The organism is Streptomyces sp. NPDC041796 (genome assembly GCF_055590785.1).
This window is the reverse complement of sequence record NZ_JBVJAH010000010.1, coordinates 218,838-275,424: the sequence shown is the minus strand read 5'-3', so window position 1 is coordinate 275,424 and position 56,587 is coordinate 218,838. Positions and strand designations below refer to the sequence as shown.

The window sequence follows — 56,587 nt, the reverse complement described above, 5'->3', positions numbered from 1 at the left end:
CCACGTACTCGACTTCACCGACCCCGCCGCCTGCCGCGCCTGGGCCGTCGAGTACGCGCGCACCCGCACGGTCGACGCCGTCGTCGGCTACCGCGAGAGCGCGGGCCCGGCGGTCGCCGCCGTCGCCCGGGCACTCGGGCTGCCCGGCAACTCCCCCGACGCCGTACGCCGCATACGCGTCAAGGACGCCGCCCGGAGCTACCTCGCCGGCTGCGGCTTCCTCCAGCCGGCCCTGCGGCTGTGCGCCGGCCCGGAGGAGATCGCCGCGTTCCTCGCCGAATGCGACGGTCCCGTCGTCGTGAAGCCGCGTACGGGCTCCAACAGCCAGGGCGTGTCCCGGGTCGACCGCGCCGAGGACGCCGCCGCCGCCCACCGGGCAGCCAGGGACGCCGAGGGCCTGGTCCTGGCGGAGGAATTCGTCCACGGCCGTGAGTACAGCGTCGAAGGCCTGATCGTGGGCGGTACGCCGCACATCCTCGCCGTCACCGGAAAGCAGCTCTTCGACGGCACCTTCGTCGAGGCGGGACACGCGATGCCCGCACCGCTCAGCCCCCGCGACGAGGGCGACATCGTCCTGGAGACGCGGGCCGCCCTTCTCGCGCTCGGGATCACCACGGGGCCCTTTCACGTGGAGTGCTGGACCACCGAGCGGGGTGTCGTCCTGGGGGAGTTCCACGCCCGCCAGGGCGGTGACTGGATCCACGCCATGCTCGAATGGTGCAACCCCGGCTTCGAGCTGTACGGAACATGGCTGGACGACCTGCTGGGCCGTCCCGTCCGGTTGCCCAAGTCGCCTTCCAGGGCCGCGGTTTCGCAGTTCTTCTCCCTGCCGCCGGGTGTGTCCCGGCCGCGCGGCTGGGAGGAGGTCCTCGCCCACCCCCGGGTCATGGCCGGCTCGCTGGCCGCCACCCTCACCGCGGGCGCCCCGGTCACCTCCAACCTCGCCCGCCACGGCTCCCTCGTGGTCACCGGAGCCGACACCACCGAGGCCCGGTGGCTGGCCGACCGGCTGGTGGCCGGTCTCGTCCAGCCGGCCGCACCCATGGGAACGCCGACGGCGGTCGGAAGCGGACCGCCGTCGGCGTGACAGGACGTACAGGGTGGGGTGTTACTTCGTCGGCTTCTTGCCCGTGATGCCGAGGTGGACCAACAGCGCCAGATTGGGCCTGAGTTCAGCCGGTTTGACACCCCAGGTCTGAAAGCCCTTCTGGTGGGAGGCGACCGCCGCCAGCATCGCGACCAGGGAGCCGGCCATCGCGGCCGGGTTGACGTCCTTGTCGACCTTGTTCTTGGACTGGAGTTCCTTGACCGCGTCGGTGAGGGAGTTGGTGACGGAGTTCAGGATCTTCATGCGGATTTTGTAGAACCGCTTGTCGCCCTCGGCGGCACCCAGGTCGACCACGCGGAGAATGGCGTCGTTCTTGCGCCAGAAGTCGAGGAAACCCTCGACCAGTTCCTCCGAGGTCTGCCAGGCCGCCTTGCCGACCCAGGTGCGGCCGGAGACGAGTTCGGTCAATCCGGCACCCTCCTTGGCCATTTCTTCCGCGATCTCGAGGACCGCGCCCTCGACGTCCGGGAAGTACTGGTAGAACGTCGCCGGGGAAGTGCCCGCCTTCCGGGCCACGTCGATGACTTTGACGTCCCGGTACGGCGAGGAGCTGAGCATCTCGCTGAGGCAGTCGAGCAGCTTCTGCCGCGTCGCCTGTCCGCGTCGACCGGCCACGCGGCCGTCGACGGTGCGTACTTGTCCTGTCATGCCGTCAGCTTACCGAGGGGTGATCGGGGCGCGATTCGGCCGACTGCAAATGGGGTGACGGGCTTCCGCCGGGGCCTTCGTGGCGGGCTTCGCATGGAGTCCGTGCAGGACCGGGTGGGGGCGCCCGTGCCGTCCGCCCCCGTGGACGCGTCGATTCCGTACCGCGCTTTTCGGCCGTTTTACGGACACCGGGGAGCCTGGAGCCACCCCGATAGGCTTATTAACAGCCTGTGGAAAACTTCGGTGGACAAACCAAGCGGATGCGGGTCCGGACGGCTTCCGTATGCCGACAATTGCGTGCATGTTCGATTTTCTTCCCTGCGGCGGACGCCCCGCGCCATTAGCGTGACTGTGACGGGCACCACACGCCCCGCCCGTACACGGAAAGGGAACAGGTCCATGGCCGCATTCACAGAGGGCACGCCGTGCTGGGCGGATGCGATGCTCCCCGACCTCGAAGCCGGCAAGCGGTTCTACGGCGAGCTCTTCGGCTGGACGTTCGACGAGGGCGGCGAGGCGTACGGCAACTACACCAACGCCTTCAGCGAGGGGAAGCGCGTCGCCGGGCTCGCCCCCAAGCGGGACGGCCGCATGCCCACCGTCTGGGGCGTCTACTTCGCCACCCCCGACGCCGTCGCCACCACCCGCAGGATCCGGGAGGCGGGCGGCCAGCTGGTGATGAACCCCACGCCGATCGGCTCCTTCGGCACCATGGCCCAGGCGGCCGACCCCGGCGGTGCCGTCTTCGGCCTCTGGGAGAGCGGCGAGCACACCGGCTTCGAGAAGCAGGGCGAACCGGGCTCCTTCTGCTGGACCGAGGTCTACACCCGGGCGAAGGACACCGTGGACGCCTTCTACGAGACGGTCTTCGGCTTCCAGGTGCGCGACCTCGACGACGCCTCCATCGACTTCCGCGTCTGGTCCCCCGCCGGCACGCAGGCCAGTGACGAGACGGCCATCGGCGGCCGGAGCGTGATCACCGACGCCTTCCCCGCCGAGATGCCCGCCCACTTCCTCATCTACTTCGCGGTCGAGGACTGCGACGACACGGCCGCCCACGCCACCCGCCTCGGCGGCCGGGTCACCGAGGAGCCGTTCGACACCCCCTACGGCAGGATCGCCCTGATCGCCGACAACCAGGGCGCCGTCTTCGCCGTGCTGGCGGAGCCGAAGGCCGCCTGACGATCCCCGCGAGGGTGTCCGGATCGGGGTGAGACACCCCGATCCGCCCCCGGGTTCGCAACCACCGCCCCGGACAGGAAGAATCAGGGGGCATGGGGCCGTACTCTCATGGCCCCGACGGGGAGGTGGCAGGCAAGTGGAGCAGCTCACGCAGCACGACCCGAGACGGATCGGCCCCTTCGAGGTGCTGGGCCGGCTCGGTGCCGGAGGCATGGGCCTGGTCTATCTCGCACGATCGGCGTCCGGGCGACGCGTGGCGATCAAGACGGTGCGGACCGAGCTCGCCGAGGACCAGCTGTTCCGTGTCCGCTTCACGCGCGAGGTGGAGGCCGCACGGGCGGTGTCCGGCTTCTACACGGCGGCCGTGGTGGACGCCGACCCTCGGGCGGCGGTGCCGTGGCTGGCGACCGCGTACGTACCAGCGCCCTCGCTCGAGGAAATAGTGAATGAGTGCGGGCCGCTCCCGGCCCAGGCGGTGCGCTGGCTGGCCGCCGGCATCGCCGAGGCCCTCCAGTCCATCCACGGCGCCGGCCTGGTCCACCGCGACCTCAAGCCGTCGAACGTGCTCGTCGTGGAGGACGGGCCGCGCGTCATCGACTTCGGCATCGCGTCCGGCGTCTCCAACACCCGGCTGACGATGACCAACGTCGCCGTGGGCACGCCCGCCTACATGTCACCCGAACAGGCGAAGGACTCCCGCAGCGTGACCGGCGCGAGTGATGTCTTCTCGCTCGGCTCCACCCTGGTCTTCGCGGCCACCGGACACGCCCCGTACCACGGGGCCAACCCGGTCGAGACGGTCTTCATGCTGCTGCGCGAGGGCCCGGACCTGGAGGGCCTGCCGGACGAGCTGCGGCCGCTGATCGAATCGTGCATGCAGATGGAGGCGGGGCGGCGACCCTCGCCCGCCGACCTCCAGGCCCAGCTGGCGCCGCACCTGTTCTCCGGGAGCGACGACAGCGGCACGGCGTCGGCCTGGCTGCCGTCCCGGGCGACCGCGATGATCGAGACCCGCCGGGGCGGCCGCCCCACCACCCCGCCGCCTCCGCCGGCCCCGCCGTCCGCCCCGCCTCCCGCGCCGCCCTCCGGCCCCCCTCCCGCCCGGGACCACGGCCGGGACTGGGACGCCGCCCACCGGGGCGGCGACCCGCGTACCGGACAGGCGGCGCCCGCCGCTCCCGTACGGCTGCCCGGTGCCCCGCTGCCGATCGGCCCGGGGCCCCGGGTCGCCGACACGCGCGCCGCGTTCGCGGTGGACGCCGGCCCGACCACCGGCTGGATCCGCCGCCCGGCCGCCGGCCCGAACGGCGCCGAGCCGGCCGGTTCGGCAGCCGCGTCCGGCCCGGCGCACCCCGCGCCGCCCGCGGGCCCGCCCGCCTCCGTGCCCTCCGCCGCCCAGGAGCCCTCGGGCCCCGGGCACTGGCGGCCGTGGCGGTTCCGGATGTCCAACGACGTGTGGGGCACCCCGATCGTCTCGGGCGACCTGCTGTACGTCACGTCCTTCGAGGTGCACGCGCTGGACGTCGGCACGGGCCGGCGCCAGTTCAAGACCCGCGACGTGGCCTGGACGATGGCCGTGGCGGGCGGCCGTATCCACGCCTCCGACGGGCCGCACCTGTACGCGCTGGACGCGCTCGACGGCAGTGAGCGGTGGCGCGTCCAGACCGACGCCTGGGCGTACTCCGTCAAGGTCGACCGCGGCACCGTCGTCACCGGCACCCGGGGCGGTGGCGTCCAGGGCTGGGAGGCCTCCAACGGCGAGAAACTGTGGGAGATCACCGGAGCGCAGACCGACTTCGAGACCCCCGACGCCGGGCCCGCGCTGTTCGACGACACCGTGTACGTCTGGCAGGACGCCCGGCTGCGCGCCCTGGACGCCCGCACCGGCACCGAACGCTGGTCGTACCCGATCGGTGACGCGGCCTCCTGCGGCGGTGTGCCGATGCGCGTCGCCCCCGCGGAGGACGGTTACGTGTACGTGGCCGCCGGCACCAGGGTGCTGTCCATCGACATCCGGACCGGTCATGTGCGCTGGCACTTCGAGGCACCGGCGGTCTTCCTCTCGCCGCCCGCCTTCGCGCCGGGCCCGGCCGTCACGGGCGGCGGGGTGTATCTCGCGGACTACCTCGGCACCGTGTACGCCATCGACGCCACGACCGGCAAGGACCGCTGGCGCATCGCCACCGAGTCCCGCCAGTCGAGCGAGCCGGTGCTTGTCGCCGACGGCAACATCCACGTGGGCAGCGGCAGCGCGGTCTACACGCTGGACGCGGTGACGGGCACCCCGAAGTGGCGCTTCCCGGCCGGCGGGCCGGTCATCGGCGCCCCGGTCGTCGCGGACGGCCGGCTGCACTTCGGGTCGGCCGACCACGTGCTGTACACGCTGGACGCGAGCGGCGGCCAGCTCCGCTGGAAGCTCACCACGGGCGGTGAGATCACCGGCTCGCTGGTGGCGCGCGCGGGCGTCGTCTACGCGTGCAGCAAGGACCGGTGCGTGTACGCGCTCGACGCGGTGAAGGGCACGGCGACGGGTCGCGGCGGCGGCAGCGGCCGCTAGCCCCGCCCGTGGTGCGGCCCGCGCGGACGCTCGGGCCCGCCCGGTCCGGGTCCCGGTTCGCCGGGGCCGGGGCCGTCGCCCGGGCGGTCGTCGTAGCGGGGGTACTCGGCGGTCCGGGTGTCGTCCGCGTAGGGCCGCTGTCCGTACGGCTGCCCGTACTGCTGCCCGCGGGGCTCGGCGTACGGCTCCTCGTACGGCTCCTCGTAGGGCTCGGCGTACGCGTCCTGGTGACGCTCCGGCTCCCCGCGCCGGTGCCGGTGCCGCCGGCCCTCGTCCTCAGGTTCGTACGTCTCGCTCTCGACGCGCCTTCGCCCGCTCATGACCACGGCGGCCAGCAGCAGGAGCACCCCGCCACCCGCCGCGAGGGCGACGCCCTGTCCGAGGCCCGAGCCGTCGGACTCGACGCTCAGGCTGCCGGCGGCCTGCCCCTGGCGCACCATCCACAGGATGGTGAAGCCCAGCACGATCAGCCCGGCGAGGGCGACCAGGCCGCGCAGTCGCAGCACCAGCCCCACCACGGTCACCAGTGCCGCGAACGCCATGGGCAGCAGGATCGAGGTCACCAGGTCGGCCTTCGCCTCGGTGATGCCGCCGAACAGGTCGGCCAGGGCGTAATCACGACCGGGACGGCCGTCGTACCAGGCACGGAAGGGGCTCCAGACGGCGGCCGTCGCTCCGAGGAGAGCGAGGATCGAGCCGATGACGTTGCGGATCATTCGTCGGCCTCCCAGGGTCGGCTCTCGATCACGACGCTACGCCGCCCACGGGAGGGGCGCCACACGGCGGGAAGGAGACGCCCCCGAGCGCTGCTAGGGTGACGTGCGCCCGTCAAGACCGGGCCCCACTCACTCACACTTTCAACGGGGGTTGAACGTGAAGCTCCGCCATGTCCGCGCCATCGCCGTGTTCGGCATCGCCATCGTCGCGCTCACCGGAGCCCGCGGCTCCGGAGGCGGCTGCAGCAGCAACAGCGGCAGCAGCCACAGCTCCGACTCCGGCAGCAGCACCACTGGTGGCAGCACCACGGGTGACAGCACCACCGGCGGCGGCAGCGACAGCAGCAGCGGCAGCTCGGGTGGCGTCTCCGTCCCCGGCGGCTCCGGCGGCGGCAACAAGGCCGCGCGCGACATCAAGATCGACGAGTGCCGGATGGACGACGCGGGCAAGAACCTCGTCGCCCGGATCACGGTCACCAACAGCAGCTCGCTGGACCACACGTACAACATCACCATGAAGTTCCGCGGCGACGCCACGTCCACCGCCGTCACGGCGCGTGCCAACGTGACCGGGCTGACCGTCAAGGCCGGCGCCTCCCAGCAGGCCGAGGCCACGACGACGTACACCGGCACGGGCGACGGCAGCGAGTACAAGCAGTGCGTCGTCGACAGCGCGACGAAGACCGCCCTCTGACGGACCCCACCGCCTCACCGCAGGCGGTACCCGCCCCGGCCCCGCCCCTCGAACAGCGCGGCCTGCCGCTCCGGCGGCAGGTTGCCCAGCGCGATCAGGTGCGGGGCCTGGGCGAGCGCCCGCTCCCTGGCCGCCTCCCGGGCCGCCCACACCGCCCGTACCGTGCCCTGCACCGCCTCGGCCGGGTACGACGCGATGACGCCCGCCGCGCGCCGTGCGGCCTGGAGCGCGCCGCCCGGCTCGGTCAGCTCCGACACCAGCCCGGTCTCGTACGCGCGCCGTGCCGACACCCGTTCGGCCGTACCCATCAGGGACATCCGGGCGACCTCCCCGTACGGCATGCGCTGCGCCATGAGGACCGCCTCGTAGGCGCTGACCATGCCGTACGCCGTATGGGGGTCGAAGAACGTCGCCGTGCGCGAGGCCACGACGAACTCGCACTCGCCGAGCAGGTAGAACGCCCCGCCGCAGGCCATCCCCTCCACGGCCGCGATCACGGGCTTCCACAGGTCGTTGGCCTTGGGGCCGATGGTGAGGAGCGGATCGTCCATGCTGTACGGGGACGACGGCTGCGGCACGTCCACCGTCCGGTCGATGCCCGTGGTGAACGCCTTCCCGCCCGCCCCGGTGAGGACCGCGGCCCGGACACCGTCGTCGTACCGCAACTCCCGCCACACGCCGGTGAGCCGGCCGGCCATGTCCAGGTCGACGGCGTTGTGCCGGCCGGGCCGGTCGAGGGTGACGACCGCCACGCCGTCCCCGTCCTTCCGGACGTCGACGCCCGTCACCGCTCCAGCACCCAGCGGGGCATGCCGTCGTCGAACACCACGCGCACCGGCGCCCCGATGCGCAGCCGCGCCGGATCGACCGAGTCGATGGGCGCGCCGGGCCCGGCGACGACATTGCCCACGAGCCGGATGCGCGGGGCGTCGGCGAGCTCGACGACGGCGACGTTGTAGCGCGGGGCGTGGGCGGCGTACGCGGGCAGGAGCGGCGGATGGGGCACCACGTACGACCAGATGCGGCCGTGTCCGCTCATCGGGCGCCACTCGCTGTCGAAGGACTGGCAGTGCGGACAGCAGGGGCGGGGCGGGAAGCGCAGCTCGCCGCAGCCGGCGCAGCCCTGGACGCGCAGTTCGCCCTGGGCGGCGTACTCCCAGAAGGGGGCGCCGTCCTCGTCGACGACGGGTTCGAGCATCGTCTCAACTCCTCAGCAGCAGCGCGGATGTGGGAACCCCTTCACCCGCCGTGACCAGGCAGGTCGCGGCCCCGGGCACCTGTGCGGTGCTGGTGCCGCGCAGTTGCTTCACGCCCTCGGTGATGAGGTTGAAGCCGTGGACGTACGCCTCGCTGAGGCCGCCGCCCCCGGTGTTGATGGGCAGCCGTCCGCCGATCTCCAGGGCGCCGCCCTCGGTGAAGGCGGCCCCCTCGCCGCGTCCGCAGAAGCCGTAGCCCTCCAGGGAGAGGGGGATGAGAGGGGTGAACGCGTCGTAGATCTGCGCCACGTCGACGTCCTGGGGCCCGAAGTCCGCCTGTTTCCACAGGTGCCGGGCGGCGGTCCAGGCGGGGCCGGTGAGCGGATCGTCGTTCCAGTAGTTGACCATGCCGTGGGTTTGCGCGGGCAGCCCCTGGGCGGCGGAGTGGACGTACACGGGGGTGCGGCGGCAGTCGCGGGCGCGCTCGGCGCTCACGATCACGCAGGCGAGGGCGCCGTCGGTCTCCAGGCAGTTGTCGAACAGGCAGAGCGGCTCGCTGATCCAGCGGGACGTCATGTACATCTCGCGGGTGAGGGGCCGGTCGTACATGATCGCGGCGGGGTTCTGGTTGGCACGGTTGCGGCAGGCGAGGGCCACGTTGAAGAGGTGGTCGCGGGTCGCGCCGTACTCGTGCATGTAGCGGCGGGCGAGCATGCCGATCTCGTCGGCGGGTCGGAGGAGGCCGTGGGGGCGGGTCCACTGGGCGGGGGTGGGCAGCTGGACGGCGGTGTTGGTCCAGGGCCTCGGCCCGGAGCCGCGCTTGCGTGACCGCCAGGCGACACCGACGGTCGCCTGGCCGGTGGCGACGGCGGCGGCGAGGTGGCCGACGGTGGCGCAGGAACCGCCGCCGCCGTACCCCACCTTCGAGAAGAAGGTGACGTCCCCGGCCCCGATGGCCTTGGCGACCTCGACCTCGTCGGTCTCCTCCATGGTGTACGAGGCGAAGGCGTCGACCTCGGCCGGTGCGACACCGGCGTCGGCGAGGGCGGCGACGACGGCCCGGCACGCCAACGTCTTCTCCGGCTCGGCCAGTTGTCGGGCGAAGCGCGTTTCCCCGATCCCGACGATGGCCGTCGCGTCCTTGAGCGCACCTGTCATGGCCGCCACGGTAGCGCTAATCTGACGGACAGTCAGCTAGAGGGAGGCGGGAGATGCGCGGCGACCTGGAATGGGGCTCGATCCCGGAGCTGGTGCGGTGGGCGGCCGAGCGGTACGGGCCCCGGGAGGCGGTCGTGGAGGGCCGGACCCGCGTCACGTACGCCGAACTGGGCGAGCGCGTGGAGCGGGCGGCCGCCGCGTGCATGGCGGCCGGCGTGGCACCCGGCGACCGGGTCGCGGTGTGGGCGCCCAACACCCTCGACTGGATCGTCTCCGCCCTCGGCGCGGTCACGGCCGGCGCGGTGCTGGTGCCGCTGAACACCCGCTTCAAGGGCGCGGAGGCGGCGCACGTCCTGGAACGCAGCCGCGCCAAGCTGCTGTTCATCACCGGTACGTTCCTGGGCACGTCGTACGTGGCGTCCCTGCGGCGGGCCGGGATCGTCCTGCCGCACCTGAAGCAGGTCGTGGTACTGGCGGACAGCGCCCCGGAGGACTTCCGGACCTGGAAGGACTTCCTGGCGGGCGGGGACGGCGTGAGCGCGGCCGAGGTCCGCGCCCGGGCGGCGTCCGTCGACGGGGAACGCCCCTCGGACATCATCTTCACGTCCGGGACGACGGGCCGCCCCAAGGGCGCGGTGATCACCCACGCGCAGACACTGCGCTGCTACGAGACCTGGGCGGAGCTCGCGGGACTGGCGGAGGGCGACCGCTACCTGATCGTGAACCCCTTCTTCCACACCTTCGGCTACAAGGCCGGGATCATCGCGTGCCTGACGCGGGGGGCGGTGATGGTGCCGCAGCCCGTCTTCACCGTGGACACGGTCCTGGCCAACATCGCCGCCGAGCGCGTCTCGGTCCTGCCCGGCCCGCCCACGCTGCTGCAGTCCCTGCTGGACCACCCCGCACGCCCGGCCCACGACCTGTCGTCCCTGCGGCTGGTCGTGACGGGCGCGGCGGTGGTGCCGTTGCGTCTGGTGGAGCGGCTCCACGGCGAGCTGGGCGTGGGCACCGTCCTCACGGCGTACGGCCTCGCGGAGGCGAGCGGCATCGTCACCATGTGCCGCCGGGGCGACCCGCTGGAAACCGTCGCCACCACCTCGGGCCGCCCGGTCCCCGGCACGGAGGTCCGCGTCGACGGAACGGGCGAGGTACTGGTGCGCGGCCACAACGTGATGACCGGCTACTTCGAGGACCCGGCCGAAACGGCACGCGCCATCGACGCGGACGGCTGGCTCCACACCGGGGACGTGGGCGTCCTCGACGAGGCCGGCAACCTCCGCATCACCGACCGGATCAAGGACATGTTCATCGTGGGCGGCTTCAACGCCTACCCCGCCGAGATCGAACAGCTCCTCGCCGTCCACCCCGAGCTCGTCGACGTCGCGGTGATCGGCATCCCGGACCCCCGCCTCGGCGAAGTCGCCAAGGCCTACGCGGTCCGCCGCTCCGGCTCCACCCTGACGGCGGACGACCTGATCGCCTGGTCGCGGCGGGAGATGGCCAACTACAAGGTGCCGCGGCAGGTCGAGTTCGTGGCCGAGCTGCCGAGGAACGCGAGCGGCAAGGTGCTGAAGGGCGAGCTGCGGGCGCGTTCCCACGGCTGACGGGTGGCGCGTGAACGCCGAAGGGGTGCCGGACCGGCTCGGTCCGGCACCCCTTCGGCAGCGGCCTAGTGGCGCGGGCCGGTGGGCGCGTGGTTGTCGCTCAGCGTGGTGGGGCCGCCGGTGACGTACACGCTCTTCGACGCCGTGGCCCCGCCCCGGTCGTCACCCGTCGAGGCGTGCGCGGTGGTCACGGCTCCGGTGACGGCCGCGGCGACGAAGGCCATGGCCAGCAGGCGAGTGGTGCGGATCATGCCAACTCCTGTGCAGTACGTGACGCGCATACCGCGGCCGCGGCGGCTCCCCCTCCGCGCCGCCGCGGCCGCACCCCGTCGGATGTGGGTCTCAGAGCCCGGCAGGCGGTGCGGGCGTGTGGTTGTCGCCCATGGTGACGATGCCGTCCTTGGGCGGTGCGGGCGTGTGGTTGTCGCCCAGGGTCACGATGCCGTCCTTCGGCGGGACCGGCGTGTGGTTGTCGCCCATGGTGACGAAACCGTCCTTGGGCGGAGCCGGCGTGTGGTTGTCGCCCATCGTGACGATCTCTTCGTTCTTCTTCGCGTCGCTCATCGCAACTCCCCGTTGTCAGGCCGTGCTTGGCTGCGCCCGCTCGGGCACTCCCCCGAGGTGTCCGAACGGGCGCATTGGGACCGCTCACCTTAGCGGTGAGTCCCAGGCGAACCGTCTGCCCCCCGACGCGACGGATCGTTGGGTAAGAGAGTGCCGGGTACGGATAAACGAACGCTGAACGTCCGCGTCTGCGCGGCTCAGGCGGCCGCCAGGGGCAGCAGGAGGTCCCGTACCCGGTCGGCCTCGGGAGCGTTCATCTGCTCGTAGAGGGCGAGCGCCTCATGCCAGCAGGCCCGGGCGCGGTCCCGCTGGCCCAGGGCGTTGAGCGCCTGGCCCAGGGTGGTCAGCACATTGCCCCGCATACGATCGCCGCCGATGCATCCGTTCGCGAGGGCCTGTTCGGCGTGCTGTGCCGCGATGGCCGGACGACGGGCGGAGAGGTGGGTCTCCGCGATACGGAAGTACGTGGTCCCTTCCCACAGGCGCTGGCGGTTCTTCCCGAAGCTGTACAGGGCCTCGTTGAAACGCTCCAGGGCCTCCGCGTGGCGGCCGGCCCGGGAGAGGGCGACCCCCAGGGCGTAAAGGCCGTTGGCCAGCCGCAGTTCGCTTCCGATGCGCTCGTAGAGTTCGATGCCCTGGCGGGCGAGGGTGATGGCGCTGGTCGGCCGCCCGGTGATCAGATGAACGCGCGAGAGGTTGCACAGGGCGCTCGCCTCCCCGGGCAGGTTCCCGTCCGCGCGCGAGCCGTCCCTCCCGCTGAGCAGGTGCTCCTCGGCGTCGGCGAAACGGCCCTGGTTGAGGGCGATGATTCCCCGGTCGTTGTCCGCCCAGTACACCGGCGCGGCATCACCCACCTCGAGGGCCAGCGCGCGTGCGTTACGGGCCTCCTCGTCGGCCTCGTCGTAACGGCCGGCCACCAGGTGGACGTTGGTGAGCGCCGTACGGGCACGGGCCTCGGCGCGGGCGTCGCCCGCGGCACGGGCCGCCTCGCGGGCCGCCCCGGCGACCGCTTCGTACTGCTTGGAGTTCGCTCCCGACTCCGCGAGATCCTTCGCCGCCCACAGCAGATCCACCGCGCGGCGCAGGCCGGCACCGTTCGTCGCCTGGCGCGCGCAGGCGAGCAGGCAGTTGGCCTCCGTGTACAGCCAGTCCAGCGCCGCCTGACGGTCCGCGAAGGACAGGCCTTCGTACGCCGTCGACTCCAGGTGGTCGACCAGGCGGTCACCCGGGCGTTCCATCGCGAACACCCGCGCCGCCGTCGCCAGGTAGAAGTCCAGGAGACGGGAGCGTGCCAGGTCCCGTTCCGACGGGGGCTGTTCGTCGCGGTCGGCGCATGCACGCGCGTAGAGGCGGACCAGGTCGTGGTAGCGGTAGCGGCCCGGCGCGGCGGACTCCAGGAGCGAGGTGTCGACCAGGGACTCCAGCAGGTCCTCCGCGTCGTGGAGGGGCAGGTCCAGGACGGCCGCCGCGGCGGCGAGGGAGATGTCGGGGCCGTCGGCGAGGCCCAGGAGGCGGAACGCCCGGGCCTGCGCGGGCTCCAGCTGGCCGTAGCCGAGCTCGAAGGTCGCCTTGACGGCGAGGTCGCCGGCCTGGAGCTCGTCCAGGCGGCGCCGCTCGTCGGCGAGCTTGGCCGCGAGGACCGACACCGTCCAGGTGCGGCGCGCCGCGAGACGCGAGGCGGCGATACGGATGGCGAGCGGGAGGAAGCCGCACGCGGCGACCACGTCCAGGGCCGCCTCCCGCTCCGCCTGCACCCGCTCGGCGCCCACGATCCGGGTGAAGAGCTGGAGCGCCTCCTCCGGCGACATCACGTCCAGGTCCACGAGGTGCGCGCCCGCCAGGTCGACCATCCGGACCCGGCTGGTGACCAGCGCCGCGCACCCTTCCGTGCCCGGCAGCAGCGGCCGCACCTGGGCGGCGTCCCGCGCGTTGTCCAGCAGGAGCAGCACCCGCCGCCCGGCGAGCGTCGACCGGTACAGCGCGGCCCGCTCGTCGAGCGTGTCGGGGATGGCCGAGTCCTGGGTGCCCAGCGCCCGGAGAAAGGCGCCCAGCACGGTCTCGGGCTCCGCCGCCCGCGCCCCGGCACCCTGGAGGTCCACGTAGAGCTGCCCGTCCGGGAACCGGGGGCGTGCCGCGTGCGCGACGTGCACCGCGAGCGTCGTCTTGCCGACCCCGCCGATGCCCGCGAGCGCCGACACGGCCATCACGGAGCCCTCGGCCGTGGCCAGCCGGTCGCTCAGCTCCCGTACGAACGCCGCCCGCCCGGTGAAGTCCGGCACCGTCGCGGGCAACTGCGCCGGGCGGGACACGGCGGGTGCCGGGGACGGCTCCTGGACCGGGCAGGCCAGCTCGGCGTCCGCCTGGAGGATGCGCTGCTGGAGCCGCGCCAGCTCCGGGCGCGGGTCGACGCCCAGCTCGTCGGCGAGGAGCCGGCGCGTGTCGGCGTACACGGCGAGCGCCTCGGCCTGCCGCCCGCTGCGGTACAGGGCCAGCATCAGCAGTTCCCGCAGCCGCTCGCGCAGCGGATGCGCCGCGGTGAGCGCCGTCAGCTCGGACACCGCCTCCGCGTGGTGGCCGCACTCCAGGTCCAGATCCAGCCGGGTCTCCAGCAGTTGCAGCCGCCACTCCTCCAGGCGGGCGCGCTGGGTCTCGGCGTACGGGCCGGGGACGGACGCGAGGGCCTCGCCGTCCCACAGGCCCAGCGACTTGTCGATCAGTACCCGGGCCTGGGTCCGGTCGCCGCCCGCCCGCGCCTTCTCCGCCTCCGCGGCCAGCTCCTGCGCGACGTTCAGGTCGAGGGCGTCGGCCCGGCCCCGGATCGCGTACCCGCCCGACTCGCTGACCAGGACGTCCGCCGGGAGGACCTTGCGCAGCCGGGAGGCGTACGTCCGTACCGCCGCGAGGGCCTGTGAGGGCGGTTCGTCGCCCCAGATCGCGTCGATCAGCTCGGCGGCCGTCGCCGTGCGCCCGTCGCGGAGCAGGAGCGCGGCCAGCAGGGCCCGCTGCTGCGGCGACCCGGAGGGCAGGGCTTCGCCGTCGCGCCAGGCGCGTACCGGGCCGAGCACGCCGAAGCGCAGGTCGCCGCCCTCGGCGGGACCCTGCTGTGGAGCGTGCTGCTCCGGCACTCGCGGCCCGTCTTCACGGTCCATAGCTCCCCCTGCCCCGTGCCGCTGGTTTCGCCCCCGACAGTCTGCCTTGTCGATGGCGTTTGCGTCAGCAGTGGGTGACGCTCTGCACAAGGTCGTGACACGATCTGCCGCCGAAGGACCTGACGGGTCGTCAGTTCGGCGCTACGGTGCTGTGCATGGAGACCTTCCCGAAGATCATCTCGGTGGACGACCACACGGTGGAGCCGCCGCACGTCTGGCAGGACCGGCTCCCCTCGAAGTACCGGGACACCGGCCCGCGCATCGTCCGGGCGCCCCTGAAGGACATGACCTTCCTGGGCGGGAAGTTCGCCCCGGTGATGGGCGGGAAGGGGGACGACGGCCCCGTCGGGGACTGGTGGGTGTACGAGGACCTCCACCGCCCCCTCACCCGTCTCGACACCGCCGTCGGCTACGACCGCGACGAGATACGGCTCGAAGTGATCACGTACGAGCAGATGCGACCCGGCTCGTACAGCGTCCCCGAGCGCCTCGCCGACATGGACGTCAACCACGTCCAGTCCGCGCTGTGCTTCCCCACCTTCCCCCGCTTCTGCGGCCAGACCTTCACCGAGGCCTCCGACCGTGAGCTCGGTCTGCTCGGCGTCCGGGCGTACAACGACTGGATGGTGGAGGAGTGGTGCGGCCCCGAGGCCCACGGCCGGCTCATCCCGCTGACCCTCATCCCCCTGTGGGACGCTGAACTGGCCGCCGCCGAGGTACGCCGCAACGCCGCCCGGGGCGTACGGGCCGTCGCCTTCTCCGAGATCCCCCCGCACCTGGGGCTGCCGTCCATCCACACCGATGCCTGGGACTCCTTCCTCGCCGCGTGCGACGAGACCGGCACGGTCATCGCCATGCACATCGGCTCGTCGTCGAGGATGCCGTCGACCTCGGCGGACGCCCCGCCGGCCGTCGGCTCCACCATCACCTTCGCGAACTGCTGCTTCTCCCTGACCGACTGGCTGATGAGCGGCAAGCTGGAGCGCTTCCCGGGCCTGCGGATCATGTACGCCGAGGGGCAGATCGGCTGGATCCCCTACATCCTGGAGCGGGCGGACGTGGTGTGGGAGGAGAACCGCGGCTGGGGCGGTGTCGCCGACAAGGTCCACCGGCCGCCCTCCGAGGTGTTCGCCGAGCACGTCCACGGCTGCTTCTTCGACGACGCCTTCGGGCTGAGGAACCTGGACGCCATCGGCGTCGGCAACGTCCTGTACGAGACGGACTACCCGCACTCCGATTCGACCTGGCCGAAGTCCCGCGAGGTCGGCGAGGCCCAGATGGGCCACCTCGCACCGGACGTGGTGGAGCGGATCGTGCGGGGCAACGCGATCGAGCTGCTGGGCCTCACGGAGGACGGACTGTGGCGGCCGTGACCGGGCGCCCGAGCCGTGCGGAGCGCCGCCACCCGGACGGGCCCGCCCGGATGCGGGGGCGGACCCGGTCCGCCGAGACTGAGTGACCGGGGGGTCCTTCGGACCGGAAGAGGCGGGCTCATGCGCACGATGATGATGTGCCAGATGGACACCGAGAAGGCCAGCGCGGTGATCAAGGGCAACAGGATGGAGGAGATCCTCGGGTCCCTCCTGGAACGGGTCAAGCCGGAGGCGGCGCATTTCGGTTCGCTGGACGGCATGCGCACCGCGTTCATCGTCTTCGACCTGGAGCACCCCTCCGAGATGCCGTCCATCTGTGAGCCGCTCTTCATGGAGCTGGGCGCGAAAGTCACCCTCTTCCCCGTGATGAACGCCGAGGACGTCCGGACGGGTGTGGGGCAGTTCCTCTCTTCGTGAGGGGCCGTTGTCAGTGCTCGACTGTTCAATGGGGCACATGACGAACCCACGCGATGCCGTCGTCCGGGGCGAGGACTGGTACGCCCGAGAGCTGGGCCCCGGGACGACGTACACCGGCTGCACCTTTTACGACACGGACTGGACGGAGGTCGCGAACGAGGGGGCGGTCTTCGACGAGTGCGTGTTCTCGGGGGTGCGGTTCAACGCCTCGCGCCATACGGGGGCGGCGTTCACCAACTGCTCCTTCCGTAAGTGCGGCTTCTTCGACGCGCGCTTCGAGCAGTGCAAATTCGTCGGCAGCCGCTTCGAGCAGTCGACGTTCGGGCTCCTGGAGGTCACCGGCGGCGACTGGTCCTTCGCCGGATTCCGGGGCGCCGATCTGCGCAAGGCCCGCTTCGACGGGGTCCGGCTGCGCGAGGCCGACCTCACCGCGGCCCGGCTGGAGGGCGCGTCCCTCGTCCGGTGCGACCTGTCCGGCGCGCTGCTCCACGCCGCCAAGCTGAAGGGCGCGGACCTGCGGGGCAGCGACCTGTCGTCGCTGGATCCGCTGACGGCGGAGGTGGCGGGCGCCAGGATCGACCTGGAGCAGGCCGCGGTCGTCGCGACGGCGCTCGGGTTCGAGCTGGGGTGACGGCCCGCCCGGCGGGTTTCGGCGCCGGGGCGGGGCGGCAGCATCCCGGCATGACTCTTACGCTCGCCGAGGCCGACAAGATCCTTGCCGACAACTTCGCCCCCTGGGTGCTGGAGCTGGGCCTGTCCGTCGTGGAGGCGGGCGCGGCGCACGCCGTGCTGCGGCTGCCGTGGGACGGGCGACTGGCACGGGAGGGCGGCGGGCTGTCGGGACAGGCGCTGATGGCGGCCGCCGACACGGCCACGGTGATCGCGGTGTCCGCGGCGCGCGGGGCGTTCGTGCCGATGACCACGGTCCAGCAGTCCACCAGCTTCATGCGGGCGGTCACCGGTGCCGACGTGCTGGTGGACGCGCGCATCACCAAGCTGGGCAGGCGGATGGCGTTCGCGGAGATCACCATGACCGCGGAGGGCGAGGCGGAGCCCGCGGCCCGGGCCTCCACGGTGTACGCGCTGCTGGGGTGAGGGTGCTGCCGGGGTGGGGTACGGCCCTTGCCTGATGGGGTGTCAGCCACGACCATGGGGTCGCCGTGGTGAACTGACACACCGTCAGACAAGGGGTGGGCATGGTCTCGTACGGGATGCAGCTTCCGGTCCAGTCGCAGAGCGCCCTCTACGCCGAACCCTGGGAGGCGGGCGCCGGCCCCGAGGACCTCGCCGAGACCGCCCGGACCGCCGATCGTTGCGGGTTCGCGTACATCGCGTGCTGCGACCACGTGGCGATCCCCCGCAGGCTCGCCGGGGCGATGAGCACCGTCTGGTACGACCCCGTCGCCACCCTCGCCCACCTCGCCGCGGTCACCCGACGCGTACGGCTGCTGAGTCATGTGGCGGTCGTCGGGCTACGGCATCCGCTGGTCACCGCCAAGCAGTACGCCACCCTCGATCATCTGAGCGGCGGGCGGCTGATCCTCGGAGTGGGCGCCGGGCACGTACGGGAGGAGTTCGAGGCGCTCGGCGTCGACTTCGAGCACCGGGGCGCCGTGCTGGACGAGACGGTCGACGCGCTGAAGGCGGCGCTGGGGCCGGAGGAGTACCCGGAGTTCCACGGGGAGCGGTTCGCCTTCGAGGGGCTGGGGCAGCGCCCCCGCCCGGCGCAGGAGCGCGTGCCCGTCTGGGTCGGCGGCTCCTCGCCCGCCGCCGTGCGCCGCGCCGCGCTCAGGGGGGACGGCTGGCTGCCGCAGGGTGACCCGCGCGACCGGCTGCCCGCGCAGATCGGGAGGCTGCGGCGGCTGCGCGAGGAGGCCGGTATCGCCGGCCCGCTCGTCATCGGTGCGATCACCGAGGCGCTGTACGTGGGGGACGCCCCGTGGGGCGTCGGGCGGCGCACCCTCAGCGGCAAGCCGGACGCGCTCGCCGAGTCGCTGCGCGCGTACCCGGCGATGGGCGTGGACCAGATACAGGTGCGGTTCCGGTCCCGGAGCCGTGCGGAGCTGACGGACCAGATGCGGGCCTTCGCGGAAGGCGTTGCGCCCCTGCTGGGCTGAGGAGGCGGGAGGCCGGTATGGGGAAGCTGGACGGTCGGGTCGTGCTCATCACGGGCGCGGCGCGCGGGCAGGGGGAACAGGAGGCCCGGCTCTTCGTGGAGGAGGGGGCCCGGGTCGTCCTCGGGGACGTGCTCGACGAGCCGGGCAGCGCGCTCGCCAAGGAGCTGGGGGAGGGGCGGGCGCTCTACGTCCACCTGGACGTGGGGCGGGAGGAGGACTGGGGCGCCGCCGTCGAGGCGGGGAAGGGCGCCTTCGGCACGATCGACGGACTCGTCAACAACGCGGGTGTACTGCGCTTCAACGAGCTCGTGTCCACGCCGCTGGAGGAGTTCCAGGAGGTCGTGCGGGTCAATCAGGTGGGGTGCTTCCTCGGGATACGGACCCTGGCGCCGGAGATCGAGGCCGCCGGTGGCGGCACCATCGTCAACACCGCCTCGTACACCGCCCTGACCGGTATGGCGTACGTGGGCGCCTACGCCGCCACCAAGCACGCCGTCCTCGGACTGACCCGGGTCGCGGCGGTGGAGCTGGCGGGGAAGGGCATCCGGGTCAACGCCGTGTGCCCGGGGGCCGTGGACACCCCGATGACCCGTCCCGAGGGGACCGATCCCGCCGCGCTCGACGAGCTGTACCGCAAGCTCGTGCCGCTGGGACGGGTCGGGCGGCCGGAGGAGGTGGCGGCGCTGGCCCTCTTCCTGACCAGCGCCGATTCGGCGTACATCACGGGGCAGCCGTTCGTCATCGACGGGGGGTGGCTGGCAGGGGTCAACGTTTTCTGACGGAGTGTCAGTCAAAGCGTTGACGGGTCCGGTGCGGGGTGGAACAGTCGACTGTCATGAACTGACGGTCCGTCAGATACGCGTCGGCTGCAGAGGGATGGTGGACCCCTTGGAATTCGGGCTCTTTGTACAGGGATACGTGCCGGCCCAGCGGGCCCAGGCCGACCCGGAGGCGGAGCACAAGGCGCTGATGGAGGAGACGGAGTACGTCATCCAGGCGGACAGATCCGGGTTCAAATACGCCTGGGCCTCCGAGCACCACTTCCTGGAGGAGTACTCGCACCTGTCCGCCAACGACGTGTACCTGGGGTACCTGGCGCACGCGACCGAGCGGATCCACCTGGGGTCCGGCATCTTCAACCCGCTCGCCCCGGTGAACCACCCGGTCAAGGTTGCCGAGAAGGTCGCCATGCTCGACCACCTGTCGGGCGGACGCTTCGAGTTCGGGTCCGGGCGAGGAGCCGGGTCGCACGAGATCCTCGGGTTCATGCCGGGCATCACCGACATGAACCACACCAAGGAGATCTGGGAAGAGACGATCGCCGAGTTCCCCAAGATGTGGCTCCAGGACGAGTACGTCGGGTTCCAGGGCAAGCACTGGTCCCTGCCGCCGAGGAAGGTCCTGCCCAAGCCGTACGGGGCCGCGCACCCGGCCATGTGGTACGCGGCCGGGTCGCCGTCCTCGTACGCCATGGCGGGCAGCAAGGGGCTGGGCGTCCTCGGCTTCAGCGTGCAGAAGGTCGCCGACATGGAATGGGCGGTCGAGTCGTACAAGACGGCGGTCGGGAACGCCGAACCGGTCGGGGCGTTCGTGAACGACAACGTGATGGTGACGTCCACGGCGATCTGCGCCGAGACCCACGCGAAGGCGGTCGAGGTCGCGGTGGGCGGCGGGCTGAACTACCTCCAGTCGCTGCTGTTCCGGTACCACGACACGTTCCCGCGGCCGGAGGGGATACCGGAATGGCCCGAGCTGCTGCCGGAGTACACCGAGGAGATCATCGAGCTGCTCATCGCGGAGGAGCTGATGATCTGCGGTGACCCGGACGAGGTGCTGCGGCAGTGCAAGCGGTGGGAGCAGGCGGGGGCGGACCAGCTGTCGTTCGGGCTGCCGATCGGGGTGTCGTACGAGGACACGATGACGACGATCCGGCTGATCGGGGAGCACGTGATCCCCAGGATCGACACGGACCCGGTGCACCGCACGACACGCTTCCGCCAGGCTTCGTCCGCCGCCTAGCCGGCCGACCCGGCCCGCCCCTCCCCGTCCGCACCCGGCAGACGGCCGGGGTGGGGCCGTGCAGGGTCGCCCCCGCAGAGGTTGACGGCCACGGGTGGGCTCCGAACCGCGGAGACCGAAGGCCGCCGGCCTCGAGGAGGTGAGCCCGGAGGCCCCGCCCCCACCCACCGGACAGGCACCGCCCCAGGGCGCAACGGGTCCGTCCGCGGACCGTTTGTGCCCACCCGTTCCGCCGTGCGGAACGAATGCCCACGAACGGCCGGCAGGGCGTACCGCCAGAACCGGCCGGCGGGTCCCGACAGACGCGGGGCGGTGGCATCCCGGGCCGCCGGCTCCGTATCGCCCCGGGCGGGGGCACCGTGGCCGCGGCCGGTCACGGCGACCCGGCCCGGGGCGCACACCGCGACGCAGCGAGAAGAGGACGTCATGCTCGACCATCTGATCAAGGGCGCCGACCTCGTCGACGGCACCGGCGCCCCCGCGCGCAGGGCCGACGTCGGGGTACGGGACGGGCGCATCGCGGTCGTCGCCGAGCCGGGCGGCGTCACCGCGGCGGCCAGGAGCAGCGAGGACGCCACCGGGCTGGTCCTCGCGCCGGGGTTCGTCGACCCGCACACGCACTACGACGCCCAGCTGTTCTGGGACCCGTACGCCACACCGTCGATGAGCCACGGGGTCACCACGGTGGTGGGCGGGAACTGCGGGTTCACGCTGGCGCCGCTGCGGGCCGAGGACGCCGACTACACCCGGCGCATGATGTCCAAGGTCGAGGGGATGGCGCTCAGGGCGCTGGAGGAGGGCGTCGACTGGAGCTGGCACGGCTTCGGCGAGTACCTGGACGCCCTGGAGGGGCGTATCGCCGTGAACGCCGGGTTCATGGTGGGGCACTGCGCCCTGCGGCGGTACGTGATGGGCGCGGACGCCATCGGGGGCCGGCCGACCCAGGGGCAGCTTCGGGAGATGGTGCGGCTGTTGCGGGAGGCGATGGAGGCGGGGGCCTGGGGGCTGTCCACCACCCAGTCGTCCACGCATTCGGACGGGGACGGGAACCCCGTGGCGTCACGGCACGCCGGGCCCGAGGAACTGCTGGCGCTGTGCGGGGCGGTGGGCGAGCACGAGGGGACGCAGATCGAGGCGATCGTGGCGGGGTGCCTGGATCAGTTCGCGGACGCGGAGATCGACCTGCTGGTGGAGATGAGCGTCGCCGCGGGGCGGCCGCTCAACTGGAACGTCCTCACCATCGACGCGGCCGTTCCCGAGCGGGTGCCCCGGCAGCTGCTCGCGAGCGAGCGGGCGCGGAAGGCGGGCGGGCGGATCGTGGCGCTGACGATGCCGATCCTGACGCCGATGAACATGTCGCTGGGGACGTTCTGCGCGCTGAACCTGATTCCCGGCTGGGGGGAGGTGCTGGGGCTGCCCGTGGCCGAGCGGATCGTCAGGCTCGGGGACCCCGCCGTGCGGGCGGAGATGCTGCGGCGCGCCGACTCCAAGGAGGCCGGTGTCTTCCGGCGCCTCGCCGACTTCGGGCGGTACGTCGTCGGCGACACGTACAGCCCGGACAACGAGGGGCTGACCGGGAGGGTCGTCGGGGAGATCGCGCGGGAGCGGGGGCAGGACCCGTTCGAGTGCATCGTCGAGATATGCGCGCGCGACCGGCTGCGCACGGTGCTGTGGCCCATGCCGCCCGACAACGATCCGGCGTCGTGGGCGCTGCGGCGCGAGACCTGGGAGCACGAGGACGTCCTGCTCGGCGGTTCGGACGCGGGCGCCCACCTGGACCGGATGTGCGGGGCACCGTACACGACGAGGTTCATCGGCGACTGCCTGCGGGGGCGGAAGCTGGTGGGGCTGGAGCGGGCGGTGAAGATGCTGAGCGACGACCCGGCCCGGCTGTTCGGACTGCGTGGGCGGGGGCGGGTGGCCGAGGGGTACACGGCGGATCTGGTGCTGTTCGATCCGGAGCGGATCGACGCCGGACCGGCGTCGCTGGTGCACGACCTGCCGGGCGACAGCCCCCGGCTGGACTCGCGGGCGGCCGGGATGGTCTCGGTGCGGGTCAACGGTGTGGAGACCGTGCGGGAGGACCGGGTCACGGGTGCGGTGCCGGGAAGGGTGCTGCGGTCGGGGCGGGACACGAGGACGGTGCCGACGAGGTGAGGCTCTTCACAGGGGGCGAATGGGTCGAGCCCGAGCGCGGGCACTACGAGGTGGTCGACCCGGCCACGGAGGAGGTCGTCGGCCTCGCCCCGGAGGCGAGCCCGCGGCAGGTGTACGAAGCGGCCGCGGCGGCGAAGGAGGCCTTCGGTGGCTGGTCGAGGACGAGGCCGGAGGAGCGGGCCGCGATCCTGGACCGGGCCGCGGAGGTCATCGCGCGTGACGCGGAGGCGCACGTACGTCTGGCGCGGGCCGAGAGCGGCGCGACGACCGGCACGGCGCGCGCCATGCAGGTCGCGGTCGCCGTCGCCCGCTTCCGCCGGTACGCCAGGGGCGCCCTCGAACCGGTGGAGCAGCCCCTGCCTCCGCAGATCAACGGGGCGGGCCCGATGGGTCCGGCCGCGGTCCTCGGGGCGGTCGCGGTGCGCCGCCCGGTCGGCGTGGTCACGTGCATCACCTCGTACAACAACCCCTGGGCCAACCCGGCCGGCAAGATCGCCCCGGCGCTGGCGGCGGGCAACACGGTGGTGGTGAAGCCGGCGCCGCAGGATCCGCTGTCGGTGTACGCGATGGCCCGGGCGCTGGAGGAGGCCGGGGTGCCGCCGGGGGTGGTCAACGTGGTCACGGGCTCGGGTGCGGAGGTGGGGGAGGCGGCCGTCGACGCCCCGGACGTCGACATGGTCAGCTTCACGGGTTCGACGGCCGTGGGGCGGCGCATCGGCGAGGTGTGCGGGCGGGAGGTGAAGCGGCAGCTCATGGAGCTGGGCGGCAAGGGCGCGGCGCTGGTGTTCGACGACGCCGACCTGGACGCGGCCGTGCGGGGCATCGGCACCACGTTCTCCTTCTACAGCGGTCAGATCTGTACGGCTCCGACGCGGGTCCTCGCGCAGCGGGGGGTGTACGAGCGGCTGGTGGAGGGGCTGACCGGCTACCTGGGCCGCATGGAGGTGGGGGATCCGGCCGCCCCGGGGACGGTCGTCGGGCCGGTGATCTCGGCCGCGCACCGTGACCGGGTGGAGGCGTACGTCGAGCTGGGGCGCGAGGAGGGGGCCCGGGTCATCCGGCGGGGGTCGCCGCCCTCGTACGACAAGGGCTTCTACGTCGCCCCGGCCCTGCTGGTGGACTGCGCCAACGACATGCGGGTCGTCCGGGAGGAGATCTTCGGGCCGGTCGTCGTGGTCGTGCCGTTCGAGGACGAGGAGGAGGGCGTCGCGCTGGCCAACGACAGCGACTACGGGCTGATCGACTACGTCTGGTCCGGCGATGTGGCCCGGGCGTTCCGGGTCGCGGGCCGGTTGCGGGCCGGAGGTGTCGGAGTGAACACGATCGGACGCAACATGGAGGCGCCGTTCGGAGGCTTCAAGAAGAGCGGTGTGGGCCGGGATGTCGGTTCCTACGCGCTGCACGCGTACAGCGAGCTGCAGGCGCTCGTCTGGCCCGGGTGAAAACGGCGCGGGAAAATTTGGAAACGGGCAAAACGGGCGTCGCTGCGGTTCCCGCATATCGAACGGTGCGGTTTTCACCTACCAATCGGTCGGAGTGGGTCGGAGGGCATCTTTCATTCTTTGGTCGGAGGCGGCTTTGTACCCCGCAATGAAAGGCAAAGATCGCGGAGTGCCTTCTTCCGGATGTGGAAACCGCAGCACCTAACGTCCTCTGCATGACTCAGGTGGAAGCACGGCCCCAGGCCGGAGACACGGTAAGGGGCGTCACCATGTCGGGTGGCACCGGTGACGTACGAACCAAGGGGCTCGGCGGGAACTCCGTCGGGCTGGTAGGCAGTGCCGTGATCGGCATCTCGACTGTCGCCCCCGTTTACTGCCTGACCTCCACGCTGGGCTCCACGGCCGGCGAGGTCGGGCTCCAGATGCCGGCCGTCTTCCTGGCCGGCTTCCTGCCCATGCTCCTGGTGGCGTTCGCGTACCGCGAGCTGAACCGGGCGATGCCCGACTGCGGTACCTCCTTCACCTGGACGGTCAAGGCGTTCGGCCCCAAGGTCGGCTGGATGTGCGGCTGGGGCCTCGTCATCGCGACGATCATCGTCCTGTCCAACCTGGCGGGTGTCGCGACCTCCTACTTCTGGCTCCTGGCCGGTGAGATCGGCGGCAACCCGGACATCGCCGCACTGGACGACAACAAGGGCGTCCACATCCTCACCACCCTGGTGCTCATCGCCATCGCGACCGCCATCAGCTACCGCGGCATGACCGCCACCAAGAGCGTCCAGTACACGCTCGTCGGCCTCCAGCTCGTCGTCCTCGCGGTCTTCGTGGCCATGGCCTTCTCCAAGGTCGGCAGCGCGGAATTCACCACCGGCACGGACTTCGCCTGGTCCTGGCTGAACCCCTTCGCCGTCGAGTCGTTCTCCGCCTTCACCGCGGGCCTGTCCCTGGCGATCTTCATCTACTGGGGCTGGGACGCCTGTATGGCGACCAACGAGGAGACCACCGGAAGCGCCAAGACGCCCGGCCGTGCCGCGCTCATCACCATGGTGGTGCTGATCGGCTCCTACCTGGCCACCGGCATCGCCGCCCAGATGGTCGTCGGCTCCGGCGACCAGGGCCTCGGCCTCGCCAACCCCGACACCTCCGACAACGTCTTCGCCGCCCTCGCCGGGCCGGTCATGGGCGGCGTCCTCGGTGTCACGCTCTTCGTCGCCGTCTTCGCCTCCGCCACCGCGAGCCTCCAGACCACCTTCATCCCGGTCGCCCGCACGGTCCTCGCGATGTCGACGTACGAAGCCCTGCCGCACGCCTTCACCAAGGTCCACCCCACGTTCAAGACGCCGGGTCTCGCCACGGTCGTCGCGGGTGTCGGCACCGGTGTCTTCTACACGGTGATGACTCTGGTCAGCGAGAACGTCCTGGTCGACACCATCTACGCGCTCGGCCTGATGATCTGCTTCTACTACGCGCTGACCGCCTTCGCCTGCGTCTGGTTCTTCCGCAAGGAGCTGACGCACTCCGCCAAGGACGCGCTGTTCAAGGGTGTCCTGCCGGCACTCGGCGGCCTCATGCTCACCGCCGTCTTCGCCAAGACCCTGTACGACATGTGGGACCCGGCCTACGGCTCCGGCTCCTCCGTCCTCGGCATGGGCTCGGTGTTCGTGATCGGCGTCGGCCTGCTGCTCCTGGGCGTCGTGATCATGCTGGTCATGCAGATCCGCAGCCCCGCGTTCTTCCGGGGCGAGGTGCTGAAGAAGGAGACGCCGTCGCTGGTCGTCGCGGACTGACGTCCCCGCACGCGCACGCGCACACCTGAGCCGGAAGGGCGGGCACCGTGGGACGGCACGGTGCCCGCCCTTCCGTATGCGTAGGATCCGGCCGCGGGGCAAGGTGGACGGTATGTATGACCTCAACGCGATCGCAGAGGAACACCTCGTCGCCGCCCACGCCGACGAGCACGGCCGCAGCGCGAACCTGATCCTCCGGGACCCGCCACTGCGGCAGAGCGTCATCGCCCTCACCGCCGGCACCTCGCTCGACGAGCACAACACGCCGCCCGCCGCCTCCCTGCAAGTGCTGCGGGGCGTGGTCAAGGTGACGGCCCAGTCCGGCGACGTGGAGCTGACCATGGGCTCCCTGTACCTGCTGCCGCCCGAGCGGCACGGCGTGACGGCCGTGACGGACACCGCGGTCCTGCTCACCGCGGTCAACGACTGAGCCGTCAGGGGCGAGGGCTCAGCTCCGCCATGGCGTCCCAGCCGCCGCGGCCCGGCAGGTCGACGTTGATGATCTCCGGTGTGGCGGCGACGGCACCGGCCATCGCCTCCATCCCGGCCCTGAAGTGGTCCGACCCGACGTGCGCGGCGCCCGCCTCCGCGTCCGCGAACGCCTCCAGCAGGACGAACCGGTTCGGGTCCTCGACGTCGCGCGACCAGTCGTAGAACAGGTTGCCCGGCTCGGCGCGAGTGGCGCGGGTGAAGTCGTCGACCAGTGTCAGCCACTGGTCGCTGTACTCGGGACGGACGGTGAACCTTACGGCGATGAAGATCATGCCGTTACGGTGCTCCCCGCCCGGCCCGCGGTCCAGCTCACCCGCCCGCGATTCCGGCACCGCCGGAAAACGCCCGTACGGAGCAGGCGAGGGCCGCCCGCACCTGCCCGTGCCGGTGGCGGAACCGTCCCGTGGGCAGGGACACCGACAACGCGTGCCGCACCTCGCCGTCACCGGGGAGGACCATCGCCAGACAGGTGTACGCCGGGTCCGCCTCCCCCACCGACACCGCGAACCCCCGCCCCCGGACCCGCGCCAGCTCCGCCTCGAACCGGTCCGCCCCGGTGATCGTCCGGTCGGTGAACCGGGCCATCCCGTGCTCGGCCAGGTACCGCCGCCGCGCGCCCCGCGACACCTCCGCCAGCAGCGCCTTGCCGTGCGCGGTGGCATGCGCCCGAACCTCGGGCCCCGGTACGAAGGGGTGCGCCGTGTCCGCGACGGGCGCCGTGCTGTCCACGACCGTGATCCGCCCGTCCCGGTACGCCGTGAAGTACGCCTCCGCCCCGCTGTCCCGCCGCAACCGTGCCAGCACCTCGCCCACCCCGGGCCCGGCCCCCACGTGCCGCTGGAACGCCCGGTGCAGCGCCGCCACCCGCGGCCCCGGCGCGTACCCGCCGCCCTCCGCCCTGACCAGGTGCCCGCGCGCGACCAGCGGCCCGAGCAGGTGGTACACGGTCGACAGGGAACACCCCAGATTCCGGGCCAGCGCCTTCGCCCCGACCGGCCCGGCCGCGTCGGCCACGAGGTCGAGGATCTCCAGCGCACGGTCGACGGACTGGGGGCCGGGGCTCGCGCTGCTCATGGGGACGAGCCTACGGGGCGTCCCCCAGGAACACCGGGTTCGTGAACGCCGCCAGCGCCCCCGGCAGAGGCGGGAGCGTCGCCGGGTGGCGTACCTCCGCGCGGACGTACGCGGCGTACGCGGGTGTCGTCGTCCACTCGACCGTGCCCGTGCCGGAGGCGGGCAGGGCGGCCGTGTGCAGGACGCCCTGGTCCGTGACGAAGCGGGCCGTGCAGCCGGGCGCGCCCGTCACGTCCAGGCGCACCGTGACCGGGGCGTCGGACGGGACGGGGAGCCGCTCGCCGATGCCCGCGTGGGCGCCGCGGCCGCCCGCCGCGGAGAAGGCGAGGCTCACGGCGGCCGACTCGGCGACGTACGACCGCCCCGCGCGCAGCCCGGCCAGGATCGCCTCACGGGTCAGGTCGTCGGCGAGGACGACCGTCTGCGGCTCGCGGTGCGCGTCACTGCTGCCCATCGCGGGAATCCAGCGGCCCCGGGCGACCAGCCGGCTGTCCCAGTCGGCCAGCGTGACCTCGTCGTCCGGGGTGTACGGACCGTTCCACACCTCCACCACGTCCGCGTCGGCGAAGCCGAACTTCCAGTTGCAGCCGACGCACGTGGCGTGGGGATGGGCCGGGACGACCAGCCCGCCGGCGCGCCGGATCTCGCGGGCGAACCTGCCGAAGCGGTTCTCCCGCGCCCGGTAGCGCCAGTCGACGAACGTACCGGGGTCGGTGCCGAGCGCGACGACGTGACCGTTGCGGGTGGTGACCTCCTCGCCGGTGAGGATCAGCAGGTCGTCGCCCCACAGCCCGTCCCACGCCCGGTGGGCGGCGTGCGTGTTGTGCTCGGACGAGTTGATGAAGTCCAGCCCGGCGGCCCGCGCGGCGGCCGCGATCTCGGCGGGGGTGCGCCTGCCGTCCGAGTACACCGAGTGCAGGTGGCAGTCGCCCCGGTACCAGGCCCGGCCCCGCCCCGCGGCCCGCTCCGGCGGGTACACGGGCCTCGGCGTGCGGCCGGACGGCCCGTACACGAGGCGGACCGTCACCGTGTACGCCAGGCCCTCGGGCGCGACGGTGTACGGGCCGAGCGCGATGTGCCAGGTGCCCGCGCGGACCGGCCCCGGGAGGTAACCGGGAGTGGCGTCGTCGGCGCGGAGGAAGAACTCGGTGCGCGCGCCGCCCGACCAGCCCCGGAAGCCACGCCCGCCCAGCTCGGTGCCGCGCTCGTCGAAGACGCCGATGTCCAGGGCGTTGCCCTGCGTCCCCGGCGGCACGGCGGGCCGCTCGTAGGCGTACGACACCCGGATCTCCCGCACCCCGCGCGGCACCTCGACCGGCACGTACACGTAGTCCGGCGAACCGGGCGGCAGGGTGCCGCGCAGTACCTGCTCGGTCTCGCCGGGGGCGAAGCTCACGCCCCGCGCGGCGAAGACCCCCGCCGCGCCCGTCACGAATCCTCGTCTGCCCATCATGGGTGCCACCCTCCTCGCGGCCGGTGAATTTCCCGCCAACCCGGGGCGACCGTCTCGGATTTCGCCGCCACACGCCATACGTTGGGCCGTCATGCGCATCGCGACGACGATTTTCCTCACGGACCAGACCATCACTCCGGTACGGCTCGCGCGTGAGCTCGAACAGCGCGGCTTCGCGGGCCTGTACCTGCCGGAGCACACCCACATCCCCGTCGAACGCACCAGCCCCTACCCGGCGGGCGGCGACCTGCCGCCCGAGTACGGCCGCACCCTCGACCCCTTCGTGGCGCTCGGCCAGGCGGCGGCCGTCACCGACCGGCTCGGTCTGGGCACCGGTATCACGCTCGTCGCCCAGCACGACCCGATCGACCTGGCCAAGCAGGTCGCCACCCTCGACCACCTCTCCGGCGGCCGCCTCACCCTGGGCATCGGCTACGGCTGGAACCGTGAGGAGGCGGAGGACCACGGCGTCGACTGGCGCACCCGCCGTGAACGCACCCGCGACCGGATGGCCCTGATGCGCGCCCTGTGGGCCGCCGAACCCACCGCGTACAAGGGCGGGACCGCGTCCGTGCGCGCCTCCTGCGCCTTCCCGAAGCCGGCCGGCGGTGCTCCCCGCACCCTGATCGGCGGCGCGGCCGGACCCACGCTCTTCGCCCACATCGCCGAGTACGCCGACGGCTGGCTCCCCATCGGCGGCCGGGGCCTCACCGAGAAGCTCCCGGTACTGCGCGAGACGTGGGAGAGGGCGGGCCGCGACCCGGAGGCCCTCCACGTCGTCCCCTACGCCGTCCACCCGTCGGAGGGGAAGCTCGCGCACTTCGCCGACCTCGGCATCACGGAGACCGTCGTCCAACTCCCGCCGTCCGGCGAGACGGAGGTGCTGCGGAAGCTCGACGAGTACGCCCGGTACGTGTAGGGACCCCGCACTCGTATGCTCGGGTCCATGACCGACGACCAGCCCGGACGACCCACCGCCAATGCCATGCGACGTGCCCTGAAGCGGGCCAGGGAGGGTGTGGCGCTGGACGTCACCGAGGCCGCCGTCCTGCTCCGCGCGCGGGGCGCGGACCTGGACGACCTGGCCGCGTCCGCCGCGCGGGTGCGGGACGCCGGGCTGGCGGCGGCGGGGCGGGCCGGGGTCATCACGTACTCGAAGAGCGTGTTCGTCCCGCTCACCCGGCTGTGCCGCGACAAGTGCCACTACTGCACCTTCGCGACCGTGCCCGGCAAGCTGAGGCGCGCCGGGCAGGGGATGTTCATGTCGCCCGACGAGGTGCTGGACATCGCGCGGCGGGGCGCCGAACTGGGCTGCAAGGAAGCCCTGATCACCCTCGGCGACAAGCCCGAGGACCGCTGGCCCGAGGCGCGGGACTGGCTGGACGCGCACGGGTACGACGACACCATCGCGTACGTACGGGCGATGGCGATCCGCATCCTGGAGGAGACCGGGCTGCTGCCGCACCTGAACCCCGGCGTGCTGTCGTGGACGGACTTCCAGCGGCTCAAGCCGGTGGCGCCCTCGATGGGCATGATGCTGGAGACCACGGCGACCCGGCTGTGGTCCGAGCCGGGCGGCCCGCACCACGGCTCGCCCGACAAGGAACCGGCCGTGCGGCTGCGGGTGCTGGAGGACGCGGGCCGCTCCTCGGTGCCCTTCACCAGTGGGCTGCTCATCGGGATCGGCGAGACGTACGAGGAGCGGGCGGAGTCGTTGTTCGCGCTGCGCCGGGTGGCGCGGGCGTACCACGGCATCCAGGAGCTGATCATCCAGAACTTCCGCGCCAAGCCGGACACGGCGATGCGGGGCATGCCGGACGCCGAGCTGGACGACCTGGTCGCCACCGTCGCCGTCGCCCGGCACATCATGGGCCCCTCGGCCTGCCTGCAGGCCCCGCCGAACCTGGTCGACGGCGAGTACGGACGGCTCATCGGCGCGGGCGTCGACGACTGGGGCGGGGTGTCGCCGGTCACCATCGACCACGTCAACCCCGAGCGGCCCTGGCCACAGATCGACACCCTCGCCGAGAAGTCGGCCGCCGAGGGCTTCGAGCTGCGGGAACGTCTCTGCGTCTACCCCGAGTTCGTCACGCGCGGCGAGCCCTGGCTCGACCCCCGCCTGCTGCCGCACGTCCGCGCCCTCGCCGACCCGGCCACCGGCCTCGCCGACCCCGACGCGGAGGTGCGCGGCCTGCCGTGGCAGGAGCCCGACGGGGGCTTCACCGCCGCCGGCCGCACCGACCTGCACCGCACCATCGACACCACGGGGCGTACCTCCGACCGACGCGACGACTTCGACGACGTCTACGGCGACTGGGAGGCCCTCCGGGAGGCCGCCGCGCCCGGCATGGTGGCGCAGCGCATCGACACCGACGTGCGCGAAGCCCTCGGCGTCGCCGCCGACGACCCGACCCGGCTCACCGACGACCAGGCCCTGGCCCTGCTGCACGCCGACGGCCCGGCCCTGGACGCGCTGTGCCGGATCGCCGACGACATCCGCCGTGACACGGTCGGCGACGACGTCACGTACATCGTCACCCGCAACATCAACTTCACCAACGTCTGTTACACCGGCTGCCGTTTCTGCGCCTTCGCCCAGCGCCGTACGGACGCCGACGCGTACACCCTGTCGCTCGACCAGGTCGCCGACCGCGCCCAGCAGGCCTGGGACGTCGGCGCGGTCGAGGTGTGCATGCAGGGCGGCATCCACCCGGACCTGCCGGGCACGGCGTACTTCGACATCGCCCGGGCCGTGAAGGACCGCATCCCCGGCATGCACGTCCACGCCTTCTCGCCGATGGAGGTCGTCAACGGCGCGACGCGCACCGGCATGTCGATCCGCGAATGGCTGACGGCCGCCAAGGAAGCCGGTCTGGACTCCATCCCGGGCACGGCCGCCGAGATCCTCGACGACGAGGTGCGCTGGGTCCTCACCAAGGGCAAGCTGCCGACGGCGACCTGGATCGAGGTGGTGAAGACCGCCCACGAGCTGGGTCTCCGTTCCTCCTCGACGATGATGTACGGCCACGTCGACCAGCCCCGCCACTGGCTGGGCCACTTCCGCACGCTCTCCCGCATCCAGCAGGAGACCGGCGGCTTCACCGAGTTCGTCACCCTCCCCTTCATCCACACCAACGCCCCCGTCTACCTCGCCGGCATCGCCCGTCCCGGCCCCACCACCCGCGACAACCGTGCCGTCACCGCCATGGCCCGTGTGCTGCTCCACCCGCACATCCCCAACATCCAGACGAGCTGGGTCAAACTCGGCACCGAAGGCGCCGCCGACATGCTCCGCTCCGGCGCGAACGACCTCGGTGGCACGCTCATGGAGGAGACCATCAGCCGGATGGCGGGCTCCTCCTACGGCTCGTACAAGTCGGTCCGCGACCTCGTCGCCATCGCCGACGCGGCCGGCCGCCCGGCCCGCCCCCGCACGACGCTGTACGGCGAGGTCCCGCAGGAACGCCGACGGGCGGCGGCGGCCTCGGACGGGCACCTGCCGGAACTGCTGCCGGTGCTGACGGACTGACCCGGCCCCGGGCGTCCCGGGCCCCGCGTGCCGGGCCCCGGGTCCGGGGCCGCGGGGGTGACGGGACATGAGGCCCGAAGGCGCGGCGTACGCCCAGATCCGTACCTCTGGGGCGTCCGTACCCATAACACTCCGGGCCCCAGGTGGCCGGTTCCCTTCGATTACAGTGCTGCGCGCCGACAGTGGCATCGAAGGGCGACGGGTGACGGGCGACGGGAGGGACGCGAGGTGAGCGCAGCAGCCGCGGCGGTCTGGGGCCGCGCCGAGCAGCAGGACTTCCGCGCCCGGGTACGGGGCTGCCTCCTCGGTGCCGCCATCGGGGACGCCCTCGGGGCGGGCGTGTCCGGTCTGTCGGTCGAGGCGATCCGGGCGGCACACGGGCCGGACGGGCTCGCCGACCTGGCACCGGCGTACGGGCGGCGCGGTGCCGTCACGTCCGCCACCCAGCTCACGCTGTTCACCGTCGACGGTCTGATACGCGCCCAGGTGCGCCGCGACACCGGCGCCTGGCATCCGCCCACCGACGTGCACCGGGCGCATCTGCGGTGGGCCGCCACCCAGCGCGACTGGGGCCCCGACGAGCGCCGCAAGGACAACGGCTGGCTGGCCTGCGAGGAGTGGCTGTACGCCCGTCGGGACCCCGCGCACGCCAACGTCACGGGGCTGGGCGACGAGACGCTCGGCACCCTGGACAAGCCCAAGAACCCCGCCGCCCGTGACGGCGGCGCCCTGGTGCGGTCCGCGCCGTACGGGCTGCTCGTCGGCTGGGAGCCGCAGCTCGTGTGCCAGCTCGCCGTCGAGTGCGCCGTCCAGACCCACGGTCACCCCTCCGCCTACCTGTCGGCGGGCGCCTTCGCCGTGGTCGTGCACGGTCTGGCCCGTGGCGAGAGCGTCGACGGCTCCGTGCAGCGGGCGCTGGCGCAACTGGCGCCGCGCCCCGGGCACGAGCCGGTCAGCGAGGCGCTGAAGCACGCCCTCGGCGCGGTACGGCAGGGCATTCCGAGCCCGGCCAGGATCGCCTCGCTCGGTGACACCGACGGCGAGCACGCGGAAGACGCCCTGGCGATCGCGGTCTATTGCGCGCTCGTCGGCGAGGACGTCCGGCACGGGCTGCGGCTCGCCGTCAACCATGACGGCCCGTCGGAGGTCACGGGCTCGCTCACCGGTGCGCTGCTGGGCGCCCTGCACGGCGAGACCGCCCTGCCACCGGCCTGGCTGGCCGAACTGGAAGGGCGGCCCACGGTGCTCGAGCTGGCGGACGACTTCGCCATGGAGATGACACAGGGCCCGGCCCTGCACGGCCCGGCGGTCTCCGCGCCGGGCTGGCTGGCCCGTTACCCGAGGGGCTGACACCCGGGCGTCCGTAGTGGCGGCGCTCTACCTCATCAGTTCGCCCGCGTTGACCAGCAGCGACTGGCCCGTGATCGCCCGCGCCCGGTCGGATGCGAGGAACACCGCGGCCTCGGCCACATCCCCGTCCGTGGCCAGCTCGGGCAACGCCATCCGCCCGGCCAGCCGGCCCAGCACCTCGCCCTCCGGCACGCCCTCGGACTCGGCGGTGAACCGCACGTACGCCTGGACCGGAGGCCCCCACATCCAGCCGGGCAGCACCGTGTTCACCCGGATCCGGTACGGGCCCAGCTCGCGCGCCAGCGAGTACATCGCCGACGTCAGCGCGCCCTTGGACGCCGCGTACGCCGCCTGCCGCACCTGGGACGGGGCGGCCACCGCCGACTGCGTGCCGATGAGGACCACCGCGCCGCCGCGCTTCCTCAGCGCCGGCAGGCAGGCGCGGGTCATCCGAAGCGTCCCCAGCAGGTTGACGTCCAGCACGTCCCGCCAGGCTTCGAAGTCGGCGTCCTCCAGCCCGCCGAAGTGGCTGTCGTACGCCGCCACGTGGACGACCGCGTCGATCCCGCCGAACCGCGCGACCGCCAGCGCCGCCAGGGCCTCGCACCGGCCCTCGTCGGTGATGTCCGTGGCGAGCCGCGCGCTGCGCCGCCCCTCGGGGTCGATCCGCTCGGTGCACGACACGAGGTTCGCCTCCGTGCGCGCACCCAGCACCACGTTGCCCCCGTCCCGCACGACGGCCGCGGCGACCTGGTGGCCCAGGCCCGGACCGACGCCGGACACGATCACGGTCTTGTCGCGCAACAGCATCCGGTGCCTCCCGGGCTCTGGACGAGCTATCTGACGCACCGTCAGAGTAGGCCGCATGAGCGACGACGACAATGACACGCGGAGCGAGGAGTACGCACGGCTCGCGGCCGTCGGCCCGTACGGCGTGCGCCCCGGCCACGCCCTGATCACCATGGTCGAACCGCACCCCGGCCACGAATACGCCTACAACCGCTGGTACGAGGACGACCACTACTACGCGGGCGCGATGGCCATGCCCTGGATCTACGCCGGACGCCGCTGGGTCGCCACCCGTGACCTGCAACTACTGCGCCGGCCGGAGAAGTCGGCGGTCGCCCAGCCCGTCACCGCCGGGTGCTACCTCTCCACCTACTGGATCACCGAGGGCCGTTACGACGACCACATGAAGTGGACGGTGGCCATCAACAGGCGTCTCAACCGCGACGGCCGCGTGTACCGGGACCGCCGCCACGTCTTCACCGCGTTCCAGGACCACGCGGCCACGGTCTACCGCGACGGCGCGGCCGGCCCGCGCGACCACCACGCACTCGACCACCCCTACGCGGGCCTGATCCTGCAGGTCGTCGACACCGAAGAGCCCGGGCAGCGGGCGGAACTGCTGGAGTGGCTCCGCTCCCGCCACCTGCCACGCCGCCTCACCGGCACCCCGGCCGCCATGGTCACCGTCTTCCGCCCCACACCGCTGCCGGGTGACCGCATGACCTACGTCAAGCAGGTGGAGGCCGTCGACACCCGACTCACGCTCCTCTGGTTCCTGGAAGAGGACCCCCGCTCCTGCTGGGAGGAGCACTTCACGGACCTCGGCCGGGAGGCGGGGGAGTGGGGCAGGGTCGAACTGGTCGCGCCCTTCATCCCGACGGTGCCGGGGACGGACCGGTACGTGGACCAAGTGCGTTAGCGCATGACCGAGCCCCCTCGGCCGGGACGGCGGACCAGTCGAGAGGGCTCATCGGTGACGCGTCGACGGGCTCGGAGCCGGCGGGCTCGGAGCCGAGAAGCTCAGAGAGCTCCCGTGCTCACTTCACGCACGAACGCGTTCCACGACTCGGGGACGAAAGTGATCGACGGACCGGCGGGGGCCTTCGAGTCCCGTACCGCGATCGACGCGACGACAGGGGACTTGACTTCGACGCATGCGCCGTTCCCGCCGGAATACGAGGACTTGGTCCAGGTGTCCGTGGCGCCCTGAATGATTGCCATCTTCTCCGCTCCGGTTCTCGACAGTGACAGCAGTGACTCGCACCGACCTGGCCTGCAGGCTGGCGTGATCGACGCTACTCGTCGGGATCTGTGCGCGGGACGGGCGTTCACTCGACTGGATGGCATATTCCGTGCGGGTCTTCCACTGGAAGCCGGTCGGGGTGTACCGTACCGGCTTCTTCCCCGGCGGGCCGGGCGAATCCCCGTAATTCATGCGCGAACCGGCAAATTCGGACGCATCACTACAAAGTCTGATGTGACGTCCCTCGCGGCCTTGTGGCCCCACAGGTCAGCGCGTCGCGTCCGTGTAGTCCTTGATGACCTCGCCGATGAACTGCCGCGTCTGCTCCACGTTCAGCGCCTGGGCGCGCAGGTGCTCGTACATCACGCTGTACCGCTGCACGTCGTTCGCCTTCTCCAGATACAGATCACTGGTCACCCCCTCGATGTAGACCACCGAGGAGTCTGAGGCGTCCGGGAACTCCAGGATCGCGTAATGGCCGCTGATGCCCGGGTGCGCGCCCATGTCGAACGGCAGCACCTGCACGGTGACGTGCGGAAGCTGCGACTGGTCGACCAGATGCTCCAGTTGCTCGATCATCAGCTGCCGGTCGCCGACCACCCGGCGCAGCGCCGACTCGTCGATCACCGCCCACAGGCGCAGCGGCGTCTCCTCGTCCTTGATGCGCTCCTGGCGGCGCGCGCGGACGTTGACGCGCTTCTCGATGTCGGCCGGCGACGACTCCGGCAGGGCGCCGGTGATCAGCGCCTCGGCGTACCGCCGGGTCTGCAACAGCCCCGGTACGACCTGGGGCTCGTACACCCGCAGCGAGGCCGCGTCCGTCTCCAGGCCGATGTAGACGCTGTACGGGATGTCACCGAAAGCGTGCCACCAGCCCTGCTGGCGCGAGTCCTTCGCCATCTGCATCAGCGAATCGACGATACGGTGGTCCTCGACCTCGTACACCCCGCACAGGTCGCGGACATCGCGCTGGCTGATCGAGCGGCGGCCGTTCTCGAGGCGGCTGATCTTCGACTGCGAGACGAGCAGACGCTCCGCCACCTCCTCCGCCGTCATGCCCTTGAGCTCACGCAGCCGGCGCAGCTCCTGGCCCAATCTGCGTCGCCTGACGGTGGGGTTGACGTTGGACGCCACGGGAAACTGCACCTCCGGCTGCTTGGCTGCGGTAGCTGGCGTAGCTCTACGTATCTACTGCTCAGCAGACTGCCACCAATGGGCTTTGCGCGCTGGAAAATGGCCACACGAGCCCCTGTGTGTACGCACGTACGGGCACGCGCGAGTGCGCGGGGCGGCCGTTGTGGCTGCCCCGCGCGCTCATGCGGCTCCCGGAACGGGTCGTGGGGGTGTGCGCCTGGTGCTCGCTTCGGCTGTGCCCGGTGGTGTTCTCTCCCGTTCCTGTGCGCCGCTCAGTGCGCCACGGCGCGGGCCATCGGTACGGCCGTGGCCGGGCGGCCACCGCCTCCGGGGCCGGAGTTCCGGCGTGGCTGTGCGCCCACGCCGTTCTGGACGTCCATCACGGCGTGCGCCACGAGTCCGCCCATCGGGTCGTGCCTGATCAGGTCCCGGAGCCGGGAGCGCGACGAGCGCCCCTCGTTGCCGGGGTAGAGGTGCTTGCCGAGACCGACCGCGTGGGCCAGCGCGGCGAGCGCCGCGGTCCGCGGGTCCGGCGGTACGCCGGTGCGGATCGCACTGTCCAGCCGGGCCCTGATCTCCCGGCTGATCGCCGTCTCCGTCGCCTGATAGCGCGTCGTCGGCAGCACCCCGCACATCTGGCCCTCGACGGCATGCACCATGCCGCACCGTTCCAGATGCGAGAGATACGTCTGGCGCAGCCCCAGCCGGGGCCCGCCGATCCAGTGGACGGCCCGCACCGGACTGCCACGCCTGCGCAGCAGCTCGAGCGCGGAGTCCAGTGTCGGATCTCCGGTCGGCCGTGGCATCACCACGGCGATACGATCCCCGTCAGGGGCTATCCGTCCTGCCAGAGCCAGCTCCACTAGCTGTGCTCCGGCCAGGCCGAGGTCGAGCGACTGCGGCTGCGCTGTGGTACCCGTGGCCGGGTCCAGAGCGAGCAGCAGAAGCTCCTCCGGAAGTGTTCTGCGGCTCCTGCCCATCCATGCCTCCCCGCGTGGATGAATGACAGGGTGACCCCTCTCACATTGGTCTGTCGAGGGCGCCTGGGTGCTTCGTACGGGAACCAGTAGGTATGTCGTTCTCGTCTTGCACCCGAGCCAAGCGCTCAGACAGGACACTGGTACATGGTTCGGGCAACGCGTTGATTGAAGGAGGCACGGTGGCGGGCGAGTCCCCCGACAAGTCGGAGCAGCAGAAGTCGCCGGGGGAGACGGCTTCGGACAAGCGCGATCCGAGGCTTGCCGTACTCGGTGACAACGGGTCGCCGGACGGGGACGCGGAGCGCTCGGTCGACCAGCCGACAGCGGTGTTCAAGGCGGTACGGAAGGACGCCGACGGCGACGGGGACGCCCGCCTGCGGGACGCCGTGGCGGCATGGGTCAACACGTCGGACGAGCGGGAGGGAAACGACCCCGCGGTCTCCGAGGCGCCGTCCAGGGGCGCGGGGGAGCCCGCGGAGGCGGCCGAGGTCGCCGCAGACGCCGAGGACGCCGCCGAGGACGACGAGGTCGACTCGCCGGCCGAGGGAAGCGCCGGCCCGGCTGCCGGGGAGCCCGAGCCGCCCGCCCGCAACGCCGACGAGCCGGCTGCGGAGAGCGCCGACGCGCCCCGCGAGCCCGCCCGTGCCGCTGCCGAGGACGCCGTCGCCGGGAGCGTCGAGCCGTCCGGTGAGGCCGACGACGCCCCCGAGCTCGCCGCCGAGGACGACGAGCCCGCCCGTACCGCCGACGAGCCGGCCGGCGAGGCCGAGGGCGCGTCCGCCAAGGACGAGCAGCCGCCCGTCGACCAGCCCACCGCCGTGTTCCGGGCGGTCCAGCGGACGGCTCCCGTGGACCAGCCGACGACCGCGCTGAAGGCCATCACGCCCAAGGCGGCCCCGGCCCCGGCGCCCGCCCCGGAGTCCCCCGCCGAGCGGACGAGCAAGTTCGTACCGCTGCGCGGGGACGACGTGCGCCCCGCCCAGAAGAAGCCCGCCGCCCCGGCTCCCGCCGCTCCGGCTTCCGCCACGTCGGCCGCTCCCGCCACACCCGCCGCGCCCGCCGAGGCGAGCACGCCCGCCTCCCTCACCGAGCCCGAGCGGACCAAGCAGCAGCCGCTGCCCCCACGGCCGCCGCTCGACATGCTGGCCGAGCTGACCAACACCCCGCCCCCGCCGGAGACCCCGGTCCGTACGGTGGTCAGGCGTATCAAGATCTGGACGCCGCTGGTCCTTCTGCTGGTGGTCATCTTTGCGATCGTGCAGTTCGTGCGACCGCTTCCCGCGCCCGCCCTGGCGATGACGGCGAAGCCGTCCTTCACCTTCGAGGGGGGCGAGCCGTCCCTGCCGTGGCCGAACGAGGGCCAGGGCTACATGTCGGCGACGGGCCTCGGCCACGTCGATTCGTTCGGCGAGCAGAAGCCCGTGCCGATCGGCTCCGTGGCGAAGGCCATGACGGCCTACGTGATCCTCAAGGAGCACCCCCTGAAGAAGGGGTCCAAGGGCGAGATGATCGAGGTCGACGCCCTGGCGGAGAAGGAGGGCGGCTACGACGCGCAGAACGAGTCGACCCTCAACACCGTGAAGGCCGGCGACAAGATCTCCGAGTACGACGCGCTCGCCGCCATCATGATCCCCTCCGCCAACAACATCGCCCGGCTGCTGGCGCGCTGGGACGCCGGTTCCGAGGAGGCGTTCGTCAAGAAGATGAACGACACCGCCAAGGAACTGGGGATGAAGAACACCACGTACACCGACCCGTCGGGCCTGAACCACACCACCGTCAGCTCCGCCGAGGACCAGGTGAAGCTCGGCGAGAAGCTGGTGGAGATCCCCGCGCTGCTGGAGATCACCAAGATGCCCAGGTGGACCGACCCGTCGGGCAAGAAGTGGCGCAACTACAACGACCTCGTCCCGTACGACGGGGCGCTCGGCATCAAGACCGGCAGCACCACCAAGGCGGGCGGCAACCTGCTCTTCGCCGCCCACAAGCAGGTCGGTGACACCGATCAGCTGATCGTGGGCGCGGTCCTGGCCCAGTACAAGACGCCCATCCTGGGCAGCGCGATCGCCGCCAGCAAGGAGGCGATGCTCGCCACCCAGGAGCTGCTGCGGAACCACACGGTCGTCAAGAAGGGCGACGTGGTCGGCCACGTCGACGACGGTCTGGGCGGCAGGACCCCGGTGGTCGCCACCAAGGACGTGAACGTCGTCGGCTGGTCCGGCCTGACCGTCAAGCTGGAGCTGGGCAACGGCGGCCGCGCGCTGCCCCACTCGGGGCCCGTCGGCACGCAGGTCGGAGTCCTGACCGTGGGCGAGGGCGCCAGCCAGGTCCGGGTGCCGGTGGCGCTGAAGACCGCCATGGCCGAACCGGGCCTCGGCGCCAAACTGACCCGTCTCGGCTGAAACCTCCCTGGGCGCCCCGGATTTCCGGGGCGCCCCCGTGTTAGCGTCCGGACACGTCCAGGCAACGGATGGCGCCGGGGCGACGTCTTCGCAGACAGCACGTAGCAAGGGCGTGGGGGACGACGCAGAGAGCAGAGAGCCGCAGTGACCACCACTGAGCCGACCAGCGCTGAGCCGGCCCGCGCGGAAGGCGCCGCCAATTCCCGGGCGCGAATAAGGCCACCGGCCTCAGCGCCCGACGACACTCCGGGCGCGGGCGCGTGCCCGGCGGCCCTCACGGCTCCCACCGCACCGGACCCCTCGGACGCCCCCCTCGCCCACACCGCATCCGCCTCCGCAGCCGCTCCCGTGCCCCGGGCCGCGTCCCGCGCGGCGTACCTGCGCCACCCGGTCACGGTCGCGACCGCGCTCGCCGCGCTCACCCACATCGTCTGGTTCTTCGTCTTCGCGAACAGCGGCGGCGACCTCGCCGCGCAGGACGCGTGGGCCGAGTTCGTGGGCCGGCACCCGGACTCGGCGTACAACCTCGCCTGGTACGGCGGGATGCACCCGGTGTCGTACAGCGTGGTGTCCCCGTACCTGATGTCGCTGCTCGGCGTGCGAACGACGATGATGATCGCCGGTACGGTGTCGGCGGCGCTGACCGCGCTGATCCTGGTCCGCGTACGGGCCGTCCGCAACCCACTGGCGTGCTCGCTCGCCGGGGTGTTCGCGTTCCTGTGCAACGCGCTGTCCGGCCGCGTCACCTTCGGCCTCGGCATGATGTTCGCGCTGGGCGCGGTGGCCGCCGTCTTCTGCTGGCCCCACCGGTGGCGCACCAAGCGGTGGGCCAAGGCCGCCGTCGCGGCGCCGCTCGCGGGGCTGGCGACCGCCGCGAGTCCGGTGGCCGGGCTGTTCCTGGGGGTCGCCGCGGCGGCGCTGTTCCTCAACAAGCGGCGCCCCGGCGCGTACGCGCTCGGTCTCGCGCCGGTCGTCGTGGTGGCCCTGTCGTCGTGGCTGTTCCCCTTCTCCGGCACGCAGCCGATGTCCTTCGGGTCGACGATGCTGCCGTTCGCCTTCGGGGTCCTCGTCCTCGTCCTCGTACCGGAGGACTGGCGCACGGTCCGCACCGGTGCGGCGGTGTACGCGCTCGGGACGCTCCTCACCTGGCTGATCGACTCACAGATCGGGTCGAACGTCTCCCGGCTGCCGATGCTGTTCGCGGGGGTCGTGCTGCTGGCCGCCCTGCCGTACACCGCTCGCCGTACGCGCAAGTGGTACGCCCTCGTCCTCGCCTTCACCGTCCTGAACGTGTGGATCGGCTTCAAGAGTGCCGACGACATCATCCGCACCGCCCCGGACGCGTCGTGGGCCCGGGAGGCCGCGCCGCTGATCAACCAGCTCCAGCAGCTCGGGGCGGAGAAGGCGCGGGTGGAGGTGGTCCCGGCGCGCAGCCACCGGGAGGCGTCGGCGCTGACCCCGTACATCAACCTCGCCCGGGGCTGGAACCGCCAGGCGGACATGGAGCGCAACCCGGTCTTCTACGACGACACGCTCAACTCCGCCACCTACCGCGACTGGCTGCACCGGTGGGCCGTCCACTACGTCGTCCTGCCCAAGGGCGATCCGGACACCGGTGCCGAGCAGGAGGCGGAACTGGTCAAGGACGGCCAGCCGTACCTCCGCCCGGTGTGGTCCGACGCCAACTGGCGGCTGTTCGCCGTGCAGGACCCCACACCACTGGCCGACCCGCCGGCGACGGTGGTCCGCGCGGGCGCCGGCGAGGTGACCATCCGCGTCGGCACGGCGGGGCGGGTGCTGATCCGGGTGCCGTACTCGCCCTGGCTGGCCCTCCTCGACGAGGAGGGCAAGAAGGTGGAGCCGCCGGAGGAGACCGAGGCGTCCCGGCAGCGCGCGGACGACGCCCCCAAGTCCTTCGTCAATCTCCACGGTTGCCTGCTGAAGGCGGAGGAGGACAGGGAGGGCGACGAGTGGACGGAGCTGCTCGCGCCGAAGCCGGGGGTGTACCGGCTGGCCGCACCGTACAAGATCTTCCCGCGCGGCACGCCGTGCCCCGAGGAATTGCGCTGACCCTCACGGTTACCGCGAGTCGCGCTGCATAGTGGTCGGCCATGGCGAGCGTACGTACTGTGCTGGCAGCGGGAATCGTCGTGGCCGCGGGCTGCCTGACCGCGGCCGTATTCCTGCTGGGCGGCGGCGACGACCGGCCCGACACCGACCGGGGCGGCCGGCTGCCGGGGCAGAGCCTGCCGTCCCGCATCGCCCCGGTGCGTCCCCCCACCTACACGGCATGGGCGGGCCCGGGGTGCAGGACCGGAACGACCTACCGCGAGCAGGGCCGGTTCGAGAACGGTGACGCCGCCTGGTACACGGTGGACTCCGGCGGCTTCCGGGGCGGCGGGTGCGACGGCCGGTTCACCGCCCTGCCGATGTCGGGCAGTGCGAACAGGGACGGTACGGGCACGGCGACATGGACCTGGCCGGTCGGAACGGACTACGAGCGGTGCGCCCTCGCGGTGTACGTTCCGAAGGGCCCACGCGACATCGATGTCGCCGGCGACCCCACCGTCTACCGGGTCCTCGCCGACCCGGACGACCGCTCCTCCACGTACGCCGTCTTCGGCGTCCTCCAGACCATCCACCGCGGGAGCCTGGTCCAGGTCGGCACCTACCCGGTCAAGTCCCCCACCTTCACGGTCCACCTCACCGACCGCGGCCGCGACTGGGGCGACCGCTCCCTGACCGGCGCCCACCACGCGGCGGCCCAACTCCGCCTCACGTGCGGCGACTGACGGTGTGGCCGGGGGACGGGCGGCCCAGCGCCAGCCGTGCCACGCGCGGCCAGTCGGCCGTCGCCCCGCCCGCCCGGGGCGTGCCGGGGCGACGGCGCGGAACCCGCACCCGGAGGGCCCCGGGGGCGCTGCGGCACACCACGGGTGACGGCAGAACGACGTGTTCCCCGTCGATGCCCACCGGGAGGGTGGCCGTGTCGGCCTCGACGACGACCTCCTCTGCGCTCAGCCGGATGAGGCCTCCGGAGCGCGGGCCGCGCACGATGCGAGCCGCCTGGGCGGTGTTGGCGACCCGGACGCACACCACGCCGAGGAGCCCCGAGTCCAGCCGCTCCCTGCGCCCGGGACGGGCCGCGTCGACGGCACGCCCGTAGGGATTGTTGCTGACGAGCAGTGCCTGAAGTCCGTCGACGTCCGTCCCGTCGGCCCGCGTCCGCAGCCTGGGCGCCTCCTCGCCGGTGAGGAGGCCGGGGAGGGTGCGCAGGGTCGTGCGTGCTTTGGCGTCCCGGTACGCGGGGTCGGTGACGACGAACGCGTACATGCCGAACGAGGCGTTGTTGACGAACACCCGGTCCGCCGCGTACCCGAGGTCGACGCGGATTTCGACGCCGTCGGTCAGGGCCTCCAGGGCCGCCGCCGGATCGTCGCGGTCCAGACCCAGATCGAGGGCGAAGTGGTTGCGGGTCCCGGCGGGCACCACCACGAACGGCACGTCGTGGCGCGCCGCGACCTCGGCCACCAGCGCCTGGGTGCCGTCGCCTCCCGCCACCGCCAGGAGATCGGCTCCCTCGGCGACGGCCTGCCGGGCCAGTTGGACGACGTCCTGGCCCGCGTCGAGCAGGGCGACCCGGCACCCCGCCGCCTCCGCCTTCTCCACCAGGCCGAAACGGCCCACCTTGCCGCCCCCGGAGCGCGGATTCATCAGGATCCACGGGGCCCGCGGCGCCCCGGCGACAGGGCGCCCGGCGGCGGGGTCACCGGGCGCCACAGCCGTACGCGCCGCCGTGACGGCCAGCACCCACAGGGCCAGGGACACCACGGCCGGCCAGAGCATGCCGAACGCGGCGTACAGGGCGAGGACGGCGACCGGCGCGGCCAGTGACAGGGCCACCCCGAGGGCGCGGAGCGGACCGGTGTGGGCCAGGGCCCACCACACGCCGACGGCCGCGAGCGCCAGCCCGGCGATGCCGGCCGACGCCCACAGCACGCTCCGCAGACCCGCGGCGACGAGCGGCACCAGGATGCTTGCCAGGAGGGCGAGTACGGCGAGGCGGGCCGGTCCGGCCCTGCCCTCGCGTACGGTCGTGGCCTCGGCCCGACCCGCTTGCCCCATGTGCTTGTGCTCCGTGTGCCTCGACTGCCCGCCGTGTCGTTCCACCGGCCCTTACTCCTTCGAGGACTCCGTACGCCTCACACGTTCCGCGACGGGCGTTCCCCGGACAGGTCGTAGGAGTCGTCACGGCGGACGCACAGGGCCCAGATGACGAAGGCCGAGAAGGCGATCATCACGATCGACCACACCGGGTAGTACGGCAGGGAAAGGAAGTTGGCGAGGATGACGAGTCCGGCGATGGCCACGCCGGTGATGCGCGCCCACAGCGCGGCCTGGAACAGCCCGATGCTGACGATCACGGCGATGACGCCCAGGATGAGGTGGATCCAGCCCCAGCTCGTGAGGTCGAACTCGAACACGTAGTTGGGCGTCGTGACGAAGACGTCGTCCTCGGCGATGGCCATGATGCCCCGGAAGATGTCGAGCATCCCGACGAGGAAGAGCATCACGGCCGCGAAGGCCGTCAGACCGGTCGCCCATGCCTGCTTCGCCGGGGGGACCGATCGGGTGTGTGTCGCGGTCATCTTGCGCCTCGTTTCGTGGTGTGCGGTTTCAGCGGCCGGCGGTGCGGCCGGTGGGACCCGAGTGCTCGGCCGGACCGTGTCCGGCAAGGACCAGTTCCTTCGCCCTGCGGAACTCCTCGTCCGTGATGTCGCCCCGGTCGCGGATCTCGGACAGCTTCGCGAGTTCGTCGACGCTGCTGGACCGGCCCCCGGCCGCGGTCTGCCTGATGTAGGCGTTGAACTCCTCCTGCTGCGCGCGGGCCTGCGCCGCCTCGCGGCGGCCCATGTTCTTGCCCCGGGCGATCACGTAGACGAACACCCCGAGGAAGGGCAGGACGATGCAGAACACCAGCCAGCCGGCCTTCGCCCCACCGCTCATGGAGTCGTCACGGAAGATGTCGAGGATGATCCGGAACAGCAGGACGAACCACAACACCCACAGGAAGAAGACGAGCATCGTCCAGAAGGCGCTCAGCAACGGGAAGTCGTACGCCAGGTAGGTCACTGCGCTCATGTCCGTCCTCCGTCCAGGGCGCTTGCCCGGCAGCGGTTCTGTGCCGTTCCAGGGTGCCCACGGTCACCACCGGACGGCCTCACCCGGCGAGGGTGAGTGTGCGCGGCGGGTGAGGCGTCCCGGCCGGCCCGCTCCCGCCGTCGCGTCAGCGGCCCGTCCGCCCGCGGCGGCGGAGTGTGGCGGCCGTCCGGTACCAGGAGGTGGAGGCCACGTACTCGCCCAGTGCCAGGCCGGAGACGGCCACCAGGAACACGGCGATCAGCCAGGAGAGGAACGTGAAGACGGGGCCCAAGGGCCCGAACTCGTCCAGGCTGCGTTCCATGGCGGTGGGCATCAGCAGACGGGCGGCCCTGCTCAGCAGGACCGTACCGGCGCCCGCCAGCAGCGCTCCCGGCACCAGGCTCCGCCAGCCGACCCGGCCGCCCAGCAGCAGGTGCTGCGACCACCACCACAGCAGCGTCGCCGAGCCCACGGACAGCACCAGCCCCGTCACCGGGCCCCCGCCGAAGCCGCCGCGCAACGGCGCCTGGAGCAGGAGGAAGGCCAGCCAGACGACCAGCCACAGCAGCCAGCGCCAGACCGCGGCCCGCAGCGGTGCGCGCGGCAGGTGCCAGCACCGCTCGCACACCGCCTGAAGGGCCCGGCTGAACGCCGTGGCCGACAGGAGCGTCACCACCACGCCCACCGCCCCGGCGGTGTTCCGCGGCGTGCCGGTCGCGGAGAACACCTGGCGCATCTCGTCGAGGGTGTCGCCACCCATTCCCAGCACCGCGCGGAGCGAGTCGGCCAGCAGGTCCTGCATCCAGTCGGGGGCGAACGCCGCGACCGTCATCAGCAGCGGGAGCGCGGTCAGGAAGGCCTGCGCGGCCAGCCGCACGGAGCCCTCCACGATGTTGAGCGCCGACAGCCGGGACAGCAGCCGGGCCGCGGGCCCCGAACGCAGGCGCGCGGCGAGCCGTCCCGCGCGCCCGCGGGACGGCTCCCGCTCCGGAGGTCCGGGGTCCCGGACCATGACTCACGGGACCGCCCGGCCCGCCGTCGGACCCGCAGGACCGTCCGGCGGGCGGTTGGTGGTCCCGTCCGGCGGTCCGCCCGTCGGTCCGTGCGTAGGTCCGTCCGTTGGTCCCTGCGTTGGTGCGTGCGTCGGTCCGTCCGTTGGTCCCTGCGTCGGTCCGCCCGTCGGTCGGTCCGACGGTCCGTCGGCCGGTCCGCCCATCGTCCCGTCCGCCGGTCCGGCCGCGGCCGCGAGGATCGCCAGGACGAGTACGACGACCAGGGCGATGCCGAGAACGAGCGCCACCACTCCGACCGAGGGGTGGTTCCACAGCACCAGCGTCAGCGCTCCGGCCGCGATGACGGCGCCGGTGGTCCACGCCCGGTGCCCCGCCAGCCAGCGTCCCGTGGACCCGGTCCGCACTCCGGCGCCGTGCAGGGCCCGGCCGGCGGCCGTCGTTCCCCGGTCCGTCGTCCCTCGTACGGCGCGGGCGGGACGCCCATGGCCGTAGAGATACGCGACCAGCGCGACGACCACCGCCACGACCAGCAGGGTGCGCGTACTGTCACGCAGGAACCGGACGAACGTGTCGAAGATCGCCGCCGCCGCGTCGGTGGGCAGCGCCGCGGGCGGGACCGAGTCCAGATAGACCCGTCTGACCAGGGCCAGGGCGACGAGCAGCACCACCATCATCACGCCGACGCCCGTCGCCGTGACCATCAGCATCGCCCGGTGCGCCGGCGCCGTCCACACCGCGAGCACGGCGAGCACCACGGTCAGGACGGGCAGCCAGACACCGAGGACGTCCAGCAGCCGCATGGTGTCCTGCGCCTTGCCCAGTTGCTCCGTCTCGAACAGCGTGATCGTCCGGTCGGTGTCCGGGATGGCGGAGGCCTTCTCGAAGCCCGCGGCCACGAGCCGCTCCCGGGCCTGGTCGACGACCTCGCCCACATCCAGCTGGATGGTTCCGCCCTCGGCGCGCAGGGCGCCCTCGCCGTCCCCGGTGAGCATGTTCACCACCGCCGCGTGCGACCGCCGGTTGGCGCCTTCCCACGCCTGCTGGAAGGTGTCGCTGGTGATCACCCGCGTGATCGTGCGGTCCACGACGGTCCTGACCGCGTTCTGCAGCGGAGCGGTGAGGGCTCCGGCCCCCTCCACCACGCGGGGTGGTGCCCCGGCGTCCTGGAGGGCCTTGGCGAGCGAGTCCGTCACCGCCTTGACGTCCACATTGGCCACCACGCGGTCCGTGAGCCGGTTGATCACGGCCTCCTGCACGGGGGGCTCGGACGCCAGCGGCGCGACGGTCTCCACGTACCTGTCGGTGTCGGAGACCGTGTCCTGGACCCAGGCCGCGACCACGGCCAGGGGGGCGAGCAGCAGGGTCAGCAGGAGCAGGACCGACGCGCCGGCCCGGCGCACCCCCCGGTGGCGCACCGCCGCGTGACGGCGCAACCGCTCGTACTCCGCCCGCTCGTCGGCGGTCATGACGTGCTTCGGGGTCGCGGATCCGCCGGAGTCCGGCGGACCCGGGGTCACGGCAGGGTTCATGAGTGCTGCCTTCCGTCCAGGGCCGGGTCGCGGCCGGGGGCGCGCGCCGGGCCCTTCGGTTGCGGTGTCAGGCCGTCCCGGCGGGGGCGTGCGGGCCGGGGCGCGTCTTGCGGAGCATGGCCCGCCACGCGAGGGCGACCACCGCCTCGGCCAGGCCGAGCAGGACCAGCCACAGGCCGAGCAGCCGGGTCAGGGCCTGGGCCGACTCGGTCGGCAGGGCGAGGACCACGATCCCCGCGACGATGCCGAGCAGCGCGGAGCCCAGGACGATGCCGCGGTGCGGCAGGTCCGCGGCGGTGAGGGCCGCGTACAGGGTGAGGATTCCGGAGACGAGCCAGACGGCCCCGACGATCAGCGAGAGCGCGGCGATCGTCTGCAGGGGGTTCCGCAGGCACAGCACCCCGGCCAGGAGGTACAGCACGGCCAGGAGCAGCGCCGGCAGCCGTTCGTGGCCCCCGCGCGCGAAGACGTCCACGAACCGGAACGCCCCGATCACCAGCAGGTACAGACCGATGAGGACGGCCAGGACGTGCAGGGTCGCCTCCGGCCAGACCAGTACGAGGACACCCGGCACCAGCGTGGCGGCCGCCGAGCCGAGCAGCCAGGTCCAGGAGCGCCCGAGCCGCGCGAGTGCGTCGGCGGGATCACCCCTCGGGCCAGGGGCCGTCCCGTCGGGCCGGTGTTCCTGTCCGGTGCGCGATGCCGGACCACGCGGCATGGTCATGGCTCCTCCTCGCGTGATCGGCGGTGTGCGGTGTGCGGTGTGCGGTGGGCGGTGGTGTTCGGTGTGCGGTGTCCCGTGGGTGGGGGACCTGACCGCCCCAGGGTCACGCCCGTCACGGGGGGCCGGGATCACCCACCACGGGTGATCCCTCGGCGCCGTCGTGGCGGTGAGGTGGGAATCGGTCGGCGCGCGGCCGGGTGGAGCGAAACGGAGCGAAGAGATACGAGATGAGCGACCCGAGCACAGACCGCACGGACCGGACGCCGTCCGGGCCGGACGCGCCCCGGTGGCCCCGTCCCGGCCGGAGGGCGTTGGTCGTGTCCGTCGTCCGCACCGTGTTCATAGCCGTCGGCCTCGTCACCGCCTACTACCTGCTGCCCCTGGACGACCGGGGCACGGCCGGGGCGTCGGCACTGCTCGTCGGCGGTCTTGCGGCGGTGCTGCTGGTGTTCGGCTGGGAGGTACGGGCCATCGTCCGCTCACCCCATCCGCGGCTGAAGGCCGTCGAGGCCCTTGCCGCCACGCTGGTGCTGTTCCTCGTCCTCTTCGCCGGCGCCTACTACCTGCTGGACCGCTCCTCCCCGGGCTCCTTCAGCGAACCGCTGACCAGGACGGACGCCCTGTACTTCACTCTGACCACGTTCAGCACCGTCGGCTTCGGGGACATCGCGGCACGGTCACAGACCGGGCGAGTGCTGACGATGCTGCAGATGTTCGGCGGGCTGCTGCTCGTGGGGGTCGCCGCGCGGGTGCTCGCGGGCGCGGTCCAGGCGGGGCTGCGCCGACAGCGGCGAGAGCCGCCGGACCAGGAGGCCGGACCATGACCGTAACCAGCGCTTTCACCCCGTCCCTGTCACCGGCCGAGCGAGCGGCGTACGGCAGGGACGCGCGCAAACGCGCCTCACGCTCGTGCCACGGCTGGTACGAGGCGGCGCGGCGACGGCCCGACCCCATCGAAGTGATCGAGCGCCAGTCAGCCGACAGAGTGCCGGAGTTGGTGCCCATCCGCTACGGCCGCATGCTGGAGTCGCCGTTCCGCTTCTACCGCGGCGCCGCCGCCATCATGGCGGCGGACCTGGCGCCCCTGCCCAGCACCGGCCTCCGGGTGCAGCTCTGCGGTGACGCCCACCCGCTGAACTTCCGGCTGCTCGCCTCGCCCGAGCGCCGTCTGGTCTTCGACATCAACGACTTCGACGAGACCCTGACCGGGCCGTTCGAATGGGACGTCAAACGGCTGGCGGCCGGCTTCGTGACGGCGGCCAGGGCGAACGGCTTCTCGCTCAAGGAGCAGAACAGCACCGTGCGGGCCTGTGTGGGGGCGTACCGGCAGCGGATGCGTGAGTTCGCCGGCATGCGCACGCTGGACATCTGGTACGCCCAGGACGACGCCGACCGGATGCGGGAGCTGCTGGCCTCGTCGATGGACAAGGAGGCCAGGCGCCGTACCGCGAAGGCCACGGCGCTGGCCCGTACGCGTACGCATCTCGAGGCCTTCGCGAAGCTCACCCGCGTCACGGCCGAGGGGCGGCGCATCGCCCCGGACCCGCCGCTGATCATCCCGCTGGACCAGTTGTCGGCCAACCCGTCCGGGGCCGGGCGGGAGGGCGACTTCCAAGCCCTCCTGGACGGGTACGCGCGGACCCTGCCGTCCGAGCGCCGGCACCTGTTGCGCCACTACCGCCTGGTGGACATGGCCAGGAAGGTGGTGGGCGTGGGCAGTGTCGGTACGCGCTGCTGGGTGCTGCTCCTGCTCGGCAAGGACGACGACGATCCCCTGCTGCTGCAGGCCAAGGAGGCCCAGGAGTCGGTGCTGGCGGCCCACACGGGCGGCGAACGCTACGACAACCAGGGCCGCCGGGTGGTGGCCGGGCAGCGCCTGATGCAGACCACCGGTGACATCTTCCTCGGCTGGACGCACGTCGTCGGCCTCGACGGGCAGGACCGGGACTTCTACGTGCGCCAGCTCTGGGACTGGAAGGGCATCGCACGGCCCGAAACCATGGGGCCGGGCCTGCTCGCCCTCTTCGGCCGGCTGTGCGGGGCGTCCCTGGCACGGGCCCACGCCCGCTCGGGCGATCCCGTCGCCCTCGCCGCCTACCTGGGCGGCAGCGACCGCTTCGACCGGGCGCTGACCGAGTTCGCGCAGTCCTACGCCGACCAGAACGAGCGCGATCACAAGGCGCTGGAAGCCGCCTCCCGCTCCGGCCGGATCACGGCGGAACGGCCCTGACCCCGAGGGGCGCCGGGGGAGACGTCTGAGGGGCGCCGGGGGGCCGGCCGCCGTGGGGAGCGAGCCGTGTCGAACGGTCCGCCGGGCCCGTACGGTTCCGTGGGGTCTGAGCGATCCGCCGGGTCCGTACAGACAGGCGGGTCCGAACGGCCCACCGGGCCCCAAGGGCCCCACGGTCCGCCGGGGCCGCACGGTCCGCCAGGCCCGCACGGTCCGCCAAGCCCGTACCTGGTCGCCGGGCCCGTCACTCCGGCATCGGCCGCATCTCCACGACACGTAGTCCCAGTGACTGGCAGCGCGCCAGCAGCCCGTACAGGTGCGCCTCGTCCACGACGTGGCCGAACAGGACGGTCTGGCCGGACATCACCACATGTCCCAGCTCCGGAAAGGCTTTGGCCAGCGTTTCCGACACGTGTCCCTCGACTCGGATCTCGTAGCGCACAAGCTGTCCCCTCACGGACTGCCCGGGACGGGTGGGCGGCACCCTTCCCCACGATCGTCCGCCTTCCTGCTCCCTCCGGACCTCACCCGGTACAGGTGACCCTTCGCCCGGTGGCGGATGTCCCGGGCGGGCACGTCCTCAATGCGTCAACACGATCTTGAAGGAGACGATCAGCAGGCCCAGCAGGAGATTGACCGACGCGGTGGCGGCCATCAGCCGCCGGGAGGCACCGGCGCGGCGGGCCGCGGCCACCGACCACCCCACCTGACCGGCCACGGCGACGGCGAGGGCCAGCCAGAGGGCACCTCGCACGTCCAGCCCCAGCAGCGGGCTGACGGCCACCGCGGCGGCCGGCGGGACGGCGGCCTTGACGATGGGCCACTCGTCGCGGCACGCCCGCAGCACGACCCGGCGGTCCGGTGCCTGCTGAGCGAGGCGCGCCCCGAACAGGTGGGCGTGCACGTGCGCGATCCAGAACACCAGACTGGTGAGCATCAGCAGGAGCACCAGCTCGATACGGGGCAACGAGCCCAGGGAGCCGGCGCCGATCACCACGGAGGCGGCGAGCATGGACCCGTACACCGCGCCCGTGTAGTCGGCGTGGGCACGGCGCTCGGCGCGGCTCGCCCGGCGGGCGGTGGCCGCCCCGGTTCCGGTTCCGGTTCTGGACACTTGGCCGGTCCTTCCGACTCAGCGCGCCGACCCGGCGTCTCCGGCCGGCGCGTCACCGTCCGGAGCATCGCCGTCCGGCCGCGGCGCACGGTTCTGCCGGGCGGCGGTCGGCAGGTGCGGTGTGATCAGGAAACTGGCGAGGGCGATGCCGCCGGTGGCGAGGATCGCCGCCTTCAGGCCGTCCAGCTGCGCGGCGGCGTAGGAGTCCGCGACGGCGTCGACCTCGGACGGCGGCAACCCGGCACGCTCGGCCGCCGAGCGCACCTGATCGGTGGGGACGAAGGAAACCCCGGCCTGGAGGGAGACACCGACCTGCTCACGGGTCTGCTCGGACAGCTGCGGGTTGTCCGCCACCTGTGTGGTGAAGGCATGGGCCAGCGCACCGATGAGGATCGACCCGATGAGCGCGGTGCCCAGCGCCGAGCCCAGGTTCTGTGCGGTGAACTGGAGCCCTCCGGCCTCACTGCGTTCCTCCTCGCCGACGCCGGACTGGACGACGTTGCCCAACTGCGAGGCGAGCAGCCCGACGCCCACGCCCAGCAGGGCCATGGCTCCGGCGAACTGCGCGTCGTCGATGACCGGGTCGACGGTGGCCAGCAGCCAGACGACGGCGGCCGCCAGGGTCAACAGGGCCAGCCGGACCACCCGGCGCGGCCCCCACACCCGCCCCAGCGAGGACGCGCACAGGGACGTCACCAGCATGGTGGCGGACACCGGCAGCAGACGGAGTCCCGTCTGGAACGCGTCGAAGCCCTGCACCACCTGCAAGTACAGCGGAATGGTGAAGAACAGCCCCAGCAGGATGAGGTTCTGGCTCAGCAGCGCCATCAGGCCCGACCGCAGCACGGGCCTGCGCAGCAGGGACAGGTGGACGAGAGGGTCGACGCCCTTCTCGTCCCGGCGTCGCTCCCAGTGCCGGAAGACGGCCAGGACGGCCGCCCCGGCTCCGACGACGAACAGTGTCGGGGCGAAGCCGAGCACGGTGAAGGGAGGGTTGCGGGGCTGCACCCACCCCCAGGTGCTGCTCTGCAGCACACCCAGCACGCACAGCGCCAGTCCGGTCGCCGAGAGCACGGCACCGACGCCGTCCAGCCGGGGACGTCGACCGGAGGGTGCCGGTGTCGGGATCCACCGGCGGCACAGCAGGACGGCCAGGACGACCACCACCTCGCCCGCGAACACCAGCCGCCAGGTGAGGTACGTCGTCACCCAGCCGCCGAGCAGCGGGCCGACCGCGATCCCGGCCCCGGCGAGCCCCCCGATGACCGCGTAGGCGACGGCCCGGTCCCGGCCTCGGTAGGACTCCGCGACGAGGGCGGCCATGGCGGGCAGCACCATGGCGGCTCCGAGTCCCTCGATGACGGACCAGCCAAGGGTCAGCACCCACAGGGTGGGGGCCAGGGCTGTGAGGGTCGACCCCACGGCGTAGACGACCAGTCCCAGAAGGAACATGCGTCGGCGCCCCAGGATGTCCCCGAGCCTGCCGCCGATGAGCATGAATGCCGCCATGACCAGTGCGTACAGGGTGATGACGGCCTGGATGGCGGTGACTTCCGTGTCGAAGTCCTCGACCAGCTGACTGATGGACACGTTCATGACCGAGGTGTCGAGGACCATCAGGAACTGTGCCGTACCGAGGACGGCCAGAGCCCGCCAGTGCTTCACGGTGTCCACCTCGCGGAGTAGGCCCGGTACGCCGGCGGAACCGGCCGGACAGCGGCCTGCACTCGGCCCGCCGCTCCTCCCCATCGGAGCGGAAGCGTGCGCCTCGTGCCTCACCCGCCGCGGGGGAAGGGGCGCCGGACCTTCTCGCCGAGGCGCCCACCGACGCGCACCGACCGCCCGCGCTCACGGACGGGCCACCGACCCGGTGCTCACGGACGGGCCACCGACGCGCCACCACACTCGCTTACGCGTCCCCCCACTCACCGGCGCCCCGGCCACTCACTCCCGCGCCCCCACACTCGCCTACGCGCCACCCCACTCGCTTAGGCGCCCCCACTCACCCGCACGCCCCCACTCACCCCCGCGCCCTCACTCACCCGCGCCCCCCATTCACCCCCGCACCCCCCACTCACCCGCGCCCCGGCCACTCACCCCCGAGCGACATCACAGCAGCCGCAGCTCGCGGGCGCGGCGGACCGCGTCGCTGCGACGGTTCACCGCCAGCTTTCGGTAGGCGCTCTTGAGGTGGGTCTTCACCGTGTTCACCGACACGTACAGGTCGGCGGCGATCTCCTCCGTCGACATCATCCGCGCGAGCCGCTCCAGGACATCGCGCTCGCGCCCGCTCAGTTCCGGTGCGACGAGTGGTGGTGGCAGCGGCTCCTGCCGGGGCCGCTCCTCCCGGGGCGCCGGGCCGGGCGTGAGCCAGCCCGCCGCCAGCTCGTGCAACGGTGCCGTGGCGAGGAGGGGCCGGATCCACGCTCCGGCGTCGAGGAACGGACGCCGCAGCCGCTCGCGCCGCGCGTCGAGGAGCGCCCGCCCCACGAGTCTGCGGGCGGTGGCGGTGTCTCCCGCGCCCTCCGCTGCCTGCGCCCTCACCAGGGCTGCCCTCACGTTCACCGCCGGACCGGTCCGGCCGTCGGTACGGATGCTGTCGAGCAGGTCCATGGCGGCGTCGGCCCGCCCCGCGGCGAGTTGGATCGCGGCGGCCTCCGCGGCGCACACCGGCTGGTCGCCCGTCACTCCGCGGAGCCCCTCGGCCGCCTCGTCGGGCCGTCCCTCGGCCAGGTCGACGGCGGAGGCGACGAGCGCCTCGTAGCCTGCCGCCCAGGGAGACGCCATGACGGGGGAGAGGGCCGGATCCGCCGCCTCGACGGCGGCCCGGGTCTCGCCCCTGGCCAACAACAGACGAGCGGTGGCGAGGGCTCGCCCCGCCGCGGGCACCGGGTCGCGTGTGCCGGGGGGAAGCTGTGCCGTCTCCTCGAGAAGGACCTGGGCCCGGCCGAGTTCATGGCGGTCGACGGCCACGGCGGCCAGGACCAGCCGTTCGATGCCGGAGCCGGACGGCTGGGGCAGGCCGACCCGCTCCGCCTCGGACACCGCTGCCAGGGCCTTGCGCTCCGCCCGGCCGAGCCAGCCGTTCAGATAGTCGAGCAGGGCCAGGTGTCCCATCGCCTCGCCCCGCGGCAGCACGGTGGAGTCTCCGCCCGGAGTGCCGACCACGGCGGTCAGGGCGGCGTGCGCGTCCTCGAAACGCCCGGCCCACAGGCGGGCCGATCCCAGATGGGTCAGCAGCAGAGCGGTGAGCTCGGGATGCTTGTCGAGGAGGTACGCCGGGACCTCTCGCCGCAGTTCGTCGGCCGCCTCCGCGGCGTCCTCGCCCCGTGGGGGACATCCGGTGAGCCGCGCGGCCAGCGCCTCCAGCAGCGCACAGCTCAACCGGGCGGCCGCCGCGTCGGGCGCGTCGTCGTCCAGGCGCTCCTCGACGTGGCGCAGACGGGCCAGGCCGTGACCGACGTCGCACCGGGACAGGTCGCGGGCCGCGCGTACGAGGTCCGTCGCCGGACTGTCGGCCTCCGGCCCCATGCGGGAGAACAACTGGGCCAGGTCGCCCGAGCACAGGCCGGTGAAGAGCTGGCCGATCGCCAGGTCGTCGACGAGGGCGCCGGCGGCGAGGTCCCAGTCCTCCGCGGCGGCCCCGTGGACGAGTGTCTCCAGCAGGAAACCCGAACGACGCAGCCACATCGCGGCCCGCCGGTGCAGTTCCGGCTCCAGCCCGGGCATGCGTTCGCGCAGGTGGGCTCGGAGTATCTCTCCGAACAGCGGGTGGAGTTGGTACCAGGAGTGCCCGAGGTGTTCGACGAACGCGTTGTCCCGGCACAGCGCGGCGAGGAGGGGCTCGGCGTCGGACCGGAGGGTCAGCGCGTTGGCCAGTTCCGGACAGAAGCGGTCCAGGACGCTGACGCGCAGCAGGAGGTCCTGTGTCTCCTCCGTCCTTCCCTTGAGGACCTCGGCCAGCAGGAAGTCGGCGACCGTGCTGTGGCCCGCCTCGAACTCCTTCAGGTAGAGCTCCGGATCGGCGCTCTCCCGCGCGGCCAGGACGAACAGGCGCAGACCGGCGGCCCAGCCCCGGGTGCGGTCCACCAGGCCGCGGGCGGCGTCGGCGGGAAGGCGCAGACCGTGCAGCTCCAGCAGGGCGGCGGTCTCCTCCGGGGTGAAGGCCAGCTCGGCGGCGCGGATCTCGGTCAGCTCGTCGGCCGCCCGGTAGCGGTGCAGCGGCAGCAGCGGTTCGGTGCGGGTGACGAGGATGAGGCGCAGTCCCCGCCCGGCGTGGTGCAGGACGAACTCCAGTTGCTCCGCGACCTCCGGAGCGGACACGCGGTCGTACTCGTCGAGTACGAGGACGACGGGCCGCTCGCGTTCGTTCAGGTCGGCGGCGAGCGCCGCCAGCAGTTTGCGGTCCACTCCGGCCGCGTCCGCGGGCGTCCCCACCGCGTCGGACGCCGGCGCGCCGCAGGCACGCAGGGCCTGGAGGACGTACGCCCAGAACACCCCG

General features: G+C 72.5%; 50 protein-coding genes (2 of these 50 only partly in view). 25 read left to right on the top strand and 25 right to left on the bottom strand.

Going from position 1 to position 56,587, the window contains the following annotated elements:
• Positions 1-1,087: the 3' portion of an ATP-grasp domain-containing protein gene (locus tag ACZ6C1_RS22230; RefSeq protein ID WP_469242920.1), read on the top strand. It extends 173 nt beyond the left edge of the window; 1,087 of the gene's 1,260 nt are visible here — the last part of the coding sequence; its start codon lies beyond the left edge, outside the window; its stop codon occupies positions 1,085-1,087.
• A gap of 21 nt (positions 1,088-1,108) precedes the next feature.
• Here the strand turns inward: ACZ6C1_RS22230 and ACZ6C1_RS22225 are convergent, their stop codons facing one another.
• Entirely contained in the window at positions 1,109-1,756 is a 648-nt protein-coding gene (locus ACZ6C1_RS22225; RefSeq protein ID WP_469242919.1) for a TetR family transcriptional regulator, read from the bottom strand.
• Positions 1,757-2,155: 399 nt separating this feature from the next.
• Between ACZ6C1_RS22225 and kbpA the strand changes: the two genes are divergently transcribed.
• Together kbpA and afsK are read left to right on the top strand one after the other, a co-directional pair.
• Positions 2,156-2,938, top strand: coding sequence for an AfsK-binding protein KbpA (kbpA, locus tag ACZ6C1_RS22220; RefSeq protein WP_469242918.1), 783 nt, complete (start codon positions 2,156-2,158; stop codon positions 2,936-2,938).
• 136 nt (positions 2,939-3,074) lie between these two features.
• The gene (afsK, locus tag ACZ6C1_RS22215; RefSeq protein WP_469242917.1) at positions 3,075-5,495 is read left to right on the top strand and encodes a protein serine/threonine kinase AfsK; all 2,421 of its coding nucleotides are present in this window, start codon (positions 3,075-3,077) and stop codon (positions 5,493-5,495) included.
• Here afsK and ACZ6C1_RS22210 read toward each other — a convergent pair.
• Positions 5,492-6,211 (bottom strand): hypothetical protein, encoded by a 720-nt coding sequence (locus ACZ6C1_RS22210; RefSeq protein WP_469242916.1) that lies wholly within the window; start codon positions 6,209-6,211, stop codon positions 5,492-5,494. The genes afsK and ACZ6C1_RS22210 overlap by 4 nt on opposite strands.
• A 157-nt stretch (positions 6,212-6,368) precedes the next feature.
• Between ACZ6C1_RS22210 and ACZ6C1_RS22205 the strand changes: the two genes are divergently transcribed.
• Positions 6,369-6,905 carry a hypothetical protein gene (locus tag ACZ6C1_RS22205; RefSeq protein WP_469242915.1) on the top strand — a complete coding sequence of 179 codons (537 nt, stop codon included), beginning with the start codon at positions 6,369-6,371 and terminating at the stop codon, positions 6,903-6,905.
• A 14-nt stretch (positions 6,906-6,919) separates the two neighbouring features.
• Here the strand turns inward: ACZ6C1_RS22205 and ACZ6C1_RS22200 are convergent, their stop codons facing one another.
• The 3 genes from ACZ6C1_RS22200 to ACZ6C1_RS22190 are packed head-to-tail and all read right to left on the bottom strand — an operon-like array spanning position 6,920 to position 9,259.
• Positions 6,920-7,693, bottom strand: coding sequence for an enoyl-CoA hydratase/isomerase family protein (locus ACZ6C1_RS22200; RefSeq protein WP_469242914.1), 774 nt, complete (start codon positions 7,691-7,693; stop codon positions 6,920-6,922).
• Positions 7,690-8,103 carry a Zn-ribbon domain-containing OB-fold protein gene (locus ACZ6C1_RS22195; RefSeq protein ID WP_469242913.1) on the bottom strand — a complete coding sequence of 138 codons (414 nt, stop codon included), beginning with the start codon at positions 8,101-8,103 and terminating at the stop codon, positions 7,690-7,692. The genes ACZ6C1_RS22200 and ACZ6C1_RS22195 overlap by 4 nt, the downstream gene beginning before the upstream one ends.
• Before the next feature lie 4 nt (positions 8,104-8,107).
• On the bottom strand, positions 8,108-9,259 hold the full coding sequence (locus tag ACZ6C1_RS22190; protein ID WP_469242912.1) for a lipid-transfer protein: 1,152 nt from the start codon (positions 9,257-9,259) through the stop codon (positions 8,108-8,110).
• A gap of 53 nt (positions 9,260-9,312) precedes the next feature.
• Between ACZ6C1_RS22190 and ACZ6C1_RS22185 the strand changes: the two genes are divergently transcribed.
• Positions 9,313-10,863 carry a FadD3 family acyl-CoA ligase gene (locus tag ACZ6C1_RS22185; RefSeq protein WP_469242911.1) on the top strand — a complete coding sequence of 517 codons (1,551 nt, stop codon included), beginning with the start codon at positions 9,313-9,315 and terminating at the stop codon, positions 10,861-10,863.
• A 65-nt stretch (positions 10,864-10,928) separates the two neighbouring features.
• Here the strand turns inward: ACZ6C1_RS22185 and ACZ6C1_RS22180 are convergent, their stop codons facing one another.
• The 3 genes from ACZ6C1_RS22180 to afsR form a co-directional block, all read right to left on the bottom strand.
• Entirely contained in the window at positions 10,929-11,114 is a 186-nt protein-coding gene (locus ACZ6C1_RS22180) for a hypothetical protein (RefSeq protein WP_469242910.1), read from the bottom strand.
• Between the two features lie 91 nt (positions 11,115-11,205).
• Positions 11,206-11,427, bottom strand: coding sequence for a hypothetical protein (locus tag ACZ6C1_RS22175; protein WP_469242909.1), 222 nt, complete (start codon positions 11,425-11,427; stop codon positions 11,206-11,208).
• Between the two features lie 197 nt (positions 11,428-11,624).
• Positions 11,625-14,576 carry an SARP-family global regulator AfsR gene (gene afsR / locus ACZ6C1_RS22170; RefSeq protein ID WP_469242908.1) on the bottom strand — a complete coding sequence of 984 codons (2,952 nt, stop codon included), beginning with the start codon at positions 14,574-14,576 and terminating at the stop codon, positions 11,625-11,627.
• Between the two features lie 155 nt (positions 14,577-14,731).
• Here afsR and ACZ6C1_RS22165 point away from each other — a divergent pair, with 155 nt between their 5' ends.
• The 11 genes from ACZ6C1_RS22165 to ACZ6C1_RS22115 all read left to right on the top strand — a co-directional run bounded on the left by ACZ6C1_RS22165 (position 14,732) and on the right by ACZ6C1_RS22115 (position 26,318).
• Positions 14,732-15,949, top strand: coding sequence for an amidohydrolase family protein (locus ACZ6C1_RS22165; protein ID WP_469242907.1), 1,218 nt, complete (start codon positions 14,732-14,734; stop codon positions 15,947-15,949).
• A gap of 120 nt (positions 15,950-16,069) precedes the next feature.
• Complete coding sequence (locus ACZ6C1_RS22160) at positions 16,070-16,366, top strand: hypothetical protein (protein WP_469242906.1); 297 nt, start codon at positions 16,070-16,072, stop codon at positions 16,364-16,366.
• 37 nt (positions 16,367-16,403) lie between these two features.
• Entirely contained in the window at positions 16,404-16,997 is a 594-nt protein-coding gene (locus ACZ6C1_RS22155; RefSeq protein ID WP_469242905.1) for a pentapeptide repeat-containing protein, read from the top strand.
• Positions 16,998-17,047: 50 nt separating this feature from the next.
• Positions 17,048-17,461, top strand: a complete 414-nt coding sequence (locus tag ACZ6C1_RS22150; RefSeq protein WP_469242904.1) for a PaaI family thioesterase — start codon at positions 17,048-17,050, stop codon at positions 17,459-17,461.
• Positions 17,462-17,562: 101 nt separating this feature from the next.
• Complete coding sequence (locus ACZ6C1_RS22145; protein WP_469242903.1) at positions 17,563-18,483, top strand: LLM class F420-dependent oxidoreductase; 921 nt, start codon at positions 17,563-17,565, stop codon at positions 18,481-18,483.
• 17 nt (positions 18,484-18,500) lie between these two features.
• On the top strand, positions 18,501-19,262 hold the full coding sequence (locus ACZ6C1_RS22140) for an SDR family NAD(P)-dependent oxidoreductase (RefSeq protein ID WP_469242902.1): 762 nt from the start codon (positions 18,501-18,503) through the stop codon (positions 19,260-19,262).
• Between the two features lie 109 nt (positions 19,263-19,371).
• Positions 19,372-20,502: an LLM class flavin-dependent oxidoreductase gene (locus ACZ6C1_RS22135; protein WP_469242901.1), complete on the top strand. Its 1,131-nt coding sequence runs from the start codon at positions 19,372-19,374 to the stop codon at positions 20,500-20,502.
• A gap of 426 nt (positions 20,503-20,928) precedes the next feature.
• Positions 20,929-22,659 carry an N-acyl-D-amino-acid deacylase family protein gene (locus ACZ6C1_RS22130; RefSeq protein WP_469242900.1) on the top strand — a complete coding sequence of 577 codons (1,731 nt, stop codon included), beginning with the start codon at positions 20,929-20,931 and terminating at the stop codon, positions 22,657-22,659.
• Positions 22,656-24,101, top strand: a complete 1,446-nt coding sequence (locus ACZ6C1_RS22125; protein WP_469242899.1) for an aldehyde dehydrogenase family protein — start codon at positions 22,656-22,658, stop codon at positions 24,099-24,101. The genes ACZ6C1_RS22130 and ACZ6C1_RS22125 overlap by 4 nt, the downstream gene beginning before the upstream one ends.
• Positions 24,102-24,316: 215 nt before the next feature.
• Positions 24,317-25,888, top strand: coding sequence for an APC family permease (locus ACZ6C1_RS22120; RefSeq protein ID WP_469242898.1), 1,572 nt, complete (start codon positions 24,317-24,319; stop codon positions 25,886-25,888).
• Positions 25,889-26,000: 112 nt separating this feature from the next.
• Entirely contained in the window at positions 26,001-26,318 is a 318-nt protein-coding gene (locus ACZ6C1_RS22115; protein WP_469242897.1) for a cupin domain-containing protein, read from the top strand.
• Between the two features lie 4 nt (positions 26,319-26,322).
• Here the strand turns inward: ACZ6C1_RS22115 and ACZ6C1_RS22110 are convergent, their stop codons facing one another.
• Genes ACZ6C1_RS22110 through ACZ6C1_RS22100 form a run of 3 tightly spaced genes read right to left on the bottom strand, consistent with a single transcriptional unit; the run spans position 26,323 to position 28,907 of the window.
• Positions 26,323-26,652, bottom strand: coding sequence for a putative quinol monooxygenase (locus tag ACZ6C1_RS22110; protein WP_469242896.1), 330 nt, complete (start codon positions 26,650-26,652; stop codon positions 26,323-26,325).
• Positions 26,653-26,689: 37 nt separating this feature from the next.
• Complete coding sequence (locus ACZ6C1_RS22105) at positions 26,690-27,454, bottom strand: IclR family transcriptional regulator (protein WP_469242895.1); 765 nt, start codon at positions 27,452-27,454, stop codon at positions 26,690-26,692.
• A 10-nt stretch (positions 27,455-27,464) separates the two neighbouring features.
• On the bottom strand, positions 27,465-28,907 hold the full coding sequence (locus ACZ6C1_RS22100; protein WP_469242894.1) for a CehA/McbA family metallohydrolase: 1,443 nt from the start codon (positions 28,905-28,907) through the stop codon (positions 27,465-27,467).
• Between the two features lie 91 nt (positions 28,908-28,998).
• On the opposite strand from ACZ6C1_RS22100, the gene ACZ6C1_RS22095 reads away from it, so the two are divergent.
• The 3 genes from ACZ6C1_RS22095 (at position 28,999) to ACZ6C1_RS22085 (ending at position 33,786) form a co-directional block, all read left to right on the top strand.
• Positions 28,999-29,826 (top strand): TIGR03619 family F420-dependent LLM class oxidoreductase, encoded by an 828-nt coding sequence (locus ACZ6C1_RS22095; RefSeq protein WP_469242893.1) that lies wholly within the window; start codon positions 28,999-29,001, stop codon positions 29,824-29,826.
• Positions 29,827-29,853: 27 nt separating this feature from the next.
• Complete coding sequence (locus ACZ6C1_RS22090) at positions 29,854-32,436, top strand: bifunctional FO biosynthesis protein CofGH (protein ID WP_469242892.1); 2,583 nt, start codon at positions 29,854-29,856, stop codon at positions 32,434-32,436.
• A 228-nt stretch (positions 32,437-32,664) separates the two neighbouring features.
• Entirely contained in the window at positions 32,665-33,786 is a 1,122-nt protein-coding gene (locus ACZ6C1_RS22085; protein ID WP_469242891.1) for an ADP-ribosylglycohydrolase family protein, read from the top strand.
• A gap of 27 nt (positions 33,787-33,813) precedes the next feature.
• Here the strand turns inward: ACZ6C1_RS22085 and ACZ6C1_RS22080 are convergent, their stop codons facing one another.
• A complete protein-coding gene (locus ACZ6C1_RS22080) occupies positions 33,814-34,596 on the bottom strand; it encodes an SDR family oxidoreductase (protein ID WP_469242890.1) in 783 nt (260 codons plus the stop codon).
• A gap of 55 nt (positions 34,597-34,651) precedes the next feature.
• Between ACZ6C1_RS22080 and ACZ6C1_RS22075 the strand changes: the two genes are divergently transcribed.
• Complete coding sequence (locus tag ACZ6C1_RS22075; RefSeq protein WP_469242889.1) at positions 34,652-35,494, top strand: hypothetical protein; 843 nt, start codon at positions 34,652-34,654, stop codon at positions 35,492-35,494.
• Between the two features lie 101 nt (positions 35,495-35,595).
• On the opposite strand, the gene ACZ6C1_RS22070 is transcribed toward ACZ6C1_RS22075, so the two are convergent.
• The 3 genes from ACZ6C1_RS22070 to ACZ6C1_RS22060 form a co-directional block, all read right to left on the bottom strand.
• Positions 35,596-35,796: a DUF397 domain-containing protein gene (locus ACZ6C1_RS22070; protein ID WP_351811595.1), complete on the bottom strand. Its 201-nt coding sequence runs from the start codon at positions 35,794-35,796 to the stop codon at positions 35,596-35,598.
• A gap of 289 nt (positions 35,797-36,085) precedes the next feature.
• On the bottom strand, positions 36,086-36,952 hold the full coding sequence (locus ACZ6C1_RS22065) for a helix-turn-helix domain-containing protein (RefSeq protein WP_469242888.1): 867 nt from the start codon (positions 36,950-36,952) through the stop codon (positions 36,086-36,088).
• 272 nt (positions 36,953-37,224) lie between these two features.
• Positions 37,225-37,932 carry a GOLPH3/VPS74 family protein gene (locus tag ACZ6C1_RS22060; protein ID WP_469242887.1) on the bottom strand — a complete coding sequence of 236 codons (708 nt, stop codon included), beginning with the start codon at positions 37,930-37,932 and terminating at the stop codon, positions 37,225-37,227.
• 179 nt (positions 37,933-38,111) lie between these two features.
• Between ACZ6C1_RS22060 and ACZ6C1_RS22055 the strand changes: the two genes are divergently transcribed.
• From ACZ6C1_RS22055 to ACZ6C1_RS22045, 3 genes are all read left to right on the top strand, one after another.
• Positions 38,112-40,334 (top strand): D-alanyl-D-alanine carboxypeptidase, encoded by a 2,223-nt coding sequence (locus ACZ6C1_RS22055; RefSeq protein ID WP_469242886.1) that lies wholly within the window; start codon positions 38,112-38,114, stop codon positions 40,332-40,334.
• Positions 40,335-40,478: 144 nt separating this feature from the next.
• The gene (locus tag ACZ6C1_RS22050) at positions 40,479-42,404 is read left to right on the top strand and encodes an MFS transporter (RefSeq protein ID WP_469242885.1); all 1,926 of its coding nucleotides are present in this window, start codon (positions 40,479-40,481) and stop codon (positions 42,402-42,404) included.
• Between the two features lie 41 nt (positions 42,405-42,445).
• Positions 42,446-43,126 (top strand): adhesin, encoded by a 681-nt coding sequence (locus ACZ6C1_RS22045; protein WP_469242884.1) that lies wholly within the window; start codon positions 42,446-42,448, stop codon positions 43,124-43,126.
• Here the strand turns inward: ACZ6C1_RS22045 and ACZ6C1_RS22040 are convergent.
• The 6 genes from ACZ6C1_RS22040 to ACZ6C1_RS22015 all read right to left on the bottom strand — a co-directional run bounded on the left by ACZ6C1_RS22040 (position 43,110) and on the right by ACZ6C1_RS22015 (position 48,742).
• On the bottom strand, positions 43,110-44,459 hold the full coding sequence (locus ACZ6C1_RS22040; RefSeq protein ID WP_469242883.1) for a diacylglycerol/lipid kinase family protein: 1,350 nt from the start codon (positions 44,457-44,459) through the stop codon (positions 43,110-43,112). The two genes, ACZ6C1_RS22045 and ACZ6C1_RS22040, sit on opposite strands and share 17 nt — an antisense overlap.
• A 77-nt stretch (positions 44,460-44,536) precedes the next feature.
• Positions 44,537-44,983 (bottom strand): DUF7144 family membrane protein, encoded by a 447-nt coding sequence (locus ACZ6C1_RS22035; RefSeq protein ID WP_469242882.1) that lies wholly within the window; start codon positions 44,981-44,983, stop codon positions 44,537-44,539.
• Between the two features lie 28 nt (positions 44,984-45,011).
• Positions 45,012-45,476 carry an SHOCT domain-containing protein gene (locus tag ACZ6C1_RS22030; protein WP_469242881.1) on the bottom strand — a complete coding sequence of 155 codons (465 nt, stop codon included), beginning with the start codon at positions 45,474-45,476 and terminating at the stop codon, positions 45,012-45,014.
• A gap of 145 nt (positions 45,477-45,621) precedes the next feature.
• Positions 45,622-46,488: a ribonuclease BN gene (locus tag ACZ6C1_RS22025; RefSeq protein ID WP_469242880.1), complete on the bottom strand. Its 867-nt coding sequence runs from the start codon at positions 46,486-46,488 to the stop codon at positions 45,622-45,624.
• 3 nt (positions 46,489-46,491) lie between these two features.
• Positions 46,492-48,018 (bottom strand): PT domain-containing protein, encoded by a 1,527-nt coding sequence (locus ACZ6C1_RS22020; protein ID WP_469242879.1) that lies wholly within the window; start codon positions 48,016-48,018, stop codon positions 46,492-46,494.
• A gap of 67 nt (positions 48,019-48,085) precedes the next feature.
• A complete protein-coding gene (locus tag ACZ6C1_RS22015) occupies positions 48,086-48,742 on the bottom strand; it encodes an HdeD family acid-resistance protein (protein ID WP_469242878.1) in 657 nt (218 codons plus the stop codon).
• A 227-nt stretch (positions 48,743-48,969) separates the two neighbouring features.
• On the opposite strand from ACZ6C1_RS22015, the gene ACZ6C1_RS22010 reads away from it, so the two are divergent.
• Positions 48,970-49,566, top strand: a complete 597-nt coding sequence (locus ACZ6C1_RS22010) for a potassium channel family protein (protein WP_469242877.1) — start codon at positions 48,970-48,972, stop codon at positions 49,564-49,566.
• Complete coding sequence (locus tag ACZ6C1_RS22005; RefSeq protein ID WP_469242876.1) at positions 49,563-50,972, top strand: DUF2252 domain-containing protein; 1,410 nt, start codon at positions 49,563-49,565, stop codon at positions 50,970-50,972. Before ACZ6C1_RS22010 ends, ACZ6C1_RS22005 begins: the two co-directional genes overlap by 4 nt.
• A 244-nt stretch (positions 50,973-51,216) precedes the next feature.
• On the opposite strand, the gene ACZ6C1_RS22000 is transcribed toward ACZ6C1_RS22005, so the two are convergent.
• From ACZ6C1_RS22000 to ACZ6C1_RS21985, 4 genes are all read right to left on the bottom strand, one after another.
• Positions 51,217-51,414, bottom strand: a complete 198-nt coding sequence (locus ACZ6C1_RS22000; RefSeq protein WP_469242875.1) for a hypothetical protein — start codon at positions 51,412-51,414, stop codon at positions 51,217-51,219.
• A gap of 138 nt (positions 51,415-51,552) precedes the next feature.
• Entirely contained in the window at positions 51,553-52,086 is a 534-nt protein-coding gene (locus ACZ6C1_RS21995) for a hypothetical protein (protein WP_469242874.1), read from the bottom strand.
• A gap of 18 nt (positions 52,087-52,104) precedes the next feature.
• Entirely contained in the window at positions 52,105-53,751 is a 1,647-nt protein-coding gene (locus ACZ6C1_RS21990) for an MFS transporter (RefSeq protein ID WP_469242873.1), read from the bottom strand.
• A 444-nt stretch (positions 53,752-54,195) separates the two neighbouring features.
• Positions 54,196-56,587: the 3' portion of a winged helix-turn-helix domain-containing protein gene (locus tag ACZ6C1_RS21985; RefSeq protein ID WP_469242872.1), read on the bottom strand. Its footprint extends 287 nt past the window's final position; only the last 2,392 of its 2,679 coding nucleotides appear in the window; its start codon lies beyond the right edge, outside the window; the stop codon is at positions 54,196-54,198.

Excerpts from the sequence above, each read along its gene's own strand:
- ACZ6C1_RS22225 (WP_469242919.1), bottom strand. The coding sequence starts at position 1,756 with ATGACAGGACAAGTACGCACCGTCGACGGCCGCGTGGCCGGTCGACGC.
- kbpA (WP_469242918.1), top strand. The coding sequence starts at position 2,156 with ATGGCCGCATTCACAGAGGGCACGCCGTGCTGGGCGGATGCGATGCTC.
- ACZ6C1_RS22210 (WP_469242916.1), bottom strand. The coding sequence starts at position 6,211 with ATGATCCGCAACGTCATCGGCTCGATCCTCGCTCTCCTCGGAGCGACG.
- ACZ6C1_RS22195 (WP_469242913.1), bottom strand. The coding sequence starts at position 8,103 with ATGCTCGAACCCGTCGTCGACGAGGACGGCGCCCCCTTCTGGGAGTAC.
- ACZ6C1_RS22190 (WP_469242912.1), bottom strand. The coding sequence starts at position 9,259 with ATGACAGGTGCGCTCAAGGACGCGACGGCCATCGTCGGGATCGGGGAA.
- ACZ6C1_RS22185 (WP_469242911.1), top strand. The coding sequence starts at position 9,313 with ATGCGCGGCGACCTGGAATGGGGCTCGATCCCGGAGCTGGTGCGGTGG.
- ACZ6C1_RS22180 (WP_469242910.1), bottom strand. The coding sequence starts at position 11,114 with ATGATCCGCACCACTCGCCTGCTGGCCATGGCCTTCGTCGCCGCGGCC.
- ACZ6C1_RS22175 (WP_469242909.1), bottom strand. The coding sequence starts at position 11,427 with ATGAGCGACGCGAAGAAGAACGAAGAGATCGTCACGATGGGCGACAAC.
- afsR (WP_469242908.1), bottom strand. The coding sequence starts at position 14,576 with ATGGACCGTGAAGACGGGCCGCGAGTGCCGGAGCAGCACGCTCCACAG.
- ACZ6C1_RS22165 (WP_469242907.1), top strand. The coding sequence starts at position 14,732 with ATGGAGACCTTCCCGAAGATCATCTCGGTGGACGACCACACGGTGGAG.
- ACZ6C1_RS22160 (WP_469242906.1), top strand. The coding sequence starts at position 16,070 with ATGCGCACGATGATGATGTGCCAGATGGACACCGAGAAGGCCAGCGCG.
- ACZ6C1_RS22155 (WP_469242905.1), top strand. The coding sequence starts at position 16,404 with ATGACGAACCCACGCGATGCCGTCGTCCGGGGCGAGGACTGGTACGCC.
- ACZ6C1_RS22150 (WP_469242904.1), top strand. The coding sequence starts at position 17,048 with ATGACTCTTACGCTCGCCGAGGCCGACAAGATCCTTGCCGACAACTTC.
- ACZ6C1_RS22145 (WP_469242903.1), top strand. The coding sequence starts at position 17,563 with ATGGTCTCGTACGGGATGCAGCTTCCGGTCCAGTCGCAGAGCGCCCTC.
- ACZ6C1_RS22140 (WP_469242902.1), top strand. The coding sequence starts at position 18,501 with ATGGGGAAGCTGGACGGTCGGGTCGTGCTCATCACGGGCGCGGCGCGC.
- ACZ6C1_RS22130 (WP_469242900.1), top strand. The coding sequence starts at position 20,929 with ATGCTCGACCATCTGATCAAGGGCGCCGACCTCGTCGACGGCACCGGC.
- ACZ6C1_RS22120 (WP_469242898.1), top strand. The coding sequence starts at position 24,317 with ATGACTCAGGTGGAAGCACGGCCCCAGGCCGGAGACACGGTAAGGGGC.
- ACZ6C1_RS22115 (WP_469242897.1), top strand. The coding sequence starts at position 26,001 with ATGTATGACCTCAACGCGATCGCAGAGGAACACCTCGTCGCCGCCCAC.
- ACZ6C1_RS22110 (WP_469242896.1), bottom strand. The coding sequence starts at position 26,652 with ATGATCTTCATCGCCGTAAGGTTCACCGTCCGTCCCGAGTACAGCGAC.
- ACZ6C1_RS22105 (WP_469242895.1), bottom strand. The coding sequence starts at position 27,454 with ATGAGCAGCGCGAGCCCCGGCCCCCAGTCCGTCGACCGTGCGCTGGAG.
- ACZ6C1_RS22100 (WP_469242894.1), bottom strand. The coding sequence starts at position 28,907 with ATGATGGGCAGACGAGGATTCGTGACGGGCGCGGCGGGGGTCTTCGCC.
- ACZ6C1_RS22095 (WP_469242893.1), top strand. The coding sequence starts at position 28,999 with ATGCGCATCGCGACGACGATTTTCCTCACGGACCAGACCATCACTCCG.
- ACZ6C1_RS22090 (WP_469242892.1), top strand. The coding sequence starts at position 29,854 with ATGACCGACGACCAGCCCGGACGACCCACCGCCAATGCCATGCGACGT.
- ACZ6C1_RS22080 (WP_469242890.1), bottom strand. The coding sequence starts at position 34,596 with ATGCTGTTGCGCGACAAGACCGTGATCGTGTCCGGCGTCGGTCCGGGC.
- ACZ6C1_RS22075 (WP_469242889.1), top strand. The coding sequence starts at position 34,652 with ATGAGCGACGACGACAATGACACGCGGAGCGAGGAGTACGCACGGCTC.
- ACZ6C1_RS22070 (WP_351811595.1), bottom strand. The coding sequence starts at position 35,796 with ATGGCAATCATTCAGGGCGCCACGGACACCTGGACCAAGTCCTCGTAT.
- ACZ6C1_RS22060 (WP_469242887.1), bottom strand. The coding sequence starts at position 37,932 with ATGGGCAGGAGCCGCAGAACACTTCCGGAGGAGCTTCTGCTGCTCGCT.
- ACZ6C1_RS22045 (WP_469242884.1), top strand. The coding sequence starts at position 42,446 with ATGGCGAGCGTACGTACTGTGCTGGCAGCGGGAATCGTCGTGGCCGCG.
- ACZ6C1_RS22040 (WP_469242883.1), bottom strand. The coding sequence starts at position 44,459 with ATGGGGCAAGCGGGTCGGGCCGAGGCCACGACCGTACGCGAGGGCAGG.
- ACZ6C1_RS22035 (WP_469242882.1), bottom strand. The coding sequence starts at position 44,983 with ATGACCGCGACACACACCCGATCGGTCCCCCCGGCGAAGCAGGCATGG.
- ACZ6C1_RS22030 (WP_469242881.1), bottom strand. The coding sequence starts at position 45,476 with ATGAGCGCAGTGACCTACCTGGCGTACGACTTCCCGTTGCTGAGCGCC.
- ACZ6C1_RS22025 (WP_469242880.1), bottom strand. The coding sequence starts at position 46,488 with ATGGTCCGGGACCCCGGACCTCCGGAGCGGGAGCCGTCCCGCGGGCGC.
- ACZ6C1_RS22020 (WP_469242879.1), bottom strand. The coding sequence starts at position 48,018 with ATGAACCCTGCCGTGACCCCGGGTCCGCCGGACTCCGGCGGATCCGCG.
- ACZ6C1_RS22015 (WP_469242878.1), bottom strand. The coding sequence starts at position 48,742 with ATGACCATGCCGCGTGGTCCGGCATCGCGCACCGGACAGGAACACCGG.
- ACZ6C1_RS22010 (WP_469242877.1), top strand. The coding sequence starts at position 48,970 with ATGAGCGACCCGAGCACAGACCGCACGGACCGGACGCCGTCCGGGCCG.
- ACZ6C1_RS22005 (WP_469242876.1), top strand. The coding sequence starts at position 49,563 with ATGACCGTAACCAGCGCTTTCACCCCGTCCCTGTCACCGGCCGAGCGA.